At 61.6% G+C, this 46,146-nt stretch carries 36 protein-coding genes; 23 read left to right on the top strand and 13 right to left on the bottom strand.

Translation table 11 applies throughout. From position 1 onward, the window contains the following. The 3 genes from THIDRDRAFT_RS18585 to THIDRDRAFT_RS18575 all read right to left on the bottom strand — a co-directional run. Nucleotides 1–650, bottom strand: a 650-nt coding sequence (locus THIDRDRAFT_RS18585) for an ISAs1 family transposase (protein ID WP_007042452.1), incomplete at its 3' end; no start/stop codon positions are given. Nucleotides 651–728: 78 nt separating this feature from the next. Continuing rightward, nucleotides 729–1,682 carry an HDOD domain-containing protein gene (locus tag THIDRDRAFT_RS18580; protein ID WP_159105432.1) on the bottom strand — a complete coding sequence of 318 codons (954 nt, stop codon included), beginning with the start codon at nt 1,680–1,682 and terminating at the stop codon, nt 729–731. Then, entirely contained in the window at nt 1,675–3,051 is a 1,377-nt protein-coding gene (locus THIDRDRAFT_RS18575; RefSeq protein WP_007042450.1) for a sigma-54 interaction domain-containing protein, read from the bottom strand. Before THIDRDRAFT_RS18575 ends, THIDRDRAFT_RS18580 begins: the two co-directional genes overlap by 8 nt. Before the next feature lie 535 nt (nt 3,052–3,586). Between THIDRDRAFT_RS18575 and THIDRDRAFT_RS18570 the strand changes: the two genes are divergently transcribed. The 3 genes from THIDRDRAFT_RS18570 (at nt 3,587) to prsT (ending at nt 9,339) form a co-directional block, all read left to right on the top strand. Continuing rightward, nucleotides 3,587–4,057, top strand: a complete 471-nt coding sequence (locus THIDRDRAFT_RS18570; RefSeq protein ID WP_139058808.1) for a PEP-CTERM sorting domain-containing protein — start codon at nt 3,587–3,589, stop codon at nt 4,055–4,057. 480 nt (nt 4,058–4,537) lie between these two features. Beyond that, complete coding sequence (locus THIDRDRAFT_RS18565) at nt 4,538–5,461, top strand: ISAzo13 family transposase (protein ID WP_083827525.1); 924 nt, start codon at nt 4,538–4,540, stop codon at nt 5,459–5,461. A gap of 104 nt (nt 5,462–5,565) precedes the next feature. After that, nucleotides 5,566–9,339: an XrtA/PEP-CTERM system TPR-repeat protein PrsT gene (gene prsT / locus THIDRDRAFT_RS18555; protein WP_007042447.1), complete on the top strand. Its 3,774-nt coding sequence runs from the start codon at nt 5,566–5,568 to the stop codon at nt 9,337–9,339. A 153-nt stretch (nt 9,340–9,492) separates the two neighbouring features. Here prsT and THIDRDRAFT_RS26230 read toward each other — a convergent pair whose 3' ends face one another. After that, entirely contained in the window at nt 9,493–9,669 is a 177-nt protein-coding gene (locus tag THIDRDRAFT_RS26230) for a hypothetical protein (protein WP_007042446.1), read from the bottom strand. A 1,239-nt stretch (nt 9,670–10,908) separates the two neighbouring features. On the opposite strand from THIDRDRAFT_RS26230, the gene THIDRDRAFT_RS24075 reads away from it, so the two are divergent. From THIDRDRAFT_RS24075 to xrtA, 10 genes are all read left to right on the top strand, one after another. Beyond that, the gene (locus THIDRDRAFT_RS24075) at nt 10,909–12,468 is read left to right on the top strand and encodes an AAA family ATPase (RefSeq protein WP_007042445.1); all 1,560 of its coding nucleotides are present in this window, start codon (nt 10,909–10,911) and stop codon (nt 12,466–12,468) included. A gap of 39 nt (nt 12,469–12,507) precedes the next feature. Next, nucleotides 12,508–14,553: an XrtA/PEP-CTERM system histidine kinase PrsK gene (prsK, locus tag THIDRDRAFT_RS18540; protein ID WP_007042444.1), complete on the top strand. Its 2,046-nt coding sequence runs from the start codon at nt 12,508–12,510 to the stop codon at nt 14,551–14,553. 100 nt (nt 14,554–14,653) lie between these two features. Next, nucleotides 14,654–16,015, top strand: coding sequence for a PEP-CTERM-box response regulator transcription factor (gene prsR, locus THIDRDRAFT_RS18535; protein WP_007042443.1), 1,362 nt, complete (start codon nt 14,654–14,656; stop codon nt 16,013–16,015). Between the two features lie 290 nt (nt 16,016–16,305). Beyond that, entirely contained in the window at nt 16,306–16,908 is a 603-nt protein-coding gene (locus THIDRDRAFT_RS18530; protein WP_083827524.1) for an XrtA/PEP-CTERM system exopolysaccharide export protein, read from the top strand. A gap of 214 nt (nt 16,909–17,122) precedes the next feature. Further along, the gene (locus THIDRDRAFT_RS18525) at nt 17,123–18,658 is read left to right on the top strand and encodes an XrtA system polysaccharide chain length determinant (RefSeq protein WP_007042441.1); all 1,536 of its coding nucleotides are present in this window, start codon (nt 17,123–17,125) and stop codon (nt 18,656–18,658) included. Nucleotides 18,659–18,766: 108 nt separating this feature from the next. Next, nucleotides 18,767–19,750 (top strand): XrtA-associated tyrosine autokinase, encoded by a 984-nt coding sequence (locus THIDRDRAFT_RS18520; protein WP_007042440.1) that lies wholly within the window; start codon nt 18,767–18,769, stop codon nt 19,748–19,750. An 8-nt stretch (nt 19,751–19,758) separates the two neighbouring features. Then, on the top strand, nt 19,759–21,339 hold the full coding sequence (locus THIDRDRAFT_RS18515; protein ID WP_007042439.1) for a TIGR03016 family PEP-CTERM system-associated outer membrane protein: 1,581 nt from the start codon (nt 19,759–19,761) through the stop codon (nt 21,337–21,339). A 503-nt stretch (nt 21,340–21,842) separates the two neighbouring features. Continuing rightward, entirely contained in the window at nt 21,843–22,757 is a 915-nt protein-coding gene (locus THIDRDRAFT_RS18510; protein WP_007042438.1) for an XrtA system polysaccharide deacetylase, read from the top strand. After that, on the top strand, nt 22,663–23,781 hold the full coding sequence (locus THIDRDRAFT_RS18505; protein ID WP_083827523.1) for a FemAB family XrtA/PEP-CTERM system-associated protein: 1,119 nt from the start codon (nt 22,663–22,665) through the stop codon (nt 23,779–23,781). The genes THIDRDRAFT_RS18510 and THIDRDRAFT_RS18505 overlap by 95 nt, the downstream gene beginning before the upstream one ends. A gap of 14 nt (nt 23,782–23,795) precedes the next feature. Beyond that, a complete protein-coding gene (gene xrtA, locus THIDRDRAFT_RS24070; RefSeq protein WP_007042436.1) occupies nt 23,796–25,331 on the top strand; it encodes an exosortase A in 1,536 nt (511 codons plus the stop codon). Here the strand turns inward: xrtA and THIDRDRAFT_RS18495 are convergent. Continuing rightward, the gene (locus tag THIDRDRAFT_RS18495) at nt 25,304–26,401 is read right to left on the bottom strand and encodes a glycosyltransferase (protein WP_007042435.1); all 1,098 of its coding nucleotides are present in this window, start codon (nt 26,399–26,401) and stop codon (nt 25,304–25,306) included. The two genes, xrtA and THIDRDRAFT_RS18495, sit on opposite strands and share 28 nt — an antisense overlap. A 269-nt stretch (nt 26,402–26,670) precedes the next feature. Here THIDRDRAFT_RS18495 and THIDRDRAFT_RS18490 point away from each other — a divergent pair, with 269 nt between their 5' ends. Further along, the gene (locus THIDRDRAFT_RS18490; RefSeq protein WP_007042434.1) at nt 26,671–28,560 is read left to right on the top strand and encodes an XrtA/PEP-CTERM system amidotransferase; all 1,890 of its coding nucleotides are present in this window, start codon (nt 26,671–26,673) and stop codon (nt 28,558–28,560) included. A gap of 46 nt (nt 28,561–28,606) precedes the next feature. Here the strand turns inward: THIDRDRAFT_RS18490 and THIDRDRAFT_RS24065 are convergent, their stop codons facing one another. After that, nucleotides 28,607–29,476, bottom strand: coding sequence for a tetratricopeptide repeat protein (locus tag THIDRDRAFT_RS24065; RefSeq protein WP_216725655.1), 870 nt, complete (start codon nt 29,474–29,476; stop codon nt 28,607–28,609). A 691-nt stretch (nt 29,477–30,167) separates the two neighbouring features. Between THIDRDRAFT_RS24065 and THIDRDRAFT_RS18480 the strand changes: the two genes are divergently transcribed. Continuing rightward, entirely contained in the window at nt 30,168–31,229 is a 1,062-nt protein-coding gene (locus THIDRDRAFT_RS18480; protein ID WP_139058807.1) for a right-handed parallel beta-helix repeat-containing protein, read from the top strand. Continuing rightward, nucleotides 31,229–32,095, top strand: a complete 867-nt coding sequence (locus THIDRDRAFT_RS24060; protein ID WP_007042431.1) for a right-handed parallel beta-helix repeat-containing protein — start codon at nt 31,229–31,231, stop codon at nt 32,093–32,095. Before THIDRDRAFT_RS18480 ends, THIDRDRAFT_RS24060 begins: the two co-directional genes overlap by 1 nt. On the opposite strand, the gene THIDRDRAFT_RS18470 is transcribed toward THIDRDRAFT_RS24060, so the two are convergent. Then, nucleotides 32,083–33,414: an IS4 family transposase gene (locus THIDRDRAFT_RS18470; protein ID WP_007042430.1), complete on the bottom strand. Its 1,332-nt coding sequence runs from the start codon at nt 33,412–33,414 to the stop codon at nt 32,083–32,085. The two genes, THIDRDRAFT_RS24060 and THIDRDRAFT_RS18470, sit on opposite strands and share 13 nt — an antisense overlap. 167 nt (nt 33,415–33,581) lie before the next feature. Between THIDRDRAFT_RS18470 and THIDRDRAFT_RS18465 the strand changes: the two genes are divergently transcribed. After that, on the top strand, nt 33,582–34,238 hold the full coding sequence (locus tag THIDRDRAFT_RS18465; protein ID WP_139058806.1) for a hypothetical protein: 657 nt from the start codon (nt 33,582–33,584) through the stop codon (nt 34,236–34,238). A gap of 673 nt (nt 34,239–34,911) precedes the next feature. Further along, the gene (locus tag THIDRDRAFT_RS18460) at nt 34,912–36,057 is read left to right on the top strand and encodes an acyltransferase family protein (RefSeq protein ID WP_007042428.1); all 1,146 of its coding nucleotides are present in this window, start codon (nt 34,912–34,914) and stop codon (nt 36,055–36,057) included. Nucleotides 36,058–36,394: 337 nt separating this feature from the next. On the opposite strand, the gene THIDRDRAFT_RS18455 is transcribed toward THIDRDRAFT_RS18460, so the two are convergent. Both THIDRDRAFT_RS18455 and THIDRDRAFT_RS18450 read right to left on the bottom strand, forming a co-directional pair. After that, a complete protein-coding gene (locus tag THIDRDRAFT_RS18455) occupies nt 36,395–37,231 on the bottom strand; it encodes a hydrolase 2, exosortase A system-associated (RefSeq protein ID WP_007042426.1) in 837 nt (278 codons plus the stop codon). Further along, nucleotides 37,224–37,472, bottom strand: coding sequence for a phosphopantetheine-binding protein (locus THIDRDRAFT_RS18450; RefSeq protein WP_040845384.1), 249 nt, complete (start codon nt 37,470–37,472; stop codon nt 37,224–37,226). Before THIDRDRAFT_RS18450 ends, THIDRDRAFT_RS18455 begins: the two co-directional genes overlap by 8 nt. 168 nt (nt 37,473–37,640) lie before the next feature. Here THIDRDRAFT_RS18450 and THIDRDRAFT_RS18445 point away from each other — a divergent pair, with 168 nt between their 5' ends. From THIDRDRAFT_RS18445 to THIDRDRAFT_RS18430, 4 genes are all read left to right on the top strand, one after another. Further along, the gene (locus tag THIDRDRAFT_RS18445; RefSeq protein WP_040845397.1) at nt 37,641–39,233 is read left to right on the top strand and encodes an acyl-CoA ligase (AMP-forming), exosortase A system-associated; all 1,593 of its coding nucleotides are present in this window, start codon (nt 37,641–37,643) and stop codon (nt 39,231–39,233) included. Between the two features lie 8 nt (nt 39,234–39,241). Continuing rightward, nucleotides 39,242–40,462, top strand: coding sequence for a pyridoxal-dependent decarboxylase, exosortase A system-associated (locus THIDRDRAFT_RS18440; RefSeq protein ID WP_007042423.1), 1,221 nt, complete (start codon nt 39,242–39,244; stop codon nt 40,460–40,462). Between the two features lie 15 nt (nt 40,463–40,477). Further along, entirely contained in the window at nt 40,478–41,773 is a 1,296-nt protein-coding gene (locus THIDRDRAFT_RS18435; RefSeq protein WP_007042422.1) for a glycosyltransferase family protein, read from the top strand. Between the two features lie 85 nt (nt 41,774–41,858). Beyond that, the gene (locus THIDRDRAFT_RS18430) at nt 41,859–42,878 is read left to right on the top strand and encodes a GNAT family N-acetyltransferase (RefSeq protein WP_007042421.1); all 1,020 of its coding nucleotides are present in this window, start codon (nt 41,859–41,861) and stop codon (nt 42,876–42,878) included. Nucleotides 42,879–43,234: 356 nt separating this feature from the next. Here THIDRDRAFT_RS18430 and THIDRDRAFT_RS18425 read toward each other — a convergent pair whose 3' ends face one another. From THIDRDRAFT_RS18425 to THIDRDRAFT_RS26875, 4 genes are all read right to left on the bottom strand, one after another. Further along, on the bottom strand, nt 43,235–43,702 hold the full coding sequence (locus tag THIDRDRAFT_RS18425) for a DUF29 domain-containing protein (protein WP_007042420.1): 468 nt from the start codon (nt 43,700–43,702) through the stop codon (nt 43,235–43,237). A gap of 187 nt (nt 43,703–43,889) precedes the next feature. Beyond that, nucleotides 43,890–44,174, bottom strand: a complete 285-nt coding sequence (locus THIDRDRAFT_RS24845; protein ID WP_007042419.1) for an RpnC/YadD family protein — start codon at nt 44,172–44,174, stop codon at nt 43,890–43,892. 165 nt (nt 44,175–44,339) lie between these two features. Beyond that, complete coding sequence (locus tag THIDRDRAFT_RS26880; RefSeq protein WP_245535890.1) at nt 44,340–44,846, bottom strand: hypothetical protein; 507 nt, start codon at nt 44,844–44,846, stop codon at nt 44,340–44,342. Further along, nucleotides 44,765–45,142 (bottom strand): Rpn family recombination-promoting nuclease/putative transposase, encoded by a 378-nt coding sequence (locus THIDRDRAFT_RS26875; protein ID WP_050984771.1) that lies wholly within the window; start codon nt 45,140–45,142, stop codon nt 44,765–44,767. The genes THIDRDRAFT_RS26880 and THIDRDRAFT_RS26875 overlap by 82 nt, the downstream gene beginning before the upstream one ends. 146 nt (nt 45,143–45,288) lie before the next feature. On the opposite strand from THIDRDRAFT_RS26875, the gene THIDRDRAFT_RS18410 reads away from it, so the two are divergent. Beyond that, on the top strand, nt 45,289–46,146 hold an 858-nt coding region (locus THIDRDRAFT_RS18410; RefSeq protein ID WP_007042417.1), incomplete at its 3' end, for an IS481 family transposase.

Genomic DNA, 46,146 nt, shown 5'->3' with positions numbered 1-46,146 from the left:
GGCCCGCAACGGCGGTGGTGAAGAAATCCTCGACAGGCTCTTGCAGCGTGCTCTGGTTGTCTTTGAGCCCAAGCACATAATCCCCGCCCTGGGAACGAACGGATCTGCTCGGCGATGGCACGCTGACAGCCCATTGCATCGATCGTGACGATACAGCCCTGGAGCGCCAAGAGTTCAAGCAACTCGGGAATTGCCGTGATCTCATTGGATTTCTCCGCCGTGGCTTCTTGCCCAAGCACCAAACGATTCGATACGGCCCAAGCACTGACCATGTGTAGCGCCGCACGCCCCCGGCGTCGGTCGCGCGAGCCTCGGGCCGTCTTGCCGTCCACCGCAATCACCTCGCCCTGCGTGGTCCCAGTGACGGCCTGCGTCCAACGGATGAAGCAGTCTTCAAACCGCTTAGGATTGAGCCGTGAGATCACGTTGGCAATGCAATCATGCGACGGAATCCCGTTCTCGAACCGACAAAAGCGACGCAGCCACTCCAACTTCACCTCTCCAAACTGCTCGATCGCTTCCCAGCCGTCCGCCCCGCTCAGTACCCCGCAGACAGTCAACACCAGAATGTCTTCAAGCGGATACAGCTTGTTACGCTCAACACGGGGATCTTCAAGACTGGCAAAATGCTCGATCAGGCTGGCAGACACGCGAGGCTCCTCAAGGCGATTGGCGAACAAGGGACCGCAACATCATGTCAGATCTAGCGTTAATACGCGCTCGCCCTGTCACTTCGGGTCGGAATCCTGCTCGGAGGAGAGGACGGCCTGTAAAGTGTCTTGACACCGCTCTGCACTGAGGTTGAGACGTTGCTGAAGTGCGGTGAGTTGGTTCGCGTTCATGGGTGCGCCAATCCCAGGCGGAGTCTCGGCGAGCAGGGCGTCGGCGAGGCACAGCAGCAGGACCAGCGTCTCGTCGCGGCCCTGGTAGGCCGGATTGTGATGATGTCGAACCAGTGTGCGCAGTGGCTCGGGGAGTCCCCAGACCTCCAGCAGCCAGGCGCCGAGCTGGGTGTGCTCGACCCCGATGGCGAAGCGCTCGAGGCTGGTCAGCGGGATGGTCGGATTCTGGGTCAGGACCAGGCTGACCAGCGCGTGCTGCCTGGGCAGCAGGTGCCCGAGCAGCAGGTGCCCGATGTTGTGCATCAGACCGGCGAGCTGCAGCCAGTCGGCGGAGACTTGGAGCGTGCCCGGAAGCTCGGCGGCAAGGGCCTCGAGGAGCCGACCGCTGAGGAGCCCGTGCCGCCAGACGTGGTCGCGCCCGATGGGGCCGGTCTCGGGGGTACGCAGCGGGGCCAGGGCGCTCAGGGCGAGCGCCTGGCTGAGTGCGCGCTTGAAGCCGAGCACCCGGGTGATAGCGTCGCGCAACTCGACGACCGGCGTAGGCAGACCGTAGTAGGCGGCGTTGGCCCAGCGGAGGATCTGGCCGGCGACCATGGGATCGAGCATGACGATCTCGGCCAGGCCCGCGGCACTGGCGTTCGGGTCGTGCTGGAAGGCTTGCAGGCGCTTGGTGATCTCGGGCAGCGGCGGCAGATCGTCGTTGTCGCGAATCAAGGCGCGGATGTCGCCCGGCGGCGTCAGTTCGCCTATCGGCGCGGAGCAGACCGCCTGACTCCAGCCGAGCAGACCGCCCGGGTGGGCCGTGATGAGGGTGTCGATGGGTCTCTCTAGTTCAGCCATTTGGGACATTGAGCGCATAGCGCTTGAGTTTGCGGTAAAGCGTCCGCTCGCTGATGCCCATACGCTCGGCGAGCCCCCTGCGGCTGCCGTGATACTCGCGCAGCAGGTCCAGAATGTACTGGCGCTCGGCAAGCTCGATGGGCGAGAGGCCCAAGCCTGCGGTTGCGGCACTGTCGGTTAGCTTTACACCGCATTCCGGGGCAGCGGCGGCCGGTGCATGGGTGGGGATCCGAATGACCTCGGCCGGGATCTCGCCCTCGGGGCTCAGCGCCGTGGCGAGCTGCAGGAGGTTGCGCAGCTCGCGGATGTTTCCGGGGTAGCTGTAGCCCAAGAGCTTGCGCATCGCCTCTTTGCCCAGCCGATAGGCGCGCGGGCGCTCGGCTGCAATCTGCTGCAAGATATGCTCCGTCATGGCCGGGATGTCCTCGCGTCGCTCGCGCAGGGCGGGGATGCCGATGGGCAGCACGGCGAGCCGATAGTAGAGGTCTTGCCGGAAGGCGCCGCGCTGGATGAGCGCAGGCAGATCCTGGTGTGTCGCGCTGATGACCCGGACCTTGGCCCTGCGGGTCTTGGTGGCGCCGACCGGGCGGAAGGTGCCGGTCTCCAGCGCGCGCAGCAGCTTGGGCTGCTGCGAGAGCGGCAGCTCGCCGATCTCGTCGAGGAAGAGGGTGCCCTTGTCGGCCAGCTCCATGAGCCCCGTCTTGTGGCTGGTCGCGCCGGTGAAGGCGCCCTTGACGTGTCCGAAGAGTTCGCTCTCGAAGAGGTCCTCGCTGAGCACGGTGCAGTCGACCACGATGAAGGGGCCGTCCGCGCGCGGCGACTGCTGGTGCAGCAGCTCGGCGGCCAGCTCCTTGCCGGAGCCCGTCTCGCCGTGCAGGAGCACGGAGGCCTCGGTGGCGGCGGCCTGGCGCAGCTCCTGGAGGTGGCGCTGGAAGGTGGCCGATTGGCCGACGAGTCGCGGCGCTTGGCGCAATGGCCCCAAGGGTCGGATGGTCTCCGCGAGCAGGATGCGGCCGTCTGGCTCGATGATCGGGAAGCCGATGACGCGCACGGGCTGCGGCTCGCCGTCTCCGAGGCGCATGAGGAGGGTTTCGCTGTAGGGTTCGAGATCGCGGAAGAGAGTCCGGTGCCGGCACACCATGGCCGGCGTGGCGTCGAGGTGGCAGCAGGGGCAGTTGTGTAGCTCCGGTCCGCTGATCCGGAGCAGATCGTTCAGCTTGGCGCTTGCCTGGAGGATGCCAAGGGTGCTGCTTACGATCAGGGTAAGACTCGTGGGATGCGGCTCCAGGAGCCACTGGCTGATCGAGTTGGTTTGGGTGGTCGGGCCTGGCGGGGACCAGGGTATCGGGACGTGCGAAATGGGTGGCATGTGTTCACAGACCTCGATGGATGCCACTGCGAAAGTGGGCCGCTATACTGCTGCTCTGCTCTGCTCTGCTCTGCTCTGCTCTGCTCTGCTCGAGGCGTCATTGTGTCGATTGATTTTACACATCGACCACTTGGTCGATATCGCTCAATGCCAGTGGTCTCGGTTCTCGGCTCGACATCTGCTGTTTGCAAGTTGAAGTTTGGCAGTCTCAGCCTCCACGTTGCGGACTGCGTTTCTCGTTAGATGGTGCATTATGCAGGCATTTTCTTCGCTTTTTTAGGCGTCTGTGTGCTTGATATCTTAGCTTTGGATTTCTGTGGGGAACCGCAAGTAGGACTCATGCTATCGCCGGTTTTCTTAAGTTGGCGCATTCTGTGCTTGATGTAACTTGTGTGGCAAGGCTGCTACTGAAATGTTGTGATTTTTGGCGAACACACTAGCGAATTCCCTCTATAGTGCCTTGCAACCTGCGGCAAGTTTTCGCCAATATGTTGGAAAGTGGTGTGTTCTTTGTTCAACCTCTAGGGTGGTTCTTATGCTTAAGCGTGCTTTTCTCATCGTCTCGATATTGCTAGGCTTTGCGCAGAATGTATATGCCGGTGAGATAATGATTGGGGGTATCACCTTTACCCCCGGCGTCGATCTTGCTATATCCGTGTCGCCGAGTATGCCAAACCCACAGGTTAATGGACAAGACGTTACTGCCGCTCTTAATGGGGGTATTCTCACGATTTCGACGCCTACGGCTTCCGATTGGCTGACTATTGATACGATTACCGGCGAAGTCCTGTCCGGCGTAGCGTCATTTCATCTTCCCGCTAATTTGACGTTTTCGCTAACTGGTGGTTCCATCATGCCTAATTTCGGCATCTTCGCCGTTGTCGCCGGCAGTTCTGTAGTTCCAGAGCCGGGCGTACTCGCGCTACTGGGGGCTGGGTTGCTTTCAGCGCTGCTGTTCGCCAGGTGGCGCCGCCGAAAGGTAGATGACATAACCGTAGCCGCTTGATGCTATAGCCATTCTGCATGATACTCGTACTGGCCCCTTGATTCTAGCCAGTGTTTCCAGGGATTCACCGAAGGGGCCTGTATGGATATCAGACCGGGTGGCTATATTTAGGAAGTGTCCATCAACTGTTTCCCGATTTCATCGTAGTCGGTATGCTTGGTCGATCATGAAGTGATATCCGAGGGTGCGGGATGGCAGCGGTTGAGGTCGTGATTCCGGAAGCCGTAGAAGGGCATGTCAAGGTGGTCTTTGATCAGCTCAACGAGAAGCACCGCCGCTGGGTGGCGGCTCTGTTGTCGGAGGTTGTTGGTCACGGCGGGACGAAGTGGGTATCTGAGGTAACAGGGCTAGATACGAAAACCGTGCGCCAAGGGCGCCTGGACGTTGCGGCGGGATTGTCGGACTGCCCACGTGACCGAGTGCGTCGCGTTGGCGGGGGACGTCCCCCTTTGAAAAAAGGATCCGCGCCTTGAGGCCGATCTGCTGGCGCTGGTCGAGCCGGAAACCGGCGGGGATCCGCAAGGGCGTACCCAATACACCCGTAGCAGCTTGCGATCCCTGGCCGAGCGTCTGGGGCGAGGCTGTGCCACCACCGTCGGGCGTCTGCTCAAGCCGCTGGGCTATTCGCTCAAGACCAACGTCAAACGACTGATCGGCAACCCCCACCCGCAGCGCGATCAGCAATACCGGTTCATCCAGCGCCTCAAGGGGCAGTTTCAGCGCCACGGCCAGCCGGTCATCAGCGTGGACGCCAAGAAATCCGAGCTGATCGGGGCGTTCAAAAATGCCGGCTCACGGTATTGTCGACACGCCGATATCGTCAATACCTATGATTTTCCCAGCGACGCCCTCTGCCGAGCGACACCCTATGGCGTCTATGATGCGCAAGCCAACGAGGCATTGGTCAACGTCGGGACCTCTGCCACCACCGCCGCGTTCGCCGTCACCTCGATTCGCCACTGGTGGGAGCAACTGGGGCGCGCACGCTATCCGCATGCTGACCATCTGCTGATCGAGGCCGACGCGGGCGGCTGCAATGGATATCGTCCGCGTCTGTGGAAGCGTGAACTCCAACGTCTCGCCAACGAGATCGGCCTGAGCGTCACCGTCTGCCATTACCCCAGCGGCGCCTCCAAATGGAACCCCATCGAACATCGCCTGTTCAGTCAGATCAGCCGCAATTGGGCCGGCCATCCGCTGCGTTCGCTCGACACCATGCTGGCACTCATCCGTGGCACAACCACTACGACGCGACTACAGATCAAAGCCATCCTCGATACGACGGTGTACGCCAAAGGGATCAAAATCAGCTTGCAAGACATGGCGGCACTGAACATGCGACGGCGACGCCTCTGCCCCAATCTAAACTACACCATCAGGCCGAATAAATCGGGAAATAGTTAGTGGACGGTCCCTTACGTTGGTTCTCTAGTGTTCCGGAAGAGTCAGATTCACCAGGATCTGGCTCTTTTCCTTTTTTGTTACTGGCCCTGGTATGATCTTGCTTCATGGCAAGCGACCTCCTAGTGGGTTTCGACTATTCCCGGACCGTCCGTATGACGCATAGATCAATAGCGACTACCTTCCTGATTATTCTGTTAAGTGCAGGACCTCTGGTTGGCTGTAGCGAATCGCATTCGTTCGAGCAATACCTATCCGAGGGGCGACGCGCTTTGGATCACGGCGATCTGAGCGTTGCAGTGATCAATTTTAAGAGCGCGCTTCAGATTGCGCCGGATGATCCAGCCGCTCGCTGGCTGCTCGGTCGCGCTTTCCTTCGTCAGGGTAATTATGTGTCGGCCACGCGCGAACTCGAGCGAGCACAGCAGCTTGGCATCTCGAATTCGGACTTGCTTAGGGATCTTGCCACAGCTTTGCTGGGTGAAGGCGTATACGAGAAGCTCGACGCGCTCGCGGTGGGGAACGATCTTTCTCCTGTCGTGCGAGCATCCGTGCTGGCTACGCAAGCAGAGTCGTTGCTTGCCCGTGAAAGAATTTTAGCGGCTGAGGAGAAGGCGGCTTCGGCCCTAGCTCTGGATGCTGCATCGAACGAAGGTCGACTTGCGATGGCCCATGTGGAGTCAGAGCTTGGTCGCTTCACCGAGGCTCGCGAGAGAGTCAAGTCCGTCTTGGAAGATGCTCCCGACCGAGCGGATGGCTGGCTTCTGATGGCTGCGATCGAACGCAGCTCCGGACAGCTGGACGCGGCTGAGTCGGCCCTCACGAAAGCTATGGCCGATCCTGCTCAGTCTCTTCGCGCCCAGCTGACGCGCGCCCTCGTGCGCCTGCAGGCCGGCAGCCTAGACGCTGCCGAAGAAGACCTGAAAGCCTTGCGCGCCAAGCTCAAGGAATCGCCCCAGCTCGATTACGCGGATGGCCTGCTCGCCTATCTCCGGCAGGACTATCGTTCCGCCCGCTCTTACTTGGATGCCGCGCTCGGCAAGTTGCCCGCCGAAGGGGCCTCCCTGGCCCTGGCCGGAAGCAATCAGCTGGCACTCGGCGAGCCGGCGATGGCGCGCATCTACCTAGAGCGCGCCGTCTCGGCGCGGCCGGACGAAATCACCACGCGCCGCATGCTGGGCATGACGCTGCTTCAGCTCGGTGAGCTGGAGGAGGCGGAGGCGCTGGCGCGTCAGCTCTTGGCGCAGCTGCCGAACGACGCGGCCTCCATGGACCTGCTCGCCAGTGCCCTGATGATGCAGGGCAAGCGTGACGAGGGCTTGGCCGTGCTGCGTCAAGTCCGGCAGGCGATCATCAGCTCGCCCGCCGAGGCGGTCAGGGCCGGCGCCGCGCTGCTGGCCCAAGGCTCGAATGCGGCCGGTCTCGACCAGCTCAAGGCGGCTCTGACGGAGGATCCCGCGTTGCAGACCGCGTCCGCTCAGGGCGTTCTGAAAGCACTGCGCGCGGGGGATCTGGAAGAGGCCGGATCACTGGCCGATGCCTATCGCAAGGAGTCGTCTGACGGACCCGCGGCGCTTGCCCTGACAGGGCTGGTGAGCCTGGCGCGCGGAGAATCCGACGCCGCCCTGCAGGATTTCAATGCCGCGCTGGACAAGGACCCCGGCAGACTGGCCGCGGCGGTCGGCGTGGCCGAGCTGGCCGCGCAGACGGGGGATCTCGAGCGCGCGCGCCATGTCCTTGAATCCAGTCTCGCCTACCATCCCGAGTCCGACGCCCGGCTGGCCCAGCTGGCGCGCATTGCCTTGGCGATGGGTGATGGCGAGGCGGCACGCGGCTATGTCGAGCAGGCCTTGGCGAGCGGTCCCAAGGCGGTGGATGCCATCCTGGAGGTCGGCGCCCAGGAGCTGCGCCTGGGTAGCCCGGCCCAGACGCTGCGGCTGCTGGCCTTGCTGGACGACGACGCGGCCGCCAAGCCGGGCGCGCTCCGCCTGACGGCCAGCGCCCAGCTCGCGCTGGCCGACTATGGCGCCGCGCGCGCGACCCTGCTGCGGCTGGGCGACGCCGTCAACGAAGAGCCGGGGCTGCTGGTCAGCCTTGCCAGCGCGAGCGCCGAGCTGGGCAAGCTTGATGAGGCGAATGCGAGCCTGGAGAAGGCGCTCGACCTGGATCCCGAGTACCTGCCGGCGCGGCTCGGGCTGACCAAGCTGGCGGTCGCGCGGAAGGATATCGCGGCGGCCGAGCGTGGTCTGCGTGGCTTGCGCGAGCGCCTGGGCGCGTCCGACCGCGAGGTGCTCTTGATCGAGGCCCAGATCGCCGACCTGCGCGGCAACCTGACGGCCGCTAATCAGGCGTTCCAGGAATTGCTGGGCGGCACAGGCAAGGCCTTGGCTATCGATCTGGGGCTGCAGGGCGCGGCCGAACAGCTGATCCTCGGCTATGTGCGCGACGGCAACCCGCAGCGTGCGCTGGAAGCGGCGCAGGCGCTGCGTGACCGCCAGCCGAATGCGCCCGGCGTGCATCTGCTGCTTGGCACCCTCTATCAGCGCGAGGGCCAGACCGAGCTGGCGGCACAGTCCTTCGGTCGCGCCCTGGCCCTTGAGCCGGGCAGCCCGGCGGCGACCCGAGGCTTGGCGGAGATTGCCATCACCCAGGGTGATCTGGATGAGGCCCAGCGCCTCTATGAGGCCAGCCTGGAGCGGCACCCGGTGGATGTCGACCTGCTCGTCGGGCTGGCACGGCTGGCCCTGTTGCGCGATGACCCGCTCGCGGCGCAGGCGTCTTTGAACCAAGCCGTGCAAGGTAATCCACTGCTCCTGACGCCGCGACTCTATTTGGCGGCCTACTGGCTGCGGCAGGACAATGCGGCACGCGCGCTGAGCCTGCTCGATGAGGCCCGGACGATCCATGGGGACGACCCCGGGCTGCTGGGCCTGGAGGCCGAGGCGCAGCTGAAGCTGGAGCGCTATGAGGCGGCGGCCAAGACGCTGCGCCAGCTCGAGCGCCTGCGTCCCGACGACCCGCAAATCCTGGTGGCCTTGGCGGGCGCCCAGGCGGGGCTGGGCGACGAGGCGGGCGCGGAGCGTGCCCTCGAGCGGGCACTGCGCTTGCAGCCGGACTCGGTCGCGGCACTCAACGGGCTCGCGCGCCTCGCCATCCTCAAGAAGGCCGTCGACGAGGCCGAGGCGCGGATCGACGCGCTCAAGCGCATCGTCGGCGCCGACAGTCAGGACGTGATGGTGCTGGAGGGTAATCTTGCGGAGGCTCAAGATGACCTCGGGCGCGCGGGTGAGATCTACGGCAAGTTGTTCAAGCAGTCACCAAGCTCTGTGAGTCTGCTGTGGATGGCGCGCGTCAAGGTGAAATCCCAAGACATTGAGGGCGCCTGGCGCGACATGACGGCCTGGCTGGACAAGCATCCGAACGACGGCCTGGTGCATTTCGAGGTCGGGATGCTCTATATGAATGTCGGCAAGCAGAAGGAGGCGGCCGAGCACTATGAGCGCTCGCTCGCTCTGGGCGGCGCCAATCCGATCGCGCTGAACAATCTGGCCTGGCTGCTCAGAGAGGAGCAGCCGGACAAGGCCCTGGAGTACGGCCGGCAGGCGCATGCCATCTCGCCGGACTCGGCGGATATCGCCGACACCCTGGCGGTGCTGCTCGGCGAGCAGGGGCAACTGGCGGAGGCGCAGCGCTTGGTGGAGGAGGCGCACCAGAAGGCGCCGGAGAATGCCAGCATCCTCTTCCACAAGGCGAGCATCCTCGCGCGTGCCGGGGCGCCGGACCAAGCGATCAAGGCGCTGCAGACGGCCCTCGCGCTGGATCAGGGCTTTGCGGAGCGCGCCGCGGCGGAGTCCTTATTGGCGCGCCTGCGAGCGCAGTGAGTCTTGCCTGGCGCCGACGCTGTTTCTGACGTCGGTTGCGCGATGACGCTGACGCTGTTAGAAGCTCTGCCTGGAAACTCGGGGCGACTGAAGTCGCCCCTTGTACAACCCTCCTATCGATGCCTCGAAGATGGTTTCCAGACAGTCTCTAGGTCAGTCGCTCCTTTGAGCTTGTGCTCGGTACTCGTCGATCAGGCTGCGGTAGACATTCTGCAGGACCTCTTCGCGAAAGCAGGCTGGAGCGCGGCAGGTCTCGAGTGCTTTTTGATAGTGCCTCATGCGCTCTTCGGCGCTGAGATCTTGCATTTGAGCCGTTTCCTGATTCTCCATTGAGTCGTCCTCTCCTGTCGCTTGTCTTCAATGACTTAGTCCTAGGTTCAAGTGTCATCCGCTAAGGGATCAGCGTGCAAGAACACTCCGCGTCAACCTCTTCGTCGGCACTCTGTGCACTGCAAGCAAAGTACAGGCCATCCAGCATAGACTCTTCTTTATAGGCGATTGCCGGCAAACAATATATCCGCAGTTCCGATCCCGTAAGGATGGGCAAAGCCCTGGTGATGCGCTTGATTCGGAGTGCCGAGGGTCAAGGGCGTGCCCATCATTCCAGCGCAGCGCTTTGCAGGATTGGCACGTCCGTCCAGCGCTGCGGTGACGCTCAAGCCCCGAGTGTGGACTTTGCCCATCCTGCCGACTCGCGCCTTTTGGATAAGGTCATTTGCGGAGTTCGCCTTAACCCGCATCAAGGGTCACAGCCTCTCGTGCTGTGGCGGCAGATCTCTTGGCGATCGCTGCGCGGGGTTTGTTGCCCGTTCCAGAATGATGCTTCCACGATGAGGGTGACGTCAACGTGTACCGAGCAACCGGCATAAGGAGCCTTGCGTCTGGCAGCCGTGGCGGAAAGTGGCAGTCAGCTGTTAGGGCTGACAGCTTCTTTGGCGCTCTCGGCCATTGATCTTAGTCATGGTCCATCAAGTGTTTCCCTGCTTGGATGATTTCCAAGAACTTCGATCCCAAGCATGCGGCGCAATACGCTGGGGCGATTGCACCCTGCGCGGGATGACAACCGGACAGGCAAAGCCAGGTGGGAGCGGCGCCCCGCCGCGATCGCGCACAGCTCGCGGCGGGGCGCCGCTCCGACCGGCCACGCGCTTTGGCCAGAGGACGATCGAGCCCCGAGCGATGCCGCCGGAAATCCCCATGACCCCCTTTGCGAAAGGGGGAAGTTGTTGATGGGCACTTCCTTGCTTGCTCTGCCGCCGACTACGGCGGACGCCTGTCGTCGATCGGGTCAAGACGGGCCTGTCACGGTTTCTGGGCCTCGCGACTGCCCTGATCAACGTGCCATCGCGGCCCGAGCGCCGAGCGGTCTTGGCCCTTTTCGATAGCGGGTGGTAGGCTTGCGAGGTTGTGTGTGACCGAGTCGGCTTCGACTTTGCTCACGATGCACGCCAGGTCAGGATGAAGTTTATCCGGGCGAATAGGGTATTGATTCCTGCTGAACGGGCAGAGCACGATGCTCGCCGTGCCTAAACGGAGCGCTGCTGCGCCGAAGTGCGATCGGAGGAACGGATGATCAAGAGCTTCTACGGACTGCGCGCGGATCCCTTCCCGCTTAGCCCCGACCATTCGGAGTCTTTCCCGCACGACCATTTCGTGAAGGCGCGGGACTACATCGATTACGCGCTGGTCCGTGGCGATGGCATCGTCATGATCACGGGTAAGCCCGGGACAGGGAAGACGACGCTGGTCAATGACCTCAGGTCCAGGATCGACCGCACAAAGCTGAAGGCCATCGTGCTGGTGAGCACTCAGCTGGAGGCCGAGGATCTCCTGCGCATGGTGGCTTACAACCTCGGTGTGACCGCGAACGCGCCCAGCAAGGCCCTGGTGCTGCAGGAGATCATGCGTTGTCTGGAAGGCCTCAGCGACGCGGGCCAGCGCGCGATCTTGGTGATCGACGAGGCCCAGGACTTGGCCGTGAGCGCCTTGGAGGAGCTGCGGCTGTTGACGAATCTGGAGCACGCTGGGAGACCCCTGCTACAGATCCTGCTGTTGGGTCAAGAGCAGCTGCGTGAGCGAATTCGCCGCCCGGAGATGGAGCAAGTCCATCAAAGAATCGTTGCTGCCTGGCATCTCGAGCCGCTTTTTCCGAGCGAGACGATGCGTTACGTCGCGCACCGTCTGCTGGGGGCGGGCTGGACCGGCCAGCCCTCTTTTGCTCCGGGAGTGCTGGGTGTTGTCTACGCCTACAGCGGCGGGATCCCGCGGCTTATAAATCTCATGTGCAGCCGTTTGCTGCTGCGCGGCATCGTCACTGGCGAGCCTGAAGTCCGGCTCGAAGATGCGGAGCTGGTGATGGCTGAGCTGAGGGACGAGGCGCTCACGCTGCCTGATTGGAGCAACGACGCTCGGCTGCGAGACATCAGTGCAGCGCTGCTGAGTGACCCGCTTTCTGGGCTGGCGGCATCCGACCTGCCGAGCTCCGAGCCGGGTGATCTGAGGTTGACGCCGACGTCGGCAGCGAGCGCGCCCGAGCCTCTTGGGATGGCTGCCGCTGGGGTGTCGAGTCACGCCTCTCCCGGTCCGTCTGCGGATAAGCCCGATGTCGGGGCACCGCGTGAGCCTGTCGCGGCGCGTGTCCAGCGGAGCGAATCGGATGGATCGGATCCGTCAGCGGACGCGAATGCGTCAACCGGCGGCCCAAAGGAGGCAGGACGCGCCGCCCAGCCGTCTGCCGCGTCCACGCAGCGCGCGGCTTCAGTCGACATGGCTGCACCTCCCCCGGTTCCGCCTCCGTTAGTCCAGCTCGCCGATGCAACCCCCGCCGACCCGGCCCCGGGCGCGTCCGAAAAGCATCCATGGCGGGTTCGTCTTGCCGGTCTCTCGGCACTGGTCCTTTCACTCGTGCTCTTGGCCGCTGGCCTCTATGTTGCCGATCCGGGGCTCTGGAGGCTGCTCGGCTCCAGGCTTGGAATCGGGCCGTCGTCGGCCGTGAGCCTGGAGGCGCGGGCGGCCTTGCCGACAGCTGCCGCGCCTGTGCCGGGGGCGCCCGGTGTGGTGGTGGGGGCCGCTGGGGGCGGAGGTGTTGGCGGCGCTCACGCGGGGCGGCGCCCCGAGGCCGCTGAGTGAGGGGCTGTTCAAGATGCGGGCGGCTCCATCCAGCATAGCGTGATCGCGCTCGTCAGCTATCTTCTCGCGAGCCTTGCCTTCCTGGTGCTGACCGTGCTCCTGGGAACGGCATGGCGTGGGCGCCTCAAGGGTTTGATCGCGGTGATTGCCGCCGCGGCCGCGCTGGCCTGGGCGCTCGTGGGCTTGGCGCGCGCCGCGGATCTGGCCACGCCAGGTTGGCTGCTCGTGGTTTCCGAGCTGGTTCGCAATGGCGGATGGCTGTTGCTGCTCGTCAGTGCCCTGCCTGGCGTGTCGACCCGTCCCGCAGGCGGATCCTCCGGGGCGCATCTTTGGCTAGGACTGACCGTCGCGGCCATCGTGCTGCCCGGTCTCATACTGATGCTCGGCTGGGTTGGCATTCCGGCGCCCATGGTGCAAGAAGGGCTCTGGGTCGCCTGGCTGCTGCAGTCGATCTTCGGTCTTCTGCTGGTCGAGCAGGTCTACCGCAACCGCAGGGCGGATCGGCGCTGGGAGATCAAGCATCTCTGTTTGGGGCTGGGTGTGGTCTTCGCGTTCGACCTCTTCGTCTGGTCGGATGCGCTCTTGCTCCATCGTCTGGAACCGACCTTCTGGGCGGCGCGCGGCATGGTGAGTGCCTTGATCGTCCCCCTGATCGGCGTCTCTGCGGCGCGCAATCCTTCATGGTCTCTGGAGGCCCATGTCTCACGCGACGTGGCCTTCCATTCCGCGACGCTCCTGGCGGCTGGCGTCTATCTGATGGCAATGGCCGCCGCCGGCTACTATGTGCGTCTGCTCGGGGGAGGGTGGGGCGTCTTCTTGCAGACGACCTTCTTGGTCGCGGCCGGGATCGTTCTGCTCACACTCTTGTTCTCAGGCGGTTTGCGGGCGCGGTTGCGTTTGCTGGTCGCCCAGCATTTTTTCAGCTTCAAGTACGATTATCGCAAGGAGTGGCTCCGGTTCACGGCGGCGCTGGCGGCCCCTGGTGAGGACGCGCCGCTGGCTGTTGCGCGGGCGCTGGCCGCGCTGGTCGAGAGTCGCTCTTGCATGCTGTGGGTTAAGGAAAACGATGGTGGCTGCGGCTTGGCTGCCTCTTGGGGGAGTGAGGCATTGGCCGTGCGGTCGCTTGCCGAGACCGATTCACTGATGACGAGGCTGGATCAAGCCGAAGACATCATCGACTTGCAGGAGCTGCGCACGACGTCCGATCCGGGCTCCGGGCGCTGGCTGCCTGATTGGATCCTGTCGATTTCCGACCTTTGGCTCATCTTGCCGCTGCGCTTCCGCGGCCGGCTCTGTGGCTTCGCCGTTCTGGGGGCGTCGCTCGCACGGCGGCACCTGGGCTGGGAAGAGCGTGCCCTGCTGCAGACCGCGAGTTGTCAGGCAGCGAGCTATGTGTCGCTGTTGATATCCGAGCAAGCGCTGGCGAGGGCGCGTCAGTTCGAGGCCGTGCACCGCACCTCGGCCTACGTGGCGCACGACCTCAAGAATCTGCTGGCCCAGCAGTCATTGATCCTGTCCAATGCCGGTCGCCATCGGCAGAATCCAGAGTTTTTAGACGACGTCATCAAAACGGTCGAGAGTTCTGTCGAGCGGATGCAGCGGCTCATGCTGCGTTTGCGCCAAGGTGAGGACGACGCCCCGCGAGCCGAGGTTGCCCTGAAAGATCTGGTCGACGAGGTGATTGCGCTTAGCCGGACGCGTGAGCCGCAGGTACAGGGGCCAGCGTCGGGAACAGATACGCTGCATTTATCCGCTAATCGTGACCGGCTGCGTGATGTGTTGCTGCATCTTGTGCAGAATGCGCAAGAGGCGACGTGCCCGGACGGGCTCGTGCGTATCGAACTGCAGCGGGATGGGGGCGATGTGCTCCTCAGCATTGAAGACGATGGTGTGGGTATGTCACCCGAGTTCATGCGCGAGCGCCTGTTCCGGCCCTTCGACTCGACCAAGGGGCTATCCGGGATGGGGATCGGCGCTTTCGAGAGCCGCGAGGTCATCCGCCAACTGGGCGGCGAGCTGAGCGTGGACAGCCAGCCGCAGCAGGGGAGTCGGTTTCAGATTCGCCTGCCGCTGGTGACTGTTTGACGAGGCATCTCGGTATTGATGGTCGGCATCCTTTGGGTGGCAACGAGACATGCTGTGGGGTTGTAGCCAGGGTCTTGGCTAACCGGATGAGGTCAATGCATTGAGCAAGAAGGACAAGCGATTGCTGGTGGTCGAGGATGACCCAGGCCTGCAGCGCCAGCTGAAGTGGTGCTTCGACGACTTCGAAGTGCTGGTCGCGAGCAATCGTCAGGAGGCCGTCGCCGAGGTCAAACGGGCTCAGCCGAGCGTCGTGACCTTGGACTTGGGTCTGCCGCCGGATCCTGGCGGTGTGACGGAAGGTTTCGCGGTCCTGACCGAGATTCTGCGCCTTTCGCCAAGCATCAAGGTGGTGGTCGTCACCGGTAACGACGCGCGCGAGCATGCAATCCGGGCCGTCGAGCAGGGTGCGCACGACTTCTATCTCAAGCCGATCCAATCGGAGACGCTCAACTTGGTCGCCGCGCGGGCCTATGACCTCTACAGACTCGAGACCGAGAGCCGCCAGCGGCGCTTCAAAGCATCCATCATGCCGCTGCCGGGAATCGTGGCCTCCAGTCCGCAGATGCTGAAGGTCTGTCGAGCCGTCGAGAAGGTTGCACCCACGGACGCGACCGTGCTCTTGCTCGGTGAGAGCGGCACGGGCAAGGAACTCGTCGCGCGCGCCATCCATGAGCAGAGTGCACGAAGCGGCGGCCAGCTCGTGGCGATCAACTGTGCGGCGATCCCCGAGACCCTGCTCGAGAGCGAACTCTTCGGTCATGAGAAAGGCGCCTTCACCGGCGCAACAGCGCAGAAGCGCGGCAGGGTCGAGTACGCGTGCGGAGGCACACTCTTCCTCGACGAGATCGGCGATCTGCCCTTTGCCCTGCAGGCTAAGCTGTTGAGATTTTTGCAGGAGCGCGTGATCGAGCGGGTTGGCGGATGCGTGTCTATCGAGATTGACGTGCGTGTCATCTGCGCAACGCACCAGAATCTACAGACGCGGATCGCAGAGGGGCAATTTCGCGAAGATCTCTATTACCGCATCAGCGAGATCGCGATCGACTTGCCGGCGTTGCGCGAGCGCGAGGGCGATGCCTTGCAGCTCGCCCATCGGTTCCTCGAGACCTACTGTTGCGCTTATGGCAAACCCATCAAGGGGTTGCGAGAGGATACGCGGCGTGCCATCGAGCAGTACAGCTGGCCCGGTAATGTTCGTGAGCTCGAGGGCCGCATGAAGCGCGGTGTCATTATGGCCGATGACAAGCTTCTGTCGCCGGAAGACCTTGGCCTCGATGCGCCGGTGAAGGATGAGCTTCCAGCACTGCGCGACGTGCGGGATGACGCGGAAGCGCAACTCTTGTTGAAGGCCCTAGGGCGCACAGGGGGCAATATGGCTCAGACGGCGCGTCTTCTGGGCATCACGCGTCCTACGCTCTATGGCCTGCTGGATAAACATGGCCTGCGGGGCGCTGCCGACTAAGTCAGTCTGCCGTCGATCGATTCGGGTGCGAAGCTACCATCATTCGACATGGTGATTTTGATACCATTCACTTTTCGTATCTGATGTTACGCAGCACCACGAGACTTTAGCTTACAAAATCAGCCATCTGACATTTCGTGTTCATTTGCTAAACGATTGTTTCTAAATGATCGGTGCGTAACATCAGTTCGTATGTAATACGCAGTGCTTCGCAGGACAGAGACCATTCAAGGAGCCCAGTAACTGTGCGATCTTATTTCGGATACAAAGGTCGACTAGCCGCAGCTTCCATGCTCGGCTTGCTCGTGATGACAGCTGGCTGTGCATGGCAGCGAGAAGCTTACCCGCCGGTGCCCGATGCTGACAGGGGAGCCAGCGTCCAAGAGGGATACGTCTACCATATTGCCCCGGGCGACCAGGTCAATATCTTCGTTTGGGGTCTCGAGGAGTTGTCTAGCACTGTGCCCGTCAGGCCGGACGGGATGCTGTCAACGCCGTTGGTCGAGAACATTCAGGCCAGCGGCAAGACCCCCTCCGAACTCGCGCGTGAGGTCGAGAAAGGTCTTGCGCCCTTCGTGCGCTATCCCATCGTGACTGTCATCGTCAATGGTTTCGTCGGTCTGCCGACCCAGCAGATCCGCGTTCTTGGAGAGGCCGTCAAACCGGCCGCAGTGCCCTTCCAGAAGGATATGTCGTTGGTCGATCTCATGATCGCCGTGGGGGGGCTGACGGACTACGCGGCCGGCAACAAGTCGGTCCTTGTCAGGTATCAGGAGGGTAAGCGCGTGCACTATTCGGTGAAGCTGGATGACCTCATCCGAGATGGCCGGCTCGAGGAGGACGTGAGCCTCCTGCCGGGGGATGTGATCATCATCCCGGAAGCTTGGCTGTAGCGACATCGCTGGCGATTGCCTTTGCGGCTCGGGTAGACGAGAGTCTGATCGGCCTCGATCGTCCTTTGACCCAGCCGCGTCGTCGGTGGGAGCGGCGCCCCGCCGCGACGGGTGCGCGATCACGGCGGGGCGCTGCTCGCACATCGCTTTCCCTGGCTGTCCGATGATCAACACCGTCTGATCGAGCCCCGTAAATGATTTAGCTGAGCTGACGATGCACGAGCTACTACTTCAGATCTTTCGATACGTGCGGGGCGTTTGGCGCCACCGTTGGATTGCGCTGGCGGTCGCCTGGGCCGTTGCGGTGGGCGGCTGGATCTATGTCGCGCAGATCCCGGACGAGTACCGTGCGAGCGCGCGCGTCTTCGTCGACACCAATAGCGTCTTGCGACCGCTGCTGCGCGGACTGACAGTGCAGCCTGATTTGGTCGAGCGCGTGTCGCTCATGAGTAAGATGGTGCTCAATCGTCCCAATCTCGAGAAGATCGTGCGCATGAGCGATCTCGATCTCGATATCAACACGGAGCGCGCGAAGGACGCACTGCTGAACGATCTCGAACGCCGCATTCGCATCGGCGGGGACCGAGCCAATCCTTCTCTCTACAACATCTCCTACGAGGACCGAGATCCAGAGAGAGCCAAGCGCGTGGTTGAGTCCTTGGTCTCTATCTTTATCGAGGAAGCCCTTGTCTCCGACCAGATGGCCAGCACGACGGCCCAGGATTTTCTCGACCAGGAGATCTCGGACTACGAGATGCGCCTGGAGAATGCCGAGAAGCTACTCGCCGACTTCAAGCGGAACAATACTGGCGTGCTGCCGGGTGAGGACAGCGGCTATTACTCGAGCCTCGAGGGCGCCAAGACCGGGCTCAGAGATGCAGAACTCGCCCTGCAGGAGGCCGTCAGGCGACGCAAGCAATTGGCTGAGCAGTTGAGCGAGATATCGGGCGTGAGCGATCCGGATACGGCTCTGAGTTCGGAATGGAGTGATCCGCGCATCGTCGCGATGCAGCAGAAGCTGGATGATCTGCTCTTGCGCTTCACGGATCGGCATCCGGATGTCATGCAGCTGCGGCGCAGCATTGCAGAACTCAAGGAGCGCGAGCGTTCCGCCCGGAGTGCGGGAGTGACCAGTAGCGCAGGGGCTAATATGGGCTCCGATACTGTCTACGGGAGTATCCGTGTCGCCTTCAATGGTGCCGAAGCCGAGGTCGCTGCTCTGCAAGCGCGGGTCGACGACTATCGCGAGCGAGTCCAAGCCCTGGAAGAGAAAATCGACACCATCCCACAGATCGAGGCAGAGCTGAAACAGTTGATGCGCAACTACGAGACCATCGCGCGCCAGCATGCTGAACTCCTCGAGCGCCGCGAGTCGGCACGCTTGTCCGAGGAGGTGGAGAAGACATCGGAGGGGGTCAAGTTTCGTGTCGTCGATCCTCCCTTCGCGCCTTTGCGTCCATCTGCGCCGAACCGTATCCTTCTGGCGGCAGCCGTTCTGGTCTTGGCGCTGGGCGCTGGCATTGGAATGGCGCTCGTGCTCGATCTGATTCGTCCCGTGTATGATGATCGACGCTTGCTTTATGCGGGCACAGGTCTTCCAGTCTTAGGCAGTGTCGGATTGGTGCAGTCGTACGCGGAGCGTCGCAACGAGCGTTTGATGCTGATTCCTTTCGTCTTGGCAGCTGGCGGTCTCCTAGTGGGTTTTCTCTTTGTGGCAGAAGGGATTCCGATTCTGCAGCAATGGATATAAGGGAGTGACGTCGATGAGCGCTGAATCTTGCTTGTACGTCTGTATGAGCCTTGCGTGTCCAAGGCGGGCCGCATTCGTTGTTGGCGCCCGAAGGAGTAATGTTTTCGCATGAGCACGATTCAGGACGTACTTTTGAAGGTTTCTCTAGACCCTGCGCGAGAGGCGCTTGGCCAGAGTGTCGCTGCTTCTGATGATGAGAGTGCGTCGGTGACAGCACCAGCGGCTGCTCCAGCACTGCGGTCCGCTGCCGTCTCCGCAGGCGATGAGCCCCGCGCAGCGGCGCGCCAGCAGGAACCGCTGCAAGCGGGCACGGGTTCGTCGGTGCATCGCTTGGCGTTAGAGTTGATGCGAGAGGAGGGTCTGCTGACGCCTGATGTGAAGCGCTCGCAGCTCGCCGAAGAGAATCGCCTGATTAAGCTGCCGCTGCTGATGAACGTTGACAAGAAGGGCGCCGACATTGTCGACAACGCCAACCTCATCATGGTCACGAGCGCCGTGTCGGGTGAAGGCAAGAGCTTTTCGGCAATCAACCTCGCCATGAGTATCGTTGCGGAACGGGATCGCACCGTGCTGCTCGTGGATGGGGACGTTGCTAGGCCGACTGCGGCCAAGCGTTTGGGAATCGACGCTGAGGCTGGTCTGCTCGATCTTCTCGATGGCAGCATCGACTCTATTGCCGATGTCTTGATCACGACTGATCTTCCCAATTTTCGCGTGCTACCGGCCGGGCGATGGCATGATCGCGCGACCGAACTCCTAGCCAGCGAGCAAATGGCGCGATTGATGACGGAGTTTTCGACCCGCTACCAGGACCGTGTGGTCATCTTCGATTCTCCGCCGTTACTCATGGCCAGTGAGAGCGCTGTATTGGCCTCTATGATGGGGCAGATCGTCATGGTTGTTGCGGCTGAGCGGACACCGCAGCACGCCGTTGCTGATGCACTCGCTCGTCTCGGTGACGACAAGATCATTGGTCTCTTGCTGAACAAGTACCGACCGAGTCTCGGTAATCGTTTTGGCGCCGGCTACGGTTATGGCTACGGTTATGGCTATGGGCATCAATCGGCAGCAGATGCCGCCAGCGGCGCGTAGGAACACGCATGACGTTGGCGGACCCTATGACACCGCGCTCTGCGTTGCTCAGGCTGCCGGTCGAGCCGCGTATGCTGGCCGCAGGGGTGCTGATGATGGTTGCCTGCCCGGCATTCGGAGCAAGTCTTGAGCGTTCGAATGCGCTTGGCATGGAGCCGAATGACAGCGACGCTCTGAATCGCCGCGATACGATCAATGTTGGTGAGGAGCGCAAATCTGGCAGCAGGATCCAGCTTTCCAAGCAGCTCAGCACAAAGCTCACATACAGCGATAACCTCAATTCCAGCAATGGTAGCAATGGTAGCAAGTCCGGCGGTTTTATCTGGGAGGTCGTGCCAGGATTCGTCTTGAATGCGGATGGCCGCCATCTGGATGTCAATATTGCCTATTCGGCGTTGGTGTCCTACGAGGTGAGCGATGATTCCGGTAGTCGTGTCGATAATCGGCTGCAAGCGGATCTGGTCTCTGAACTCTATGAAGACCACCTCTTCCTAGACCTTGCTGTGACGGGGCGGCAAGAACTCATCGATTCCTTCGCCTCCGGCACCTTCGATACAGTAGGTCTCAACGGGAATAACCTGCAGACCAGTTGGACCTACCGGGTCAAACCCAGCTACCGAGAGCGTTTTGGACGCTATTCGGACCTGCAAGTTGATCTGGAGACGAATGGTGTCTTCTATTCGGATACAGCCAACGATGATAGTCAAGGCTATGTCGCGAATGCTCGACTCACGAACGGACCCTTCTGGGAGCCGGCCTTTTACGAGTTGAGGGCCGAATATGAGGAAGAGCAGTATCAAGGTGAAGGCACCAATCGTTTTGCCAGCTTGCAGGGCGATCTGGGGTACAGGGTAGATCGGCGCTGGCGATTTCTGACATCTGTCGGTTATGAGGACAATGACTACGCCTCTTTGGAAGATACGAGCGGTCCGATCTGGGGGCTTGGTCTCGACTGGACACCAACGGTGCGCACGCGGCTTTTTTCCGCCCTCGAACACCACTACTATGGCTGGGCACCGCGTTTCGAGGTGAGTCATCGGAGCAAGCGGTCTCAGTTGACCGGCCGCTATGAGAGGGGGATCGAGACCATTCGGTCTCAGCGATTGCAGCAGAATGTCTACAGCTTCGAAGATCCCTTCGGTGAGCCGACCGTACCCGAGTTCGGGACGGATCCAAGTGTCTTCGGCATAGACTCGATGCCGAGTGAGACAGCTTTTATTTCGGATCGCTTGGAGCTTGAATATCGTCTCCAAACGCGTCGTAGCACGGTGACTCTGGGTGTTTCCTACGAAACTCGTGACTATGAACTGCCACAAGAGGATGAAGCGTTTGCGGAAGGACGCTTTTCAGTGACACGCAACCTGTCATCAGCCATGAGTGCTACCCTGCTCCTGCGATTGAATGATCGGCGTCGTGACACCGGCGAGAACACGACAGGAGAAGCGACCTCAGTCAATGAGTACGCCCTCGATTTTGGATTGAGCCGCAGGCTATCGGAGCATTTGAGCGCGTCAATGGACTATGGCTTCCGCAACTATGAGGATGGCCCGGAGAATCGTGTGACTGCAAGCCTAGTGCTGAGCTGGTAACGAGGTGTGACGTCGTCTTTGCCAAGGCGCGGCCTCGATCATCGTTTCGGCCAGTTGTCTCCCGTAGGGTGGATCAGCGCAGCGCAGTCCACCAACGCCGCTGCGGGAATTGGTGGACTTCGCTCTCGCTCGTCCACCCGACCGGCTGATAGCGCCACGATGGAGGCAGCGAGTGGAGAGGCAGTTAGGCCGGTAGGGCGGATGCCTGCAGGGCGATCCGCCAGCGATGACAATCGGCCTCGAGCATCGTTTGGCCCGGTCCAAGCGCATGACCGGTGGGAGCGGCGCCCCGCCGCGACGGTCGCGCTATCGCGGCGGGGCGTCGCTCCCACGTCGCTTTGACAGAAGGATGCACGAGGCTGGACGCCCCGATGATCAATGCCCGATAACCGCAACGCCGACGGTGGAACCGCTGCGCGTTCCACCCTACAAGTTAATGCCGTCGCAATGGCCGGCGTTTTCACCAACGCCCGATGGAGACACTGAGTGGAGAGGCAGTGAGGATGCAAGTGCACAATGCTTTGACGATCGACGTCGAGGACTACTTCCAAGTATCCGCATTCGAGCGCCATGTGCGCCGGGAGGACTGGGAGCGGCTGCCGCGGCGGGTCGAAGCGAATGTCGAGCGTGTCCTCGCTCTTCTCGCCGAGCGCCGCATCACGGCGACCTTCTTCGTCTTGGGCTGGATCGCCGAGCGGCATCCATCGCTCGTGCGGCGCCTCAGTGAGCAAGGCCATGAGGTCGCCAGCCACGGCTACGGGCATAAGCGTGTTACAGACTCGACTCCGGACGAATTTCGCGCGGACGTGGCGCGCACTAAGCGGATGCTCGAAGATCTCACGGGGCAGCCAGTGACGGGCTACCGCGCTCCCAGTTATTCGATGAGTTCGGCGACTCCCTGGGCGCATGGCATCCTCCAGGAGGAAGGCTATCGCTACAGCTCCAGTCTCTATCCGATCAGCCATGATCACTACGGGGATCCTCTAGCGCCGCGTTTTCCTTTTGCGCCCTTGGGTCCGGAAGCCTCCTTGGTCGAGATCCCCATTGCGACGATTCAGCTAGGAGTCCGGCGCCTTCCAGCAGGCGGCGGCGGCTACTTCAGGCTGTTTCCCTACGTCCTGTCACGCTGGGCGATTCGGCGCCTGAATCACATCGACCAATCGCCGGCCGTCTTCTACTTCCATCCCTGGGAGATCGACCCCGATCAGCCTCGAGTGAGCGGTCTCCCGCCGCGCAGTCGTTTCCGTCACTATCTCAACCTCGACAAGTGTTTCGCACGCCTGAGTCGCTTGACTGAGGATTTTGCCTGGAGCCGTATGGATGATGTCTTCGCTGAAGCAATCTTCGGTCACTCACCGGACAGAGCCACCCAAGCCCGCACCTCAGCTGCCCTCCTGCCGAAGGCTTCAGTTGCCTAAGATTCACACCCTGTGCACGACTGACGAGGCTGCACGCTGGGACGCCTTCGTGCAGGCGCATCCGCATGGCACCTTCTTCCATCTCTCCGGCTGGAAGAAGGTACTGGAGCAGGCCTTTGGTCACAGGACGCATTTTCTCTTCGCCGAGGCGGAAGACGGTTCCGTCATTGGTGTGCTGCCGCTTGGGCACTTGAAGAGTCGGCTGTTCGGCGCACAGCTGGTATCGACCCCCTTCTGTGTCTATGGCGGGAGCCTAGCCGATTCGCCCGAGATCGCTGAGGCCCTTGACGCGGAGGCTCGGCGCCTGGCCGCAGTGCTCCGCGTCGATTACCTGGAGCTGCGCTATCGCGAGCCATGCCATCGCGATTGGCCCGCCAAGGACCTCTATGTCACCTTCCGCAAGCAGATCGATCCGGACGAGGAGACGAACTTGAGCGCAATACCCCGCAAGCAGCGCGCCATGGTGCGCAAGGGGATTGCGGCTGGCCTGGTCAGCCGAATCGACGAGGAGGTGGATAGGGTCCATCGGCTCTACGCGGAGAGCGTTCGCAATCTAGGTACGCCCGTTTTTTCGCACCGCTATTTCCGTACGCTGAAGGAGGTGTTCGCCGAAGCCTGTGAGTGCCTGGTCGTCGAGCATGATGGCCGTCCGGTGGCGGGTGTCCTCAGCTTTTATTTCCGTGATGAGGTGCTGCCCTACTATGGCGGTGGAGGCCAGGCGGCGCGCGCACTCAAGGCCAATGACTTCATGTATTGGGAGCTGATGCGGCGGGCGGCCGAGCGCGGCGTGCGGGTCTTCGACTTCGGTCGGAGCAAGCGCGACACCGGTTCCTATGACTTCAAGCGCAACTGGGGCTTCGAGCCGGTGCAGCTCAGCTACGAGGTCCAGCTCTGTCAAGCGAGCACCTTGCCCGATCTCAGCCCCATGAATCCCAAGTACCGCCTGCTCATCGGTCTGTGGAAGCGGCTCCCGGTCCCCGTTAGCCGCTTACTGGGACCCTTCATTTCGCGCAGCCTCGGCTAGCACGAGACGCCTGAGTGACACGCCGCTTGCACATCGTCGTTCTGCTGCTGATGCTCGCCCTCTTGCTGGCGGCTCTATGGCCGACCTTCGTCAGCATCGTCGGCATTTGGTATCGCTCCGACACCTTTACCCACGGGTTCTTGGTACTGCCGATCGTCGGCGTCCTGATCTGGCATCAGCGGCACAGGCTCGCTCGTGTTTGTTATCGTTCCGACTGGCGGGCGCTGCCCCTTGTGCTCTTGCTCGGCCTCGGCTGGCTCCTTGCCAGACTTACGGATGTGCTGGTCATTGAGCAATTCGCCGCCGTGGCCATGGTGCCGATGCTTGTGTGGCTTGTGCTGGGTATTCGGGCGCTGCTCGCGCTCGCCTTCCCTCTGGGCTTCCTCTTCTTCGCCGTCCCCTTCGGTGATTGGCTGGTTGGTCCCTTGATGGATCTCACGGCGTCCGTCACCGTGTCATTGTTGCGTGTGTCGGGCTTCCCCGTCTACTCTGAGGGAACCTTCTTCAGCATCCCAAGTGGGGACTGGTCGGTCGTTCGCGCCTGTAGCGGCATCCGATACTTGATCGCCTCGGTGTTTCTCGGTGTCTTGATCGCCTATGTGCTCTATCAGTCGATCTGGCGCCGCCTCGCCTTCATCGCTCTGTCCATTGTCTTCCCGATCCTAGCCAATGGGCTGCGTGCCTATTTGATCGTTCTGATCGCACATTTTAGCGGCATGAAGCTCGCGGTGGGCGTGGATCACCTGATCTACGGCTGGGTCTTCTTCGGTTTCGTCATCCTCTGTATGGTGTCTATTGGTTACCTTTGGGTCGAGAGGGGTGACACGGGGGGAGCCTCTCGAAGCGAGGCGATGCGTCCGGCGGGACCGCTCTTGTCGTCGTCCGTCAAGAGAGATGGCCTGATCATTGCCTTCGGGGCCTTGATCTTGATTGGTTTCCCGTGGCTCGGCTCCGAGTTGTCTGCGCGTAAGGTGCCGGCCTCTGCACTCGCTGACTTCGCCTTTCCACCGCAGGTTGCGGCCTGGCGGCAGGGCGGGGACGCCAAGGAAGACACAGATTGGAATCCTGTCTTTCAGCGGCCCACGGCGATCATGAGCCGTGTCTATACCCTGGGCACAGATCGGGTCGTCCTCTACTGGATACCCTATCTGTCGGGAAGCGGAGAACTGATCAACTCGGAGAATCGCTTGGCGCCCGAAAAGGACTCCGCCTGGCGGGTGGTGGAGCAGAAACCCGCAGTCGTCGCGCTGCCGGAGACGACGGATCTCGAGGTCATCGAGTCGCGCTTGGAGTCGTACAGCCAGAGCCTCTTGGTCTGGTCTTGGTATCGGATCAATGGGCGAGAGACAGCGAGCGCTGCCAAGGCGAAACTACTCGAAGCCTGGACACTCGCGTCCGGTCGTCGGCTGAACGAGTCCGCATGGATCATTGCCGTGGAGGTCGATATCGACGTTTCGGCTGCGCGTGATTCGGCAAGGCGATTTGCGCAAGATCTTCAGGCGGTGCTCAGTCAGGAGCCGAGTCAAGCAAGGTCTCGGTATCCCTGGTAGAGCTGCAGATAAGCCTGGTCGGCTTGGTGCGCATCGAGATGCTCGAGGGCCGTTGCTCGCGCATGGCGTCCGTGTGCGAGTGCGCTGTCGGGGGCGAGCAGGTACTGCTCCATCTCGGCCGCGAGCCGTACCGGATCCCGCGCGGGGACGAGATAACCGCTGTGCCCTGGGGTGACGAGCGCCGGAATGCCTCCGACCTGGGTCGCGATCACCGGCAGCCCGCAGGCCATCGCCTCGAGGACCGTCATGGGCGTGCCCTCGGCGATGGACGAGAGCACGAACACGTCATGGCTCTGATACAGCTCTAGTGGACTCGCGACCTGACCCGCGAAGTGGACCCGATCTTGAAGGCGGTCATCGTCAACCTGTTTCGTCAAGGCACTGCGTGCTGGACCGTCACCGGCAATGGTGAGTCGGAAGTTCGCGTGCTTGGCGGCAAGGATGCGGCAGGCCTTGATGAGTGTGTTCTGATCCTTGACCGGGTCGAGGCGGGCCACGTTGAGGAATCGGAAGTCTGAGCGCTTTTGCGCCTGACCCGGCCGATAGGTTGCGGTGTCGACGCCATTGCGAATGACGCTCACTTTGGACGGAGAGAGACCGATGTATGTCGTCAGCCAATCGGCGATGTCGCGAGAGACGCCGACATAGTGGGATACGCAGGGATCCACGAGTCTCCGCAACAGCCGATGCTTGCGATTGGTGCCCGCTGGATCAGAGGCATCCCGACCATGCTCGGCGTGGATGCGGGTTCTCACATTGGCGAGGCGGGCGACGCACTGACATTCCAGCGTCGCGAGATTATAGGTGTGCACGACTTGCGGCTTGATGCGTCGCAGCAGCTGGAAGAGTTGTGGGAAGATAGAGAGGTCTTGGCCGCGTGACTTATTCAAGCAGTGAATGGGCGTTGGCTTGTCGATGAGCGTTGCGATGCTCGTTGATTCGGTCAAGACGATGATCGTATGCTGCAGTGCATTCTCTGGAATGCGATTGATCATCTCGACGAGCAGCTTTTCCAGGCCGCCGAAATCCAGACGGTAGATGATGTGACAGACGTGGAGCGGCGTATGCATGTTCCTGCGCGACAAAGTGAAGCCTATAGGATGTAGAACCGGACGTGCCCCGAGGAGCTTGGCAGAAATACCGGCCCGAGGCATGGGGTACACCTACACCGTGTCGCCTTTCCGTTTGTGAAAAGGCACATGGTAGGTCCCCGAGGTGAGACCTCATACTGCCCGATTGGATGGGCCGCTGGAAAGCTTCCCAGCGCCCGCTCGCACGACCAAGGAGTCCTGCCCGATGAGGCAGATTAGAGGGTTCGTTTTGACAGGTCCGTTTGAGCATGTGTGGAATTAGCGGGATCTTTGATCAATTTCAGGCGAGCCGGATCGACGAAGCTCTGCTGACGCGAATGAGTTCAGCGCTCGAGCACCGCGGTCCGGACGGATCAGGACATCATGTCGAGCCGGGCGTGGGATTGGCGCACCGTCGGCTTGCGATCATCGACGTCGAGGGCGGTGCTCAACCGCTTTACAACGAAGACGGCTCGGTCGTGGTCGTCTACAACGGTGAGATCTACAACTTCGTCGAGCTCATGAGCGAGCTAACAGCTGCGGGTCATGTCTTCAAGACACGCTGCGACACCGAAGTCATCGTCCACGCTTGGGAAGAGTGGGGCGAGGCCTGTCTGTCCAGGTTTCGCGGCATGTTTGCCATCGCGCTCTGGGATCGTCGCCAACAACTCCTGTTTCTCGCCCGCGATCGGCTTGGCATCAAACCGCTGCATTATGCCATGTTGGCCGATGGTCGCTTGTTGTTCGGCTCGGAGATCAAGTCTCTGCTGGTGTGCCCGGAACTCTCCCGCGAACTCGATCCCTGTGCCGTTGAAGAGTTCTTCGCCTTCGGCTATGTAGCGGATCCGCGCAGCATCTTCGCGGCGGTCAAGAAGGTCCCGGCTGGACACTACGTGTTGGCGCGGCGCGGACAGCGCGAGTTATCGGCACCCGTCGAATATTGGGACATTCATTTTGACGAGGTGCATTCCGGGTCGCCGGAGGCCATTGCGGCCGAGTTGCGTGAGCGTCTGATGGAGGCCGTTCGAATCCGCTTGATCGCTGAAGTGCCCCTAGGGGCCTTCTTGTCGGGTGGTGTCGACTCGAGCGCGGTTGTGGCGATGATGGCGCAGATCTCCGAGCATCCGGTCAACACCTGTGCCATTGGCTCGACTGATCCTCGCTTCGACGAGCGGGCCTTCGCGCAGCGCACAGCAGTCAGATACGGCACGCATCATCACGAGAAGGTGGTGAGCCCAGACGATTTCGAGCTGATCGACCTTCTCGGCCCCATGTATGACGAGCCCTTCGCGGACAGTTCAGCAATGCCGACTTACCGAGTCTGTGAGCTGGCTCGACAGCAAGTCACGGTCTGCTTATCGGGTGACGGCGGTGACGAGAGCTTCGCGGGATATCGTCGCCATCGTTGGCATCTCTATGAGGAACGGGGCAGGGCGCTGCTGCCGCTTTGGGCACGCTCGCCGCTCTTTGGGCTGGCCGCGAGACTCTATCCGAAAGCCGACTGGGCACCGCGTATTTTGCGGGCGCGATCCACGTTTCAAGCCCTGTCGAAGGACTCGACCGAAGGCTATTTCGAGAGCGTGGCCATCTTGCCAGATCAACTCCGCCATTCCTTGCTGAGCGACCAGCTCAAGTGCGACTTGCAAGGCTATCGCGCGGTGGACGTGCTGAGGCGGCATGCGGACCGCGCTCCCGCCCACCCCCTGTCGCGGGCAAGGTACCTCGATCTCAAGACCTACCTCGCAGGCGATATTCTCACCAAGGTGGATCGGGCGAGCATGGCGCACAGTCTTGAGGTGCGCGTGCCTATCCTGGATCACAAGCTGCTCGAGTGGGTGGGCGGTATCCCGCCGCGAATGTTGCTGCAGGGTGGCGAAGGCAAGGCGATCTTCAAGCAGGCCATGCACAGGGATCTCGATGCCGAGATCCTCTATCGTCGAAAGCAGGGGTTCTCGATACCACTGGCCGCCTGGCTCAGAGGACCATTGCGGAGCAAGGCGAGGCGCTTGGTGCTGTCCTCGGCGATGCTCGACAGCCGACTTTTCGAGCGCTCCAAACTCCGCTGGATTCTGGACCAGCACGAATCAGGGATGCGAGACTTCAGCCCGGTCATCTGGAGTCTGCTGATGTTCGCGAGCTTCCAGGCGCGGATCGGCTGAGGTCCTGCGCACTGTCGTTTCGTGGGAACTCCTGAGGCGCGTTTGACTACCAGCCGTGTGGGGGCTCACGGGATGGCTGCGTCGCGAGCGGCAGGCTTTGATGGCGTCGGCGCGCCTGTTCCTGCGCCTGTGCGAGTTCCGATGGCGTCAACACCTTGCGCACACGATCCCTGTCCGACTCTGCATCCTGATTGCCGCGCGCTGCCGCCAGATTCAGCCAGACGTAGGCGTCGACGGGGTCCTTTTCGACGCCGCGGCCCACCAGATACATCCTGCCGAGCCGCGCCATGCCGGTGGCATCGCCTTGGCGGGCGGCGCGCTCGTACCATTGGGCCGCAGCCGGATAGTCCTGAAGCATTCCGCGCCCTTTCTCATGCAGGGAGCCGAGCAGTAGCTGGGCATCGACGAGTTGTTGGTCGGCGGCCGACCGAATCAAGGAGACGCCCATTGCCAAGGTTTCCTGATTCTCATCCGCCCAGCCTTGGCGGACGAGACTCAGGCCTTCACGCAGCTGCGCTTCCGTTTCCGCCTTGGCGCGAGATCCAGGGGAATCATCCTGCGATTCCTTGGCGTCGCGGATACGACGGTCCGAGTCGCTTGTCAGTGGTAGTTCTGATGCGCCGCCGAATTCTGCTGGCTCGCGGGCACCGGGCTGAGCCAGGGTCAGCCAAGCCGATACCATGCCAGTGACCGCCACCATGCCGATCGTGAGGACCGTAAGCTGAATCTTCAGAGTATCGGCGGCCTCGAAGCTTCTGCCACAATCGCGGCAGCGAAACAGCGCCCTGAAGAGATGTACTCCGGGTCCGCGCCGCTCCAGATGGCGCTTGGACTTGCGGACGTTGAAGCTGCTGCAGCTCGGACATTTCTCCATCTTTACTAGGGGGTGTTCATCAACAACTTCCCCCGCTTGCAAAGGGGGAGCTAGGGGGAATTTCGGGCGGCATGGCTTGCATCGGCAAACAATTGATGGGCACTGTCTAAGCTTGTGTGCAGGCTCGAAAGCCAATGGCATAAAAAACGTGTGGCTGCGCCTTGTAGGTGCGGCTTCAGCCGCGCGAAGCCGTGGCGCTCATGCGCTTACAACCTGCGGCGGCTCGATGCTCGGAGCGCTTTGGAGGCACAGATCTCCCTGACTTGTTGATGACTGCGCGCAGGAGAATCCCTAGATCGCTTCACCAACGCACGCCTCAGTCGCAGCCAATGATAACTCAAGTACACAGAGACGACACCAGTTTGGACTGATCGGCGAGCCCGCAGCGGCGCCGGGCATTCCTCGAGACCGGTGGGAGCGGTCCCCGCCCAGCTCTTGGACAATCAAGGCGGTCAGCGTTTCATGCTCCGGGGCGGCCTCCAGCCATGCGCCTTAGGTGATCGATGGCGCTATGTCCGGTCTTACGCCTCTTCTCGGTCCAGGCATCCGGTCAGTAAGCCTGATGTCTCAACGCGCACTGGGCTGCGCTAGAATTGACCGCAAGTTCATTGTCCGAGGGTCTGGCCAAGTGTGGAAATGGCTAAAGCGCAGCCTCCGCTATTACTTTGTCGCAGTGGGCCTATTTGCACACCTGGTCTTGGGAGCCCTCATCGCTCGTGAGCTAACAGTATACTTGAGCGCCGCCACGGCTCGTGAGAGTCCCCTGAACACCTTGACCTGGAACGACGTCCAGCCCATCTTACCTGCTTGGGACCCGGTGCCGGCCGGGCCGCTCGCCCCGCAGCCCAATACGGCACGCATCGGTCCGCAGACGTTTCAATCCCTGGCCGAGGCGTTGCCGCACCTCAAGGCATGCGATCAGCTCGACATCGGTCCGGGTACCTACCAGACGTCGCTGATCATCGATCCGGACTTCGTCAGGATCGTCGGTCATGGCGAGGTCGTTCTGGAGCGCGCAGCCGCGAAGGACAAGGGGTTGATGCTGATTCGCGGCAATGGCGTCGAGGTCCGCAATCTGGAATGCCGTCATGTGAGCGTCCGCGACGGCAATGGGGCCTGTATCCGTCTGGAAGGCACCGGCCTCTTGCTCGATCACGTCTACTTCCATGATTCCCAGCAGGGACTGCTCACCGGGGGCAAGCCCGGTTTGGTGCACATCCGCAACAGCCGGTTCGAGCGGTTGGGCAAGGCAGGCAGGGCTCATGCGATCTACATGGGCGGTGGGCGGTTGTTGATCGAGAATAGCCTCTTCCTTGCCTCCAAGGACCAGGGGCATGAGATCAAGACGCGCGCGAGCGCGACCACCATTGCGCGGAGTGTCATCGCCTCCCTAACCGGAAACGATAGTCGCTTGATCGATGCCTCGAATGGCGGAACCCTCCTGATCGAGAACAGTCTGCTCGAGCAGGGTCCGCAGACCGTCAACAGCACGGCAATCGGCTTTGGGCTCGAGGGTGGTGCGGCGAACCGAACGGATCATCGCCTCACGCTGAAGCACAACCTCATCATCCTCGAGCGCGCCGGGTCGAATCGGTTCCTGCACTTGGGTGATCAGCCGGTTTCGCTGGATATCAGCGCCAACACCTTCATTGCCCGCGAGCCGACTGGCTACGACGACGGGAATCTTCGCTTCGAGAGTCGTGACGCGGCGGGTATGGCGTCTTATCCAGCGCTGCCCTATGAAAGCTTCTTAGACTTGGCCTCCCGAGGTGCGCTGCGGGGAGCCGAGCCGTGATGAAGACGTTGTTGTATCGCTATTTCCTGATGTGCGGTCTCCTCGTGCATGCCGGCTTGCTCATTGGCCTGGCGGCGCTTCCCGTGCTGAACGACTCGGCTGTCTCCTGGTCGATCGCCCGAGCCCTCTACGAGCGGGCTCACACCAGATACCCGGAGGTGACCCAGGGGCTTGCTCAGGTGCTGCGCGAGGTTGGCCTCATTGACCGATATCGACCACCCGGGCCGATCGATCTGCCGAGCTTTCCCGGCCCGGAAGACTGGCCGCGACAGGGAGTCATCACGGGCGGATTCTTGGAGCAAGATTACGGTCCGGCGGGTGAGCCATTGCAGAGCCGGCCGCGAGAATCGACCGCGACACTCCTCCCGGCAACCGTTCAAGCCGGCGATGAAGCCGCTATCTTGTCGGCTCTGCGCGGCGCGAAGGCTGGAGACGTCATCGAGATCCTGCCGGGCACCTACCGGCTCTCCGGTCGCGGTATCGCGCTTGGCTCCGGCGGCACTCCAAAACGACCGATCTATCTCAGGGCACGGCAGATCGGTGATGTCACCCTCGAACTCGAGACGCTCGAGGGGTTTCTGGTCGATCAGTCCTACTGGGTGTTCGAGAACTTGACGATTCGGGGCGTCTGCCAGAACGATGACCGCTGTGAACACGCCTTCCATGTCGTTGGAGCCGCTGTTGGGACGACGATTCGAAACAACCGCCTGCTGGACTTCAATGCCGCACTCAAGGTCAATGGCATCGAGGTTGCCGAGCGCAGCCTCTACCCGGATCTCGGACTCGTCCAGAACAATACGCTCATCAATTCGCGTCCCCGAGAGACGTCTAATCCATCTCATTACACACATCTTCATAAGTCATGAGATTCTTTGGCGTATTTGATCCCGGCTGCCACGTCTCTGATGCGCTGCAGTCCGAGCCAAATGGTCTTCACACCAGGCTCGCCATCGCCCTTGCGTCCGAGAAATCCGCCCTGACGGGCGATCAAGCGCAGCACCTCGTTGAGTCGTGGAGACTGCTTGGGCACGGGCTTTTTGGCCAAGATGTAGGCCGCTTGCCACTCCTCGGGTTCGAACAGCAGCGAGGCATCCAGGTCTGGCACGGTGCGCCCCAGGCGCATCAGTCGGGCGATGCGCCATCCCACCACCAGAAACAGCGCGAAGGCGCGCTGCAGGCGCTCGACAGTGCCCAGTTGCAGGGCCTCGACACGACAGGCTTCCTTGAGGACCAAGAACAGCAGCTCGATTTCCCAGCGCGCCCGATACCATTCGATCAGTTCGACAGCGGCCTCGAGCGTCTCGGCGCTGCGGTTGGTCAACAGACGCCATTCAATCGGTTTGACGCCCTTGGGCGCGTCCACTTCACGGGCGATCACACAGGTGACCTCAAGGAAACCTTGGCGCCGATCCGAAAGGCTCACCCGCTGGGCATAGAGTTCCTGATGCACCGTTCGGGCGGTGCGCCCGCGTCCTGGCGGCAGGTTGAAGCGCACCTCCCCGAGCGGTTCGCTCTCCAGCACACTCCCCCACAGCTTCTTGCCCTCGCCACCGGGCAACGCGCGGTTATGCTTAGCGCGCAACAGCCAATCGGCCGGGGTGCCCAAATCACGGGCGCGCACCATCAGCTCCAGCATGTCGGCCTCACGATCCGCCACATAGACCAGGCGGGTGTCGGGCAACTCTCCGGCCAGGTCCGCGACCCGTTCACAGCCTTCTTTCCAGCGCAGACTCTCGGGGGCTCCCGGACGCTGGCCGTCGGCGTCTTTCGGCTCGCGCGCCCACATCCAGGCATCCAGCACACCCAACGGTTCGCGCTCGGGCGTCACCGCGTAGGTTGGGTGCAGATACATCCCGCGCTGGGCCTCATAGCTCAAGGGACCAAGTCCTTTGATCGTCTGGCCGTTGAAGTCCAGCTCCGTGGTGTCCTGCAGACACAGCACCACCGGATGGGCCGCCATGCGCGTCTGCGTGCACTGACGATGCGGCTCAAGGATGTCGAGCCAGTCGTAGGTTTCACTGCCGAGCAATCGATAGGCCGCCTGCGTCTCCGACCAGCCGTTGCAGGCCCCCGGAATACTCGCCGTCGGATGCTCAGCCAAGCGCTCGATCAACTGAATCGCGCGCCGGTTGCGGCGCGTGTCGCCCAGATCAATCGAGGCCAATTCTTCCGACGCCCAGCCCATCGTGCGCTCCAACATGTCTCAGAAAAAATAGTTCGCTATCGTACACTCAGAGTTCTGTGTAATGGGATGCGTCTAATCCCGTGACGCCGTTGAATATCAATGCGGCCAACGGCTGGGTCGTCAGCGCCAACTTCATTGCGGATTTCTCCAAGGCGAAGGGCAACCGCGTGAGCTATGGTGCCTTCATGAAAGGCAACTCAAGAGGCGGCGTCTTCGAGCGCAACCTGTTCGTCTGTCAGTGGAAGATCCCGTCAGCGGGCGACGTCCGGATTGGCCTGTCACTTGGAGGTGGCGGGACAGGGAAGCGATTTTGTCGCCATCAGAGCTGCGAGACCGAGCATCGGCAAGGCATCATTCGCAACAACATCATTGCCCGTTGTCCGTCGGATGTGGGTATCTACCTGAATCGAGCGGCGGAGACCCAGGTCTATCGCAATCTTTTGATCGCCAACTGGGGAATCGATATCCGCTTCCCCGGTAGCTCCGCTGTCATCCAGGACAATGTCATGGATGGCAGCATTCGCAACCGCAATGGGGGATCACAGGCAGCGTCGGGCAATCTGATTGCTTCGGACTGCAGTCTGCTCGCGCGAATCATGGGCCATTGCGGCTCTGGGTATTGGTACCAAGGGGCCATTGTCGGCGATTTGCGGCTGCGGCACGATGAGCAGATCCGTGGCGCGGCAAGGTATGTCGACGGCGGAGGCGAGGAAGTCGATTTCTGTGGCCATCCACGCAGCGCGCGGGCAGACCTTGGCCCGATCGACTACGGGCAGCTGAGCGGGAGCGGGTGTCTGCCTTCGTTCGGAGCTGCGACTGAATAGTGTCAGCAGGCCATGTGAGTAGGTATCATAAGTCATACCTTTACCCACATCTGCTTGTATGATTCGTGCTCGGCGCTGCAAGCCCTTGATCCAACTCCTGGGCGCCAACGATTGCTCGGTTCGCGGGTTCGGAAACCGGCGCTGTAAGTGCTTGAGCGGGCTAACCGGTCCAATTTGTTGGTAAAGCTATGATCATAAGTATAGCCATCCTGAGTGCAGGGCTTTGAAGGTGCGAAAATACAACTTTTATAATCAGTATTTTACGCAGGTCGCCAGGCCGTGCGCCGGTGGTCAGCACCGGATTCGAGGCAGCGCGCAGCAGGTAACTCAAGCGGTTACGCGCCTACACTTTTCGTGACCTTCACAGCCCTGCCATCCTGGGTGATATCCATATAAGCCCTTTCGGTTGTGGCACGGAAATACAAGGCTCAAATCAAAGGCTCGACTTTGGCCATATTGTCAGTCTCCCAGGGCGCTAACTGCCTGAAATATCATGCGACCGGAAAATTAGAGAGGATCGGGAAGCCCGAGCGCCAGAACTTGACCCCTCCCTAATTCTTTAGCACCTTGTAAGTCACCGATCTTAAAGTCGCTACCGGCCAGGAAAAATGGCCAAAGTCGAGCAAAGGGTCAGTGCGAGCATCACTTCCGATGGCTATATATGGAGTAGCTAATGGCTGTTTTTGATATTGATCGTCCACTTGGTTCAGGAAGCGGCAGTGCTGTTTATATCCCATATCTCGACGGTTTGCGGGCGGTTGCGGTTCTCATTGTTTTGGTCTCTCATTTTAATTACTCTCATCGAGTACCCGGTGATTTGGGAGTGACAATATTTTTTGTTATTAGTGGATTTATTATTACGCGAGTTATCTTTCGTCAGACTACCGGTCATCTGGGTGGCCGGGAAATTATTGGCTTCTATCTCCGGCGTATTTTTCGCTTAATGCCGGCATTGTTAGCTTATCTGCTGGCGATGATGGTGTTTGATGTTTGTGTTGGATCTCCGGTTGACGGAGTTCAATACTTTGCGGCTTTGATCTACCAGTACAACTATGCGGTTCATCTATTTGATATCCATCAAAGCCGCTGGTTCGGTCATTTATGGTCGCTGGCTGTCGAAGAGCACTTTTACCTATTTTTCCCTTGGCTTCTTTATTTTTTTGGCTTCGGGCGGAGAGGTTTTCTTGTCACTCTATTGATTACTGTGTTCGCGGCGTTCTGGCAAATTGGTCTAGTGCAGTTCGCGCAGAACAAGGATTCTTTGTTTTTGACTGCGGAACATGTTTACATTCGCAGTGATACGCGCATAGCGTCGATTCTGATCGGTGTCGTTCTGACACTGCTTACGCTAAGCACAATACCGACATGGCTTTCACAGATTAATCGATTTGGTTTTCTAATCATCGGCGTTGGTATTGCCTTGATCCTGGCGCCAATTGTAGTTAGCCCGACAGTACATGCGGGCGATGGTTTCGGGTTGGTGCTGCAAAGCCTGGGCGTGGCTATCGCCATGAACGGCATTCTGTTCGGCCAAGATTCTGGCCGATTGCGCAAGGCGCTGTCATACGCGCCTCTCGTCTGGCTGGGCAAGATCAGCTATTCCCTGTATATTTGGCATGTTGCCATTTATTGGAGGATTGTCTCGCCCATGGGCATCGATTCTGATGCCCTACGGTTTCTCACTGGGCTTGTTCTATCGGTGGCGGTAGCCTCTGTCTCCTATTATTGGGTTGAGTCACCGATTCGTTCCCAAGGGCATGCTTGGACAGATCGGTTATTCCCTACTCGGCGCACGTCACGGTCTTATGCGACAACGTAGGGCATGGGAACGATCGGTAGCATAAGTCGTGTCATATTCTTGCGGATGATGCAGTCGGAGCTTCCCTGGTCGCGAAGCTCCAGGTTCGTGACCTCAGCGGTGAAGCTCTGCTTCACGAGACCGAACGCTTCGCGCTCTGGCATCACGCTTGGCGCTGATCAAAGCGCGCAGCAGAGCCTCGTCTCGCGGATGACGAAGCCGGAACTCCGTCGCTAGATTGGACCTAGAAGTCGAAGATGGAAGGCTCCGGACATAGACGCACACGAGCCGGGCGCATAGATGTAGGTAAAGGTATGGTGTCAGTTCCAGCTTGGGACGCGTACAATCGCCATCCTGATCATTGCGCCAAGCGCTTGATAATGGAAGAGTTTTTCTCAATGAGTTCCGGGCAGGTGCTGATCTCCTGAGTTGACCAAAAGGGCTCGCCAGATACAGACTCCAGATCGACATTGCATCCGCAGCCCCGCCAGTGGTCGATGGTCTCCAGGCTCGCCGCGCTGGCGGTGAGATCCGGGGAAGAAATGAGTTCAATCCAGACGGCTTTGCGCGGTTTCGCTGCCTTAAGCTGCAGATTGGCGATCCCGAGCGCCAGCTCGGGTGACAGCAGATAGCCGCCGACCTCGACCGGCTGTCCCTCAAGCAGCTGTGCTCGATAGGATTTCACGCTCGCCCGGCTCGAGCGCTCGCTGAGCATATCGCTCATCTGCTTGAGGCGCAGGAACTGGTTGAGAAAGAGATCACCGTCAGTCACCGGCTGCCAGAGCAAGAGGGCGGCGACATCGGACCGGTTCTCGCCAATCTCGACCGCCAAGGAGGCACCAAGCCGAAGACCCCAAAGCACCAAAGGGACGCTCGGCGCGCGTCGGCGCAGCCAGTCGGCGGCCAGCATCCCATCTGCCTGCCAACGCTGCCAGGTCGCGTCGCCAAAGTCGCCCCAGCTGTCGCCGCAGCCCGTCAGGTCCACTTGCAGGACCTCGTAGCCCTTGGCCGCGAGTTGTCGAGCCTGGAGCGCCGCCATGCGGCGTGACTTGTTCATCTCTTCCGCGAAGGGGTGCAGATAGAGGATCTGGGCGCGCGGACGGCCCTGCCGCGGACCGAGCCGCATGCAGAAGAGTGGGCCCGGGCCATCCTCTAGGAAGAAGGGCTCCATGTCGATCAGCTGATCATTATCCATGAATTCGCTCCACGAGTGCTGCGATGCTGCCGAGCGTCTCGAAATCCTTGGCACTGATGTCGTCGTCGGGGATCGAGAGACCGAAGTGACTCTCGAGGCTGGTGATGATATTCAGCACCGCCATGGAGTCCAACTCAGGAATTGCGCCGAGCAAGGGTGAGCTGGCATCGAGGTCGCGGCCACGCTCTCCGAGCTGTAGGATGTTGATCGTGATCAATTTGACTTGGTCGATAATGCTCATTAATAGGAACGCACGCTGGGGCACAGCCCACAAATGAAAGAATCCGGGTAGCATGATGCAAACTTGGAGCCGTAATGCGAGATGGTCGCATGGACAAGCGCAGCATCGTTTTCCCTGCCGCTGTCAGTGGCTTCATTCCGCCATCGAAGCCGGTGTTTGCAGATCGTGATCGACGCCTTGATCCACCATAGCATCCTGCTCGCCGCTGAGCGCAGTCCAGATGCACCGGCGCTGCGTTTCCGCGGCCGAGACTATTCCTACCAGCGTTTGGCGGCTGAGATCAGCGCGGCAGCGGCACGTTTAGTCGGGCTCGGTTTGCGGCGTGGCGATCGCGTCGGCGTCTACCTCGATAAATCGCCGGAGGCCGTCGTCAGCCTCTTCGGGGTTGCCGCGGCTGGCGGCGTCTTCGTGCCGATCAATCCGGTGCTCAAAGCAGAGCAGGTCGTGCATATCCTGAAGAACTGTGGTGCGTCCATCCTGGTGACCACGGGTCCGCGCCTAACCGCTCTGCGGTCCAGCCTGCAGGATCTAGACTTAGCTGCCGTGATCGTCGTGGGCGAAGCCCAGAAGAGCGATAATGAGTGCGGTCCGCCGTGCATCGCATGGCACTTGGGTGATGATGTCGAGACGCAGGCCGTTTCTCCGCATCGGGTCATCGACACGGACCCCGCAGCCATCCTATATACCTCCGGCAGTACCGGGCTGCCCAAGGGCGTCGTCCTCTCTCACCGCAATCTGGTTGCGGGTGCACAGAGCGTCTGCGACTATCTCGATAACGATGCAAGAGACCGAATCCTCTGCGTGCTGCCCTTGAGCTTCGACTATGGCCTCAGTCAGCTCACCACGGCCTTCCGCGTTGGTGCCTGTGCCGTGCTCATGAGCTACCTCTTTCCTCGCGACGTCATCCGAGCGGCCGTGAGCGATCAGGTCACTGGCATCGCCGCCGTGCCGTCGCTTTGGATTCAGCTCGCCGAACTCGAGTGGCCGAGTTCCGTCCAGACGCACCTGCGCTACATCACCAGCTCCGGCGGAGTCATGCCTCAGCGCGCCTTGGCGGCATTGCGCGCCAAGCTGCAGCCTGTGCGGCCGTTCTTGATGTACGGTCTCACAGAGGCCTTTCGCTCAACCTACTTGCCGCCGGAGGAGATCGACCGCCGTGCGGGCTCCATCGGCAAGGCGATCCCCAATGCCGAGGTTTCGGTGGTCCGGCCGGACGGCACGCCCTGTGATCCCGGAGAGATCGGCGAGCTGGTGCACCGGGGGGCGCTCGTGGCGCTTGGCTACTGGAACGACCCGCAGGCGACGGCAGAGCACTTCAGGCCGGCGCCCAACCAGTCGGGCGAGTTGCCCCTTTCTGAGGTCGCCGTCTGGTCGGGTGACATGGTCAAACGCGATGAAGAGGGTTATCTCTACTTCGTCGAGCGACGCGACGCCATGATCAAGACCTCGGGCTACCGAGTCAGTCCAACTGAAGTGGAGTCCGTCGTCTACGCCACCGGTCTGGTAGCCGAAGCGGCTGCCGTTGCGGAGCCGCACCCGGTTCTTGGGCAAGTCGTGGTCTTGGTCGTCAGCCTCTCGACCGAAGTGCCTGGCATCGTCGAGCAATTGCTCGGTATCTGTCGCGAGAGACTGCCGGCCTACATGGTTCCTTCGCGCATCCTCTGCCGTTTGCGGCCGCTGCCGCGCAGTCCCAACGGCAAGATCGACCGTGCGCAGCTGCGTGCTCAGTTGCCGCGTCTGATCGAGGACCCGCGCGATTGAGCGGCCAAATGCATCCTTTCCCCCTGGCCTTTGCCGTCCAAGCCAATCAGCTCGTCGTCGGCGGCGAGCGGGTTGGCGCGCTGGTCGAACGCGTCGGCAGCACGCCGCTCTATGTCTATGACCGTGCTGTCATGAGCGAGCGCATTGCAACATTGCGACAAGCGCTCCCCGCAGGGCTGCACCTGCACTATGCCGTTAAGGCGAATCCGATGCCGGCTGTTCTGCGGCACCTGGCCGGCTGCGTCGACGGCTTCGATGTGGCATCCGGCGGTGAGCTGACCTTAGCGCTGGAAGCGGGGATGGCGGCCCAGCGGATCAGCTTCGCGGGTCCGGGTAAGCGACGCGAGGAACTCGAGCAGGCCGTCGCGGCCGGCGTGCAGATCAGCGTCGAGTCCGAGTCCCAGCTCGCTGCTGTCGCCCAGGTCGGCGCCCGGTTCGGTCTCCGGCCGCGGGTGGCGATTCGTGTCAATCCGGATTTCGAACTCAAGTCCTCCGGGATGCGAATGGGAGGCGGAGCAAGCCCCTTCGGCATCGACGCCGAGCGTCTGCCGATCTTGCTATCGCGTCTGGATGGGGAGGTACTGGACTTCCGGGGGCTGCACGTCTTCGCCGGCTCGCAAAATCTGAGTGCCGTTGCCATCGCCGAGGCCCAGCAGCATACCCTGGCGCTCGCCGGACGACTGGCCGAGCATGTGCCGGGGCCACTGCATTCGCTCAACCTAGGGGGGGGCTTCGGTATCCCCTACTTCCCTGGTGATCGACCGCTCGACCTTGCGGAGGTCGGCGCTCGACTCGCTCAGTCCATGATGCCGATGCCTCCGGCCTTGCGGGAGACGCAGCTCATTATCGAGCTCGGTCGCTATATCGTGGGCGAGGCAGGCCTCTATCTCTGCCGTGTCCTCGAGCGCAAGGTCTCGCGCGGTCAGTGCTTTCTCATCACGGACGGCGGGCTGCACCATCACCTCGCGGCATCGGGGAACCTCGGCCAGGTCATCCGTAAGAACTATCCGGTCGTGGTGGCCAATCGCGTGATCTCGTCCGAGCCTGAAACCCCGGCCACGGTGGTCGGTCCGCTCTGCACCCCCTTGGACAGGCTGGCCGTCGACATGCCGCTTGGCCACGCCCGCGTCGGCGACCTCATCGGTATCTTGCAGTCCGGGGCCTATGGGCTGACAGCGAGTCCGACAGGGTTCTTGAGCCATCCGCTGCCGCAGGAAGTGCTCGTCTAGACGCCCAGCCCAAAGATGAAGCGTCTCCTCATGATTGCCTATCACTTCCCGCCGCTGACGAGCGGGAGCGGGCTTCAGCGCAGCCTGCGCTTTGCGCAGCATCTTCCGGATCACGGCTGGAAGCCGCTCGTCCTCAGCGTCCATCCTCGCGCCCATGGCGCAGACGCCTGCCGCGGCAAGATGCCCATCCCCTCGGGTATTCAGGTCGTGCACGCGCCGGCCTGGGATGCCGCGCGGCACTTCGCGCTCGCCGGACGCTATCCGCGCCTGCTGGCCCTGCCGGACCGCTGGGCATCCTGGTGGCCTGGGGCCGTGCTCGCCGGTTTAGCGCTGCTGCGCAGGCACTCGGCGGATGCCATCTGGTCGACCTATCCCATCGCGACGGCGCACCGAATCGGACGGACGCTCGCGCGGCTCAGCGGGCTGCCTTGGATCGCCGATTTCCGCGACCCCATGGCGCACGAGGGTTACCCGCCGGATCCGCGTCAATGGCGCAGTTTTCTCGCGGTCGAGCGTGCAGCCATTCGACACGCTGCCTTCAGCACCTTCACCACGCCCTCGGCGGTGCGCTTCTACCAGGACCGTTATCCAGAGGTCAGCGAGCGCATCTGTCTCATTGAGAACGGTTATTGCGAGGATGCCCTCCCGACCGAGCGGACTGAGCATCGGCTCAATCCGGGCAAGCTCACCCTGCTGCACAGCGGCATCGTTTACCCGAGCGAGCGCGATCCGACCCAGCTCATGCAAGCGCTCGGACATCTCAAAGAGCAGTGTTCGGAGCGGTTGGCGCATCTCGTCCTGCGCTTCCGCGCGCCCATGCACGGCGACCTGCTGCAGGCCCTGGCTGAAGCCCAAGGCGTGAGCGCCAATGTCCAAGTCCTGCCGCCTATCGGGCATGCCGAAGCCGTTGCTGAAATGGCCGCCGCCGATGCCCTGCTGTTGCTGCAAGCCGCCAACTGCAATATGCAGATCCCAGCGAAATTTTACGAATACCTGGTGTGCCGGCGCCCCATCGTCGCGCTTACCGATCCGGCCGGCGACACCGCCCAGGCGTTGCGGGCTGTTGGCGGCGATGCCATCGCCCCACTCGATGACGCTGCCGCCATCGCCAATCTGCTCAGCCGTTTCGTCGCCGAGCCTTCCCAGGTGCGCCTTCCGGCCGAGGCGGCCATCGCCGCAGCCAGCCGTCGCGCCCGTAGCCGCCAACTGGCCGCGCTGCTCGACCGTTGCGTCGGAGGTGCTGGGAGGCCGTCTGACAAACCTCGTAGGGGCGACTTTAGTCGCCCTTGGCACTGGCGGGAGGGCGAATGAATTCGCCCCTACAGCTCGGGCGATTGCAATGTCAGATAGCCTCTAAGGGGGCGATGAGCGTTCAGCGGGTGGGGAGGGCGGACCGATGACCGATCCACATCTGACTGCCGACTGGCTGGCCTTGCTCAAGCGCACGGCGCTGCCGCGCCATACCCAGGTGCTGAATCTGCCCGTGGGTCCACGGGAGCAACCGCACGCCTGTCATTTGCCGTTGATGCGCTTGGCGGCGTCGCCGTGGCGCGTCGAATCCCTGGCAACCTTCTACAGTCCCATCGTTGGCCCGGTCGATGGCTGCCCTCCAGATCCCCAGGGATTGCGTGACGTCTTGCGCCGCATCCGCCGCGACAGGCAGTCGCCCACGGCCGTCATCGACCTCGCGCCACTCTGTCCGCAGAGCCCCTTCTTCGCCGTCAGTGTGACGGCGCTGCGCCGGGCAGGCTGGCTGGTGGGGCGCTACTTTCGCTTCGGCAACTGGTATACCACCATCAAGACGCCAAACTTTGCTGACTATTTGGCCGAGCGCCCCTCGGCGGTGCGCAACACGCTCCGGCGCGCCCGCCGCAAGCTCGAGCGTCAAGCCAATGCGGAGCTGGTCGTCCAGACGGCACTGGACGATTCCCTGGAGTCCGCCATTGCCGACTATCAAGCCGTCTATGCCAGGAGTTGGAAGCAGCCAGAGCCATATCCAGAGTTCATCCCCGAACTCTGTCGGCTTGCCGCGGCACGCGGCTGGCTACGTCTCGGACTCGTCCGGATCCAGGGGCACCCGGTCGCGGCCCAGCTCTGGATGGTCGAGGATGGGCGCGCGCAGATCGTCAAGCTCGCCTATGACGAGGCCTACCGAGCGCTCTCGGTCGGTACTCTGTTGACGGCGGAGCTGATGCGTCATGCCATTGAGGAGGATCGTGTGACCGAGATCGACTACCTCATGGGCGACGACGCCTACAAGCGCGATTGGACCCCCCAGCGTCGCGAGCGCCACGGGATCATCGCCTTCAATCCGCGCCAACCGCGCGGACTGATCCAGGCCGTGCGCCATCTAGCTGGTGTCCTGTTGAAACGACGGCTCGACCACTCGACACACCGAGACGCCACAGGATTGTAGTCAGCTATAAACAAGCCAAGAAGGAACCCTCAGCCAGTAGGCGGATGCCCGATAGGGCGATCCGCCATCATGATACCGAGCAAAATGGCGGAACCGCTATCGCGTTCCGCCCTACGCGGGCTGTTGAAACGGCGGCTCGACCACTCGATACACCGAGACGCCACAGGATTGTAGGATGGGCAAAGTCTGCGCTCCGGGCTCGAACGCAGCCTCGGTACCGGGCCTTGATCATCGTTCGGTCCAGCGGCTGGCCATCCCTGCGTAGTCAGGGCTCCCAGCCCTGATTCTGTCAGGCCAGGGTTGGGGAGAGGGGAGAAGGCCGACTCAACCTGTATCGGTTGTTATTGCAGCATTCCTTATTCCTCGGGATAGAAGTCGTCGTCAAATATCTGGGCGCTACTGTAGGGACAGACGGCGGGGAAGCGATCCGCCGGCAGCCGGGTTTCTTTGTGCGCGAGACGCACCGCGCCTGGATAGGCGGCGGCGATGGCGGTTGCGAGTGTGGCTTTCAGACCGGGCGATTCCCGCAGCAGATCGGCGAGCTGTTCGCGCTGCTCGACGATGGTGGCGCGCCAGCTACGTCCGTCGAATTCGCGCCAGCGTTCGGCGAGCGTGGGCAACTGGTACTGCCATTTCAGCAGATGGGCGATCAACGCCAGCAGACGGCTGTGCAATTCGCGCCGGTCGCTTTTGCTCATATCGCTCAGCTCCTCCAGCAGATGCTCGATATCAAGCTCATCGAAGCGGTGCGCGCGCAGCAGCTCGGCGTTGCGCTGTGCCCATTGGGCATAGTCGGTCTGATAGAGGGTGGCGAGGTGCGTCATGATGAGCCTCCAGGGTCGCGCCCGGCATGGACGGTCGATTTCTTGCAGCGGGACGGGGTATTTAACCCGCCCCGCACCTTTAGGAATGGTGCAGTAACAACCGATACAGGTTGGTTCGGCCTCCTCCCCTCCCCGCTGGGGAGGGGGGCTAGAAGACGAGCTGTTTCAGTTGTTTCTGAAGCGTTACTTACGGCTCGATGCTCACCGCGCGCAGCCAGGTATCGCCATCTGGGCTAAGGAGCAATTGGTCACCCAGGTCCTCGAGTTGCTGAAGGTCGGTGATGTGCGCAAGCAGCGGCGCCGTCTGCTCGGCAATCGCGGGGCCAAAGCGACGGCGGACGAGCCGGACGAGAAGATGCCGGGCTGCCTCACGGCCTTGCTCCAGCCCTTGCTCCAGCCCTTGCTCCAGCCCTTGCTCCAGGCCCTCTCGTTTCCATTGATCGGTCCAGGTTTCCAGGTTGTCGGCGAGCATGTCATAGACCTCGATCAGATCAGTTAGGGGTGGAAGCTCAAGCCCGGGCAGGCGTTTGGGGAGCAGGGCAATCGCATCAAGATTCGCTAATATAGCTTGCAGCGATAACTTTGCGGTTTTCAGTTGGTAATACTGAAAATTTAGGCTCCCTGCTCACCTTGGCGGTTAACGAAAGCACGCTTCTGCACTTATGGCACCCTGACTGCGACTCCGTACCCAGTTGAAGCGTATCTGTAACGTGTTCGAAAAGGGGCTGAAGGCCGCAAAATGGGTAGGAATTAGCAAGATATTAGGTTTCTCGAATATTAGAGAAGCTTGATGCGATTGCCCTGGTTTGGGGAGGAAGATGCGGCCAAACCAGACGGCGAAGGCGCGGCGCAATCCGGTCTGCTCGGGCTCTTTGAGCCAGTCGATCAGGGTGCGCACGATGCGCATCGCCTCCTCCGAGCTGCGGCTGGCCTCGAGCTGAAAGAGCGCCGTGCTGAGATTGCGCACGGGCAGCTTGGCACTCTTGGCGAGACGCTGCTCGTCGAGGAACAGATACCCTTGTCGAGGACGATAGACCTCGAGCGCCAGCGGTACTGGCTCGATCAGCGGCTCGAGCGGCTCGAGCGGCTCGAGCGTCTCGGCGGCGCTCCAACTCTGAGCACCATTGTAGAGCACGATCGGCAACACCGGGGCAGACGCCCGGCGGCGCTCAGCTGATCGGCGCGGATGAGGTCCTGGTAGAGCAGCCCGATATACGTCTGAATGCGTAACGCCATCCAGGGGTCGACGGTGGACTGGAATTCCAGCAGTAGATAGAGATAGAGCCAGTCCGATCCCCAGCGCAGACGCCAGACCAGGTCATCGGCGCGGTCGCGCAGGTCGTCGGTGACATAGCTCCCACTGCAGCGCTCGAGCGTGGTGAGATCCAGCCCCTGGACCCAGTCGCCCGGTACGAAGCCGCGCAGGAGATCGCGGACCATCGCGACGTGGGCATAGATGTTACGTCCCGTGTGATTATCTGCCTCGACGGAGCTATCCTTTGTTCCGAGCCCGCGAGGTGCTAGAGCACATGGTCCACAAAGCCATCGCTCGCGGAACAGCCCACAGCCTGGGAGCCTGATTGCCGATGGAAATCCGCCTGCACAAAAACGCCCGCACTACCCCAGCGGTTCGTCGCGAGTTGCAAGCATCCACGTTGCCGAACAAGGTCCTCGCCGCCCAGTACAACCTCTCGGTCCAGACGGTGAGGAAGTGGCGGCGACGCACGGTGGTCGAAGATGCCTCACACCGCCCACACCGGCTCTCAACGACGCTCTCGCCCGAGCAGGAAGTCCTCGTGGTGGCCCTGCGTGAAACGCTGTTGCTGCCGCTCGACGATCTGTTGGCGGTTACCCGCGAATTCATCCACCCCGAGGCCTCGCGTTCGGCACTCGATCGGTGCCTGCGTCGCCACGGGGTCTCCAACCTCAAGTCCCTGATCCCGCAGGAGGCGGACACCGCGAAGCGACCGGTGAAGACCTTCAAGGACTACGCCCCCGGCTTCGTCCATGTCGACGTCAAGTACCTGCCCCAGATGCCCGATGAAGACCGCCGAAAATACCTCTTCGCGGCGATCGACCGTGCCACTCGCTGGGTCTACGTCGAGATCCTCGACGATAAGTCGGCGGCCTCAGCCAGCGGGTTTCTCGAGCGCCTGATCGCCAAGGCGCCGTTCGCCCTCTCCAAGATCCTCACCGACAACGGAAAAGAGTTCACCGACCGTTTCTGCGCCACGGGCGAGCGCTCGCCGACCGGGCAGCATCGCTTCGATCAGGTCTGCGCCCAGCACGTCATCGAGCATCGCCTGACCAAACCCAGAACCCCACAGACCAATGGCATGGTCGAGCGCTTCAATGGGCGCATCGCCGAGGTGCTGGCCACCACACGCTTCGATTCTTCACAGAGTCTCGAGCAAACCATCACCCGCTACGTTCAGGTCTACAAC

Origin of the sequence: Thiorhodococcus drewsii AZ1, assembly GCF_000224065.1 — a bacterium.
In the GTDB taxonomy this organism is placed as follows: Bacteria; Pseudomonadota; Gammaproteobacteria; order Chromatiales; family Chromatiaceae; genus Imhoffiella; species Imhoffiella drewsii.
This window is presented reverse-complemented; position numbering and strand designations above follow the sequence as displayed.

What these genes read in the sequence shown, in the direction of transcription:
- THIDRDRAFT_RS18515 (WP_007042439.1), top strand. Translation starts at nt 19,759, where the DNA reads ATGACGTTGGCGGACCCTATGACACCGCGCTCTGCGTTGCTCAGGCTG.
- THIDRDRAFT_RS18505 (WP_083827523.1), top strand. Translation starts at nt 22,663, where the DNA reads ATGTCTTCGCTGAAGCAATCTTCGGTCACTCACCGGACAGAGCCACCC.
- THIDRDRAFT_RS18530 (WP_083827524.1), top strand. Translation starts at nt 16,306, where the DNA reads ATGCTCGGCTTGCTCGTGATGACAGCTGGCTGTGCATGGCAGCGAGAA.
- THIDRDRAFT_RS26875 (WP_050984771.1), bottom strand. Translation starts at nt 45,142, where the DNA reads ATGGTCCGCGATCTCCTGCGCGGCTTCGTACCGGGCGACTGGGTCCAG.
- THIDRDRAFT_RS18575 (WP_007042450.1), bottom strand. Translation starts at nt 3,051, where the DNA reads ATGCCACCCATTTCGCACGTCCCGATACCCTGGTCCCCGCCAGGCCCG.
- THIDRDRAFT_RS26230 (WP_007042446.1), bottom strand. Translation starts at nt 9,669, where the DNA reads ATGGAGAATCAGGAAACGGCTCAAATGCAAGATCTCAGCGCCGAAGAG.
- THIDRDRAFT_RS18520 (WP_007042440.1), top strand. Translation starts at nt 18,767, where the DNA reads ATGAGCACGATTCAGGACGTACTTTTGAAGGTTTCTCTAGACCCTGCG.
- THIDRDRAFT_RS18470 (WP_007042430.1), bottom strand. Translation starts at nt 33,414, where the DNA reads ATGGGCTGGGCGTCGGAAGAATTGGCCTCGATTGATCTGGGCGACACG.
- THIDRDRAFT_RS18455 (WP_007042426.1), bottom strand. Translation starts at nt 37,231, where the DNA reads ATGGATAATGATCAGCTGATCGACATGGAGCCCTTCTTCCTAGAGGAT.
- THIDRDRAFT_RS18440 (WP_007042423.1), top strand. Translation starts at nt 39,242, where the DNA reads ATGCATCCTTTCCCCCTGGCCTTTGCCGTCCAAGCCAATCAGCTCGTC.
- THIDRDRAFT_RS18510 (WP_007042438.1), top strand. Translation starts at nt 21,843, where the DNA reads ATGCAAGTGCACAATGCTTTGACGATCGACGTCGAGGACTACTTCCAA.
- THIDRDRAFT_RS18450 (WP_040845384.1), bottom strand. Translation starts at nt 37,472, where the DNA reads ATGAGCATTATCGACCAAGTCAAATTGATCACGATCAACATCCTACAG.
- THIDRDRAFT_RS18425 (WP_007042420.1), bottom strand. Translation starts at nt 43,702, where the DNA reads ATGACGCACCTCGCCACCCTCTATCAGACCGACTATGCCCAATGGGCA.
- THIDRDRAFT_RS18490 (WP_007042434.1), top strand. Translation starts at nt 26,671, where the DNA reads ATGTGTGGAATTAGCGGGATCTTTGATCAATTTCAGGCGAGCCGGATC.
- THIDRDRAFT_RS18460 (WP_007042428.1), top strand. Translation starts at nt 34,912, where the DNA reads ATGGCTGTTTTTGATATTGATCGTCCACTTGGTTCAGGAAGCGGCAGT.
- THIDRDRAFT_RS24075 (WP_007042445.1), top strand. Translation starts at nt 10,909, where the DNA reads ATGATCAAGAGCTTCTACGGACTGCGCGCGGATCCCTTCCCGCTTAGC.
- THIDRDRAFT_RS18435 (WP_007042422.1), top strand. Translation starts at nt 40,478, where the DNA reads ATGAAGCGTCTCCTCATGATTGCCTATCACTTCCCGCCGCTGACGAGC.
- THIDRDRAFT_RS24060 (WP_007042431.1), top strand. Translation starts at nt 31,229, where the DNA reads ATGAAGACGTTGTTGTATCGCTATTTCCTGATGTGCGGTCTCCTCGTG.
- prsT (WP_007042447.1), top strand. Translation starts at nt 5,566, where the DNA reads ATGGCAAGCGACCTCCTAGTGGGTTTCGACTATTCCCGGACCGTCCGT.
- THIDRDRAFT_RS18430 (WP_007042421.1), top strand. Translation starts at nt 41,859, where the DNA reads ATGACCGATCCACATCTGACTGCCGACTGGCTGGCCTTGCTCAAGCGC.
- THIDRDRAFT_RS18570 (WP_139058808.1), top strand. Translation starts at nt 3,587, where the DNA reads ATGCTTAAGCGTGCTTTTCTCATCGTCTCGATATTGCTAGGCTTTGCG.
- THIDRDRAFT_RS24845 (WP_007042419.1), bottom strand. Translation starts at nt 44,174, where the DNA reads ATGCTCGCCGACAACCTGGAAACCTGGACCGATCAATGGAAACGAGAG.
- THIDRDRAFT_RS18525 (WP_007042441.1), top strand. Translation starts at nt 17,123, where the DNA reads ATGCACGAGCTACTACTTCAGATCTTTCGATACGTGCGGGGCGTTTGG.
- THIDRDRAFT_RS18495 (WP_007042435.1), bottom strand. Translation starts at nt 26,401, where the DNA reads ATGCATACGCCGCTCCACGTCTGTCACATCATCTACCGTCTGGATTTC.
- THIDRDRAFT_RS18580 (WP_159105432.1), bottom strand. Translation starts at nt 1,682, where the DNA reads ATGGCTGAACTAGAGAGACCCATCGACACCCTCATCACGGCCCACCCG.